The following is a 52386-nucleotide window of genomic DNA, read 5'->3' on the forward strand; positions in this document are numbered from 1 at the left end:
GCTTGCCGTAGTGGTACTCGAGGGTTTCCTTCGAATACTCGGGTGCCAGTGCGTCGAGTGCGTACGGCAGGGGTGGGAGCACATGTTCCATGGTTTTTTCTCGTGGGTTGGTTGTGGGAATCGTGGATTCTAGGAATTAATCATTGAGGTCGCGTCGGACGTGTTCCCGTGACACCGCCCGGAGAGACGGTCATGTCGACCTCTCCGTCGGCGAGCCTTGCAACGACCGCGTTGCCCGGTGCCAATTGCTTCGCGCTCACGACCGCGCGTCCGTCGGCATCCGTGAGCCAGGCGTAGCCGCGTTGCAGGACCAATGCCGGATCGAGCAGCCTCAGCCGCAGCGCCATGCGCTCCAGCCGGTCATGGCGTTGCGTCATCGCTCTTTCGAGCTTCTGAGGAAAGTCCGCGGCCAAGGCGCGCGGCGCATGCGCCAGGCGCTCGCGCCTGGATCGCATCGCGTATTGGAGGCGCTGTGCATGGTGCGCCAGCCGCAGTTGCTGGCGCGCCACGAGGTTCGACGGACGCCCGAGCCGCCCCGCCGCCTGGTCGAGCCGCTGCCCGAGCACATCCAGGCGACCGCCGAGGGAATCGTCGAGCCGCTCTTCGAGCAGGTCGAGTGCGCCCAGCCACAGGTCACGCGGCGCGCTGACGAGTTCAGCCGCCGCGGTCGGCGTGGGCGCGCGCAGGTCGGCACAGAAATCGGCGATGGTGAAGTCGGTCTCGTGTCCCACACCGCTGACCACGGGCACCGGGCTCTGCACGATCGTGCGCGCCAGGGTCTCGTCGTTGAACGCCCACAGGTCTTCGATCGACCCGCCCCCGCGCACCAGCAGGATCACGTCGACCGCCGGCTCGAGCGCGTAGAGCGACTGCAGCGCGCGAACGAGTTCACCCGGCGCATTCGCTCCCTGCACGGCGGCGGGCGCCAGCACCACGGGAATGTGCGGTACGCGGCGCCGCAGCGCCGTCACGACGTCGTGCAGCGCCGCCGCGCCGAGCGACGTGACAACGCCCACCGAACGCGGCATGGCGGGCAAGGCACGCTTGCGCGCCGGGTCGAACAGTCCCTCGGCCTCCAGACGCGCCTTGCGCTGCATGAACTGCTCGAACAGGGCACCCTGCCCCGCGCGCCGCAAGCTCTCCACGACGAGTTGGAGATCGCCACGCGGTTCGTACACCGCGAGCCGGCCGCGCACCTCGACCTGGTCGCCGTCGCGGGGCGAAAAATCGAGCAGGCCGGCGGCGCGACGAAACATCGCACAGCGCAGTTGGCCCGATTCGTCCTTGAGGGCGAAGTAACAATGTCCACTTGAGGCGCGGGAAAAACCCGAGATTTCGCCGCGCACCGTCACCGGGTTGAAACGCGCGTCGAGCGCGTCGGCAACCGCATGGCACAACGCGCCGACAGCCCAGACGCGCGGCCCTGGCGCGGAATTCATGTCACGCAAGCTCACGAAGTGCACGCTCGGCCAGATGCCACTCTTCCACAACGCGCGGCCCGCCCCCTAGCGCCAGCCCCCAATGCGGGACAGGTGCACGGTTTTCCGTGCAAGCCATTGATTTCATTGAAAAAAGTGCTGCTCAAAATTCAGTCGTTCTAGCGAAAAGCCCATTCCATGCGGGTTCGGACACGTTGCGCAGCAGGTTAGTCACAAAGTTATCCACAGAATCTGTGCGTCCTTGCCGACACCAAAACAAGGCGCGTGCCGATGGTGGGCTCAGTGGATAATCGCCGCGCATTTGCAGTCTACGGGCCGGAGGATTTTCTTGTTTTCCATCATAGTTGCCGCGGGTTGGCCGATCTGGCCCTTGCTCGCTTGTTCGGTCATTGCGCTCGCGCTGGTTATAGAACGTTTCACGAGTCTGAAGACCGTGAGGGTACTGCCGCCGAAGCTGCTCGACGAAACCATCACGGTTTCTCAGGGGGCCATTCCCGGCCCCGACGTGGTGACCAAGCTCGAACGCAACTCGATGCTCGGCCAGGTGCTCGCCGCCGGCCTGCGCGCGCTGAACGCCAACCCCCGCTGCACCGAAGACGACCTGCGCGCCGCCATGGAGGCCTCCGGCCGCACCGTGGCGCACAAGCTGGAGCGCTACCTGCCGGCACTGGCCACCATCGCTTCCGCCGCCCCGCTGCTGGGCCTGCTGGGCACGGTGATCGGCATGATCGAGATCTTCGGCTCGCAGTCGCCCGGCAGCGGCGCCGTCGGCTCGGGCAATCCGGCGCAACTGGCGCACGGCATCTCGATCGCGCTGTACAACACGGCGTTCGGGCTGATCGTGGCGATTCCGACGCTCATTTTCTGGCGCTATTTCCGCAGCCGGGTCGACGAATACCTGCTGAACCTCGAGCTGTCGGGCGAGCGCTTCGCCCGCCATCTGAACGCCCTGCGCAAGTGACGCCATGACCCGAGGCCGCATGCAGTTCCGCCACGGTGCGCGCGACGAGCCGGAGATCAACCTGATCCCGTTCATCGACGTGCTCTTGGTGATCCTGATCTTCCTGATGCTGTCGACCACGTACAGCAAGTTCACCGAAATGCAGCTTCGGCTGCCGACCGCGGACGTCGACGCGCAGCGCGACTATCCGAAGGAAGTGATCGTGGCGGTGTCGGCCGACGGCCGCTATTCGGTCAACAAGACGCCCCTGGCCGACCGCAACGTCGATGCCGTGGCCGCCGCGCTCGCCGCCGCGGCCACCGGCGGCAAGGACAGCGTGGTGATCATCAGCGCCGACGCGACCAGCCCGCACCAGGCCGTCGTCACGGTAATGGAGGCAGCACGCCGCGCCGGCCTGATGCAGATCACCTTCGCAGCCCAGTCGACGGCGCAAGCCGGGCGCTGAGTGCCGTCCGAAGGCCGCAGCAGCACGCAGGCGCCCGCCGCCTCGCGACTGCAGGAAGCGTGGCTTCGCCGCGGCCTGCCGGCCTGCCTGCTGTGGCCGCTGTCGCTGCTCTATGCGGCTCTCTTCGCCGTTCGGGGATGGCTCTATCGGCTCGGGTGGCTTCGGTCGGAGCGCGTGCCCGTGCCGGTGATCGTCGTCGGCAACGTGATCGCGGGCGGCGCCGGCAAGACGCCCGTGGTGATGGCGGCGGTGCGCCATCTGCGCGCGCGCGGCATCCAGGTGGGGGTGGTGTCCCGTGGCTACGGCCGGCGCACCGACGACTGCCGTGAAGCGACGGCCGACAGCGATCCCCGCGACGTCGGCGACGAGCCCGCCCTGATTCACCACGCAACGAAAGCCCCCGTGTTCGTCGCGCGCAGGCGCATCGAGGCGGCCCGTGCGCTGCTGGAGCGGCATCCCGGCACGCAAGTCATCGTCAGCGACGACGGGCTGCAACACCTGGCGCTCGGCCGCGACATCGAGATCTGCGTGTTCGACGACCGCGGCATCGGCAACGGCTGGCGCCTGCCGGCGGGCCCCCTGCGCGAGGCCTGGCCACGCCGCTGCGACCTGGTGCTGCACAGCGGCGAGCGCCCCGCATTCGCAGGCGGCTACACCGCCACACGGCGCCTTGCGGACTACGCCCTCACGAGCGAGGGGCAGCGCGTGCCGTTGAGCACGCTGGCAGGCAAACCGGTGACCGCGCTCGCGGCCATCGCGCGCCCGGAGGCCTTCTTCGCCATGCTCCGGGGCCGTGGCCTCGCGCTCGCCGAAACCATCGCGCTGCCCGACCACTACGACTTCGACGCCTGGCAACACCCGGCCAGTGCGGGCGGCCCTCTCGTCTGCACCGAAAAAGACGCGGTCAAGCTGTGGCAAAAGGCACCCGACGCGCTGGCGGTGCCCCTGCTCTTCGCACCCGCTCCGGAATTCTTCACCGCGCTCGACGCAAAGCTATCATCGCTCGATGGATACCAAGCTGCTTGAACTGCTCGTCTGCCCCGTCACCAAGGGTCCGTTGACCTGGAACCCCGAAAAGCAGGAGCTCTGCTCGCGCAGCGCGCGCCTGGCCTACCCGGTGCGCGACGGCATTCCCGTGCTGCTGGAAAACGAGGCACGCACGCTTTCCGACGAAGAGCTCGGGCTGTGAGCTTCACGGTCCTGGTGCCGGCGCGCCTGGCGTCGACAAGGCTCCCCAACAAGCCCCTGGCCGACATCGCCGGCGTGCCGATGGTGGTGCGCGTGGCCCGGCGCGCCAGCGAGTCCGGTGCCGTGCGCGTGGTGGTGGCCGGCGACGACGTCTCGATCATCGATGCCTGCAAGGCGCACGGTGTCGAGGCGATCCTGACCCGCCAGGACCACCCCAGCGGCACCGACCGGCTGGCCGAGGCCTGCGAGCAGCTCGGCCTCGACGGCGACGACATCGTCGTGAACGTGCAGGGCGACGAGCCGCTGATCGACCCGGCGCTGATCGATGCCGTCGCCTCCACGCTGGCCACCCATGCGGAGGCCGCGATGAGCACCGCGGCCCACGAGATCGATTCGCCGGCCGACTTCATGAATCCGAACGTGGTGAAGGCCGTGCTCGATGCACAGGGCAACGCCATGTACTTCAGCCGTGCGCCCATCCCCTGGTGGCGCGACGGCTCCGCCAACGGCGCCGCGCCCACGGTGCTGCCCACGCCAGCCCCCCTGCGCCACATCGGCATCTACGGCTACCGCGCAGGCTTCGTGCGCAAGTTTCCGTCGCTGCCGCCTTCGCCCGTCGAGGCGACCGAGGCGCTCGAGCAGTTGCGGGCGCTGTGGCACGGACACCGCATCGCCGTCCACGTGAGCCACGTGGCGCCCGGCCCGGGCATCGACACGCACGAAGACCTGGCGCGCGTGCGCGCGGTCTTCGCCGCCGGCCCGACGGCCTGAGGGGCTCGACGTGCCTGTCGGGGCAGCGACAAATCCCGGGGAGCACGCGTGCTATCCTCGAAGCAACTCCGCCCTGCCCAAAGCCCCTGAAGCCGACGCCTGGCGCGACACAAAATCTAAGAACCGTCCGAGGACACCATGAGACTAATTTTGCTGGGCGCGCCCGGGGCGGGCAAAGGCACGCAAGCGGCCTTCATTTGCCAGAAGTACAGCATCCCCCAAATCTCGACCGGCGACATGCTGCGCGCCGCCGTCAAGGCCGGCACGCCGCTCGGGCTGCAGGCCAAGGCCGTCATGGATGCGGGTGCACTGGTCAGCGACGACCTGATCATCAATCTCGTGAAGGAACGCATCGCCCAGGCCGATTGCGCCAGCGGCTTCCTGTTCGACGGCTTCCCCCGCACCATTCCGCAAGCCGACGCCATGAAGGCGGCGGGCGTCAAGCTCGACTACGTGCTCGAGATCGACGTGCCCTTCGGCGACATCATCGAGCGCATGAGCGGCCGCCGCTCGCACCCGGCTTCGGGCCGCACCTACCACGTCAAGTTCAACCCGCCGAAGGTGGAAGGCAAGGACGACGTCACCGGCGAAGACCTGATCCAGCGCGAGGACGACAAGGAAGAAACCGTGCGCAAGCGGCTCGACGTGTACAGCCAGCAGACGCGTCCGCTGGTCGACTACTACTCGGCCTGGGCCAAGACCGACCCGGCCGCCGCGCCGAAGTACCGCGCCATCAAGGGCGTGGGCACGGTCGATGAAATCACCCAGCGCGCACTCGCAGCGCTGAGCAGCTGATTGCCGGCCGCCCTCCGTCAGGGCGGCCACCACCTCACCCGAGCAACTCGAGCATCAGCGCGATGCGCGCCTTCACCGGCGTGAGCGTGCCCGCTTCCCGCAGGCGGTCATCGGCTTTCGGCAGGATGCGGCCGTTCATGCAGCGCGTCGCGCGAACCACCGCCACGCCCGCCTCCTGCGCCTTCAGCGCAGCCGCTTCGAGCGCTTGATGCAGCGTGCCGTTGCCGGTGGCGGCCAGCACCAGTCCACGGACCGGTTCGGCGTTGCCGGGCTGCAGCAGCGCCTCGACGACCGCACCGCTCGCGCCGGCATGGCTCATGACGATCTCCACGCGAGGCCAATGGACCGCGGCCGCCTCGAAGATCTTCGAAGCCGGCAGCGCCCCGCCCTCGGGCCACGCCCTCACGCGGCGCACTTCACCTTCTTCAACATAGCCAACCACGCCTGCATCGCCTGATGCGAAGGCATCGAGCCTGTAGGTGTGCACTTTCTGGACGTCGGCGCCACTGTGCATCGCGCCGGCGCACACCACGGTCACCCCCTTCGCACCCGCTGCCAGAACCACGCCGATGGCATCGCGCACGTTCTGCGGACCATCGGGCGACAGTGCGCTCGCCGGGCGCATGGCACAGGTCAGCACCACAGGCTTCACGCACGCCAGTACCGAATGCAGGAAGAAGGCCGTCTCCTCCAGCGTGTCGGTGCCGTGCGTGATCACCACGCCCGCCACGTCGGGCTCGGCCAGCCAGTGCGCGCAGCGCTGCGCGAGCTTTTGCCAGGTCTCGAGGGACATGTCCTTGCTGTCCAGTTGCGCGACCTGCTCCGCCACCAGCGTCACGCCCCGGGGCGCCTCGATCCCGCCCAGAAGGTCCGCTACGCCTACCTGCCCGGCCGTGTAGCCGATGTTGTCGCCGCTGCTGGCGGCCTTGCCGGCAATGGTGCCGCCGGTGCCCAGCACGACCACGCGGCGCAGTTCAGGCGAGGGGAAATCAGGCATGTCTTGTCAACTTTTTAAAACTGGTTAAAAATACAGGTACTGGATATCTAGCCAGTGCCGCAAGGAACCACATATGCAGTTCGCCGTGAAGCTTACAGCCCGCCAGCAGCAGATCCTGGACTTGATCCAGAGCGCCATCGCCCGAACCGGCGCGCCACCCACGCGCGCCGAAATCGCCAATGAACTCGGGTTCAAGTCGGCCAACGCGGCCGAAGAGCACCTGCAGGCATTGGCCCGCAAGGGTGTCATCGAACTCGTCAGCGGCACCTCGCGAGGCATCCGCCTCAAGGGCGACGCCCTGCGCTCGCTGAACGAAACGCGTCACCGCGAGGGCGGCCAGTTCTCGCTCACGCTGCCCGGCATGGCGCAACTGGCGCTGCCGCTCATCGGCCGCGTCGCCGCGGGCTCGCCCATCCTGGCGCAAGAGCACGTCGACCAGACCTACTACGTCGAGAACACACTGTTCCAGCGCCAGCCCGACTACCTGCTCAAGGTACGCGGCATGTCCATGCGCGACGCCGGCATCATGGACGGCGACCTGCTCGCCGTGCAGGCCACCAAGGAAGCGCGCAACGGCCAGATCGTGGTGGCGCGCCTGGGCGACGAGGTCACCGTCAAGCGCCTGAAGCGCAACAAGCAGGTCATCGAGCTGCACGCCGAGAACCCCGACTACCCGACCATCATCGTCCAGCCCGGCGAGCCCTTCGAGATCGAAGGCCTCGCCGTGGGCCTCATCCGCAACACCATGCTGATGTAGGCCTGCTGGCAGCAGCACTCACCCGGCCGCGACAGGTGGCGGGCGTATGGCGCGAAGTCGCCATCACCCTGTCGCGGCCGATTCAAGAAATCCTGCCTGTGTTCAACCTCATACTTTTTTGGAGTTCACATGGGAATCGCCCTCCTCGCCATCGCTGATTTCTGGATGCCGCTGCAATCGCTCGCCAACCGTTTGATTCCGGCACGCCGCCCCCATCCCCACACCCCGCTCGACCACAGCGAGAGTTCCGCCGGCCTGCGCTATGTCGCGGTGCGTCCGTCTTGCGGCGCGACGCCACCGGCGGCCGCAGCCACCGCGCCGGCGCGCCCGTTGCGCGTGGTGCGTGTGGTCGACGGAAAGGGCCAGCAGCGCAGCAACCGTGTCGTGATCTCCGGCCGCATGGACGACGTGTGCGCGGAGCTCGACCGTCTGGCGGCCCTCGAAGCGGCCGAAGCCATGGTCACCGCGCCCCGCTCCACACGCCTGCACTGAGGCGCGGCCCCCCTGGGAGAGCCCGTCGGCAGTGGGTATCCAAACGTTCGGGGGTGCGACATCCCAATGCTGCGAGGCACAATGGCACGCCATGAATATTGTGATCCTCGACGACTATCAGGACGCCGTGCGCAAATTGCGCTGCGCCGCCAAGCTGGACGCGTACGCAGCCAAGGTCTACACCAACACGGTCAAGGGCATCGGGCAACTCTCGGTTCGCCTCAAGGACGCCGACGTGATCGTGCTGATTCGCGAGCGCACACAGATCTCCCGGCAGCTCATCGAGAAGCTGCCCAAGCTCAAGCTCATTTCGCAAACGGGTCGCGTCGCGGGCCACATCGACGTGGCGGCCTGCACCGAGCGCGGTATCGCCGTGGCGGAAGGCTCCGGCTCCCCCCAGGCACCTGCCGAGCTCACCTGGGCGCTCATCATGGCCGCCATGCGCCGGCTGCCGCAATACATCAGCAACCTCAAGCACGGGGCGTGGCAGCAATCGGGCCTCAAGTCGGCCTCGATGCCGCCCAACTTCGGGCTGGGCTCGGTGCTCAAGGGCAAGACGCTCTGCATCTGGGGCTACGGCCGCATCGGCCAGCTGGTCGCGCGCTACGGGCAGGCCTTCGGCATGCAGGTCGTGATCTGGGGGCGTGAAGCCAGCTGCGCCAAGGCCCGCTCCGACGGCTTCCAGGTGGCGCAGAACCGCCAGGAGTTCTTCGCAGCCGCCGACGTGCTGTCGGTCCACCTGCGGCTCAATGACGAAACCAACGGTCTCATCACGCTCGAGGATCTCTCGCGCATGAAGCCGACGGCGCTGTTCGTCAACACCTCGCGTGCCGAGCTGGTCGAGGCCGACGCGCTGCTCGCGGCGCTCAACCGTGGCCGCCCCGGGCTGGCCGCCATCGACGTGTTCGAGAGCGAGCCGCCGCTGCAGGGCCACGCACTGCTGCGGCTGGAGAACTGCATCTGCACACCGCACATCGGCTATGTCGAGCAGGAGAGCTACGAGAGCTACTTCGGCCAGGCCTTCGACAACGTCGTGAGCTACATCAACGGCAATCCCACGAACATCGTGAATCCGGGCGCGCTGCAGGTTCGCCGGTGAGCCGGCCCGCGCCCAAGGGTGCGCTCTGGGCGCTGCTGGTCGGCAACTTCGTGATCGGCACGGGCGTGATGGTCGTGCCCGGCACGCTCAATGAAATCAGCGCTTCGCTGGCCATTTCGGTCGCCACCGCGGGCCAGTTGATCACCGCCGCGGCGGCGGTGATGTGCATCGGCGCGCCGCTGCTGGCCGCCGCCGTCGCGGGGTGGGACCGCCGCCAGCTGCTCGCGCTCACCCTGCTCTGGTATGCGGCGGGCCACGCTCTCGCGGCGCTCATGCCGAGCTTCGGCGCGCTGCTGCCGGTACGCATGCTCACGGTGATCGCGCCGGCCATCTTCACGCCCCAGGCCGCAGCCTGCGCCGGCCTGCTGGTACCGCCCGAGCAGCGCGGGCGCGCCGTCACCTTCGTGTTCCTGGGCTGGTCGATGGCCTCGGTGATGGGCCTGCCCATCGGCGCGCTGATCGGCGGGCACCTGGGCTGGCGCATGGCCTTCGTGGCGGTTGCGCTGCTCAGCGTCGTGAGCGCGGCATCGATCTGGCTCACGCTGCCCGCCGGCATTCGCCCGGCGGCACTCACCGCCGCCGCCTGGTCGCGCGTGCTGCGCAGTCCGGTGCTGATGGGCATCGTGGCGGTGACGGCGCTGCAGGGTGCCGGGCAGTTCGTGCTGTTCAGCTATTTCGGCCCCATCCTCAAGCAGAGCTTCGGCGCGGACGCCACCACGCTGAGCGTGATGTGGGCCCTGTTCGGCGCCTGCGGGCTCATCGGCAACATGGTGGTCAGCCGCTTCATAGACCGCGTCGGGGCCGGGCGCATGGTGCTGGTCACTACCTCGCTGATCGCGCTGAGCCTGCTCTTGTGGCCGACCGCTTCCACCCTCGCCTGGCTGGCCGTGCTGCTGGTGCCCTGGGGGTTGGGCTGCTTCGCCACCAATTCGGCCCAGCAGGCCCGCCTGGTGGGCCTGGCGCCGGCCCTCGCGCCGGGCTCGGTGGCCCTCAACAGCTCCGGCATCTACACCGGCCAGGCCGTGGGCGCTGCGCTCGGCGGCTGGCTGCTGGCGCATGACGCGGCGGCCTGGATGAGCTGGGTCGGTTTCGGCGTCATGCTGGTGGCCATCTTGCTCAGCACCGCCATCGACCGCAGCCGCCGCCCGGCCTGAAATCGCGCCCCCGCGTAAAACCCGTCACGCCCCGCCCGCGCGCAACTGCAAAATCGCAGGTGACGACAGCGCTTGCGTCGACGCCTGCGCGGCAGGCCGGATACCCCTCAACCAGCGAAAATCTTCAGCAAATGACAGTGAACTACACCCGAATCGGCGTCATAGGCGCCGGCGCCATGGGTCGCGGCATCGCGCAGATCGCCGCCCAGGCAGGCAGCGAAGTGCTGCTGCTCGACAGCTTCGCGGGCGCCGCGGAGCGCGGCCGCGAAGCCCTCGCCGCCCAATGGAACAAGCTGCACGAAAAAGGCAAGATCGACGCCGCCGCGCGCGACGCGTACGTCGCCCGCGTCAGGGCGGTCGATTCGATCCAGGCGCTCGCCGGCTGCGACCTGGTGGTCGAGGCCGTGGTCGAAGACCTGGAAGTCAAGCGCAAGCTGTTCCGCGAACTCGAAGGCGTGGTGGCCGAGAGCGCCACGCTGGTCACCAACACCTCGTCGCTGTCGGTGACGGCCATTGCGGCCGGGCTCGCCCGCCCCGAGCGCGTTGCGGGCTTCCACTTCTTCAACCCCGTGCCGCTCATGAAGGTGGTCGAGGTGGTGGCCGGCTTCAAGACCGCCCCCGAGGTCTGCGCGCAGCTGGCGGGCTACGCCAGGCAGATGGGCCACAGCGCCGTGCAGGCGCAGGACACCCCCGGCTTCATCGTCAACCACGCTGGCCGCGGCTACGGCACCGAGGCGCTGCGCATCGTCAGCGAAGGCGTGGCCGATTTCGCCACCATCGACCGCATCCTGAAGGACCAGGCGGGCTTTCGCCTCGGCCCGTTCGAGCTGCTGGACCTGACGGCGCTCGACGTGTCGCACCCGGTGATGGAGTCGATCTACCACCAGTACTTCGAGGAGCCCCGCTTCCGCCCGAGCGTGATCACCGCGCAGCGCCTGGCCGCCGGCGCGCTGGGCCGCAAGACGGGCGAAGGCTTCTACCGCTACGCCGACGGCGTGATGCAGCAGGCGCCCGAGGCACCCGCGCCCGTGGTCGACGGCACGCCGTCGGTGTGGGTGTCGCCGCGCGCGGCGCGCCGCGCCGAACTCCTGCGCCTGGTGAACACGCTGGGCGCGCAGATCGACAGCGGCGCCGCGCCCGCGCCGCATTCGCTGATCCTGGTGGCACCGCTGGGCTTCGACGTGACCACGGTCGCCGCCGTCGAGCGCCTGGACGCCACGCGCACCATCGGCATCGACATGCTGATCGACGACGCCGCCACCAAGCGCCGCGTGCTCGCCACCAATCCGGCCACGCGCCGCGACATCCGCGACGCCGCGCACGCCCTCTTCGCACGCGACGGCAAGGCGGTGAGCGTGATCCGCGACAGCGGCGGCTTCGTCACGCAGCGCGTGATCGGCACCATCGTCAACATCGCAGCCGACATGTGCCAGCAGCGCGTGTGCACGCCGGCCGACCTCGAGACCGCGGTGCAGCTGGGCCTGGGCTACCCGCGCGGCCCGCTGGCCATGGGCAACCTCTACGGCCCGACCAACATGCTCGAGGTGCTGTTCAACCTGCAGACGGTGTATGGCGATCCGCGCTATCGCCCGAGCCCGTGGCTGCGCCGCCGCGGCGCGCTGGGCCTGAGCCTGCTGCACGAAGAAGAATAAGCAGGCAGACCATGACCGCCGAACTCAAGAGCACCAGCGAAGGCAGCACCATGGTGCTGACCATTTCCAACCCGACCCAGCGCAATGCGCTGGGCCCCGAGATCTACGCCGCCGGCATCGAGGCGCTCAACGGCGCCGAGGGCAGCGCGGAGATCCGCAGCGTCGTCATCGTGGGCGAAGGCGAATGGTTCTGCGCCGGCGGCTCGCTGCAGCGGCTGCTGGCCAACCGCCAGCTCGACCGCTCGGTGCAGGCCGAGAGCATCGAGGGGCTGCACAACTGGATCGACTCGATCCGCACCTTCCCCAAGCCGATCGTCGCGGCGGTCGAGGGTGCCGCCGCCGGCGCCGGCTTCTCGCTGGCGCTGGCCTGCGATTTCGTGGTGGCGGCGCGCGACGCCATCTTCGCGGCCTCCTACAGCAACGTGGCGCTGTCGCCCGACGGCGGCCTGAGCTGGCACCTGGGCCAGCAGCTGCCGCGCCAGCTGGCGAGCGAATGGCTCATGAACGGCGAGCGCATCGGCGCGCCGCGCCTGCATGCGCTGGGCATGGTGAACGAGCTGACCGAGAACGGCCAGGCGCTGGCCGGCGCGCTGGCGCTGGCGGGCAAGCTCAACACCCGGGCGCCCAACTCGCTGGCCAGCATCAAGGAACTGCTGAGCGACGCGCGCGGCGCCACGCTGGCTTCGCAGCTCTCGCAGGAGCGCGACCACTTCGTGCGCAACCTGCACCATCCGAACGCGGGCATCGGCATTGCCGCGTTCCTCGAGAAGAAGCCGCCGCAGTACGAGTGACCGCGCGCCGCGTCGCTCCCGTGACACCCATCAGCTTTTCAGTCGCCGAGAGGACAGACCAATGGACGACCCCATTCTTACTATCGAAGAACGTGAAGCGATCAACAGTGGTCGCTGGTTTTCTTCCCTATCTCCATCGCTACGGCACGACATCCTCCGATGTGCTTTCGTCAAACGCTACAAGGACGGCGACCTGATCGCCGCCCGCGGCGACCCGCCCGATCACTGGATAGCCTGCGCCAAGGGCGCGGTGCGCGTCAGCTCGACGGCGGTCTCCGGCAAGCAGGTGACGCTGACCTACGTGGAGCCGGGCATCTGGTTCGGCGACGTGGCGATGTTCGACGGGGACCGGCGCACGCACGACACCTACTCGCACGGCGACAGCACCATTCTTTGCGTGGCGCGCGCCGATTTCCAGAAGATCCTGGCGTCGCACGTGGAGCTGTACGAAGCGCTGATGCGGCTGCAGGCGCGCCGCATCCGCACGCTGTTCGGGCTGGTGGAAGACCTCAACACCCTGCCCCTGCGGGCGCGGCTGGCCAAGCAGCTCATCCACCTGGTGCGCAGCTACGGCGTGCCCAACCTGGACGACGGCAGCCAGATGCGCATCGGCCTGCAGCTGGCGCAGGAAGAGCTGGCGCAGCTGCTGGGCGCATCGCGCCAGCGGGTCAACCAGGAACTCAAGACGATGGAGCGCGAGGGCACCATCCGGATCGAGCCGGGCGGCCTGGTCGTGCTGGATCGCGCAGCCTTGATGCGCGTCTCGGAAGCTGAAAGCTAGAACAAAGACAAACCGACATGAGCCAGCAGGATTTCTCCAACTTCATCGGCACCCGCGCCGTCTCGCAACAGCACGCCTTCGACGTCGATGCGCTCTCCGCCTGGCTCGAGAAGAACCTCGACGGGTTCAAGGGCCCGCTGACGGTGGAGATGTTCAAGGGCGGCCAGTCGAACCCCACCTACAAGCTGGTCACGCCTTCGCAGAGCTACGTGATGCGCGCCAAGCCGGGCCCTGTTGCGAAACTGCTGCCCTCGGCCCATGCGGTGGAGCGCGAGTTCAAGGTCATGAGCGGCCTGGCCGGCACCGACGTGCCGGTGCCGCGCATGTACTGCCTGTGCGAAGACGAGGCAATCATCGGCCGCGCCTTCTACGTGATGGAGTTCATGCAGGGCCGCGTGCTGTGGGACCAGTCGCTGCCGGGCATGAGCAATGCCGAGCGCGCGGCCCATTACGACGAGATGAACCGCGTGATCTCGGCGCTGCACACGGTGAAGTTCGCCGAGCGCGGGCTGGCCGACTACGGCAAGCCCGGCAACTATTTCGAGCGCCAGATCGGCCGCTGGAGCAAGCAGTACAAGGCCTCGACCGACGGTGCCGGCGAGCTCTCGCAGCCCATCGAGGCCATGGAGCGGCTGATCGACTGGCTGCCCGCCCACATGCCGGCGAGCGCTCGCGACGAAAGCAAGGTGTCGATCGTCCATGGCGACTACCGCCTGGACAACGTGATGTTCCACGCCACCGAGCCGCGCATCATCGCGGTGCTCGACTGGGAGCTTTCCACGCTGGGCCATCCGCTGGCCGATTTCAGCTACCACTGCATGTCGTGGCACATGCCGCCGAGCACGGGGCGCGGCATCGGCGGCGTGGATGTCGCCTCGCTGGGCATTCCCACCGAGAGCGAATACATCCGCCGCTATTGCGAACGCACCCGCATCAGCACCCCGGAGGCGCTGGCGCCCGACTGGAACTTCTACCAGGCCTACAACCTGTTCCGCATGGCCGCGATCCTGCAAGGCATTGCCAAGCGGGTCGAGGCCGGCACCGCATCGAGCGAACAAGCCGTGGCCTCGGCCCGCGGCGCGCGCCCCATGGCTGAAATGGCCTGGCAATTCGCCCAGAAGGCCTGACCGCCGACCCCACACCCACCAGGAGACGAAGATGGATTTCGAATACTCGGCCAAGACCAAAGACCTGCAGAAACGCGTCAAGGCGTTCATGGACGAAAACATCTACCCGGCCGAAGCCGAGTACAGCGCCGAGCTGGCCGCCAACACGGCCGCGGGCAAGCGCTGGACGGCGCTGAAGACTGTCGAGAAGGTCAAGGAGAAAGCCAAGGCCCAGGGCCTGTGGAACCTGTTCCTGCCGGTCGACAGCGCTTCGGCCTCCGGTTATTCCGGCGCCGGCCTCACCAACCAGGAATACGCGCCACTGGCCGAGATCATGGGCGCGGTGCCGTGGGCCAGCGAGGCCTTCAACTGCTCGGCGCCGGACACCGGCAACATGGAGACCATCGCGCGCTACGGCTCGGAAGAAATCAAGGCACGCTGGCTCAAGCCGCTGCTCGAAGGCCAGATCCGCTCCGCTTTCGCCATGACCGAGCCCGATGTTGCATCGAGCGACGCCACCAACATTTCCACGCGCATCGAGCGCCAGGGCGACGAGTACGTCATCAACGGCCACAAGTGGTGGATTTCCGGTGCCGCCGACCCGCGCTGCGCCGTGTTCATCACCATGGGCAAGAGCGACCCCGACGCACCCCGCCATTCGCAGCAGAGCATGGTCGTGGTGCCGGCCGACGCCAAGGGCATCCGCATCGTGCGCCCGCTGAACGTGATGGGCTACGACGACGCGCCGCACGGCCACGTAGAGATGTACTTCGAGAACGTGCGCGTGCCGGTGGGCAACATCCTGCTGGGCGAAGGCCGCGGCTTCGAGATCGCCCAGGGCCGCCTCGGCCCGGGACGCATCCACCACTGCATGCGCCTGATCGGCCTGGCCGAGCGCGCGCTCGAGCTGATGTGCAAGCGCGCCTCGTCGCGCGTGGCCTTCGGCAAGACCGTCGCTTCGCAGACCGTGACGCAGGAACGCATCGCCGAAGCGCGCTGCAAGATCGACATGGCTCGTCTGCTCACGCTCAAGGCCGCATGGCTGATGGACGTGGCCGGCAACAAGGTCGCCAAGAACGAGATCGCGATGATCAAGGTGGTGGCGCCGAGCATGGCCTGCCAGGTGATCGACTGGGCCATGCAGGTGCACGGCGGCGGCGGCATGTGCGACGACTTCCCGCTGGCCTACGCCTACGCCGGTGCCCGCACGCTGCGCTTTGCCGACGGCCCGGACGAAGTGCACCGCAACGCGATCGCCAAGTGGGAACTGGGCAAGTACGCACCGAACAAGGCCGACGCCGAAATGCCGGTGACGCGCTTCTGAATCTGTCTCGCACCCTATCCCTTGCGGGACAGGGTTGCGGCAAGGGCCGACGGCGATCGATTCGCCCCGGCCCTTTTTCTTTTCAGAGCTTCTTCTGCAGGAACACCGCGTGCCCGAACTCCGGGTCGAGCTGGTAGCTCGCGAAGCCCTCGCGCTCGTAGGTGCGCAGTGCCGGCTTGTTGTTCGACAGCACTTCGAGCGTGAGCTTGCAGGCGCCGCGCCTGCGCGCCTCCTGCTCGACCCGAGCGAACATCTTCTGCGCAACGCCCTGGCCGCGGTGGGTGGGCAGCACGACCACGTCGTGCACATTGACCAGCGGCTTGCAGGCGAAGGTCGAGAAGCCCTCCAGGCAGTTGACGAGGCCCACAGGCTGCCCGCCCTCGAAAGCGAGCACGCTGAAGGCCTGCGGACGCGCCGCCAGGGCCGCCGGAAGATCCTGGCGCACCGCGGGGTCGAGCGGCACGCCGCCGCCGGCCGGATCGCTTGCATAGGCGTTGAGAAGATCCACCACGGCCGCGGCCTGGGCCGCGTCGCGGTAGTCGGCAAGAAAGACCTCGATCTGCGAGCCCGCCGTCATCGCGCGGGTTCCAGCGTCGCAGCCAGGCGCTTGGCACAGGATTCGGCCAGCTGCGCGTCGCGGGCTTCGACCATCACCCGCACCAGCGGCTCGGTGCCGCTCGCGCGGATCAGCACGCGGCCGGCATCGCCGAGTTCGGCCTCGATGCGTTCGGTTTCGGTGGCCAACGCCTTGTTGTCTTTCCAGTTCTGGTCGGGCGCAATGCGCACGTTGATCAGCGTCTGGGGAAACAGCGTGACGCCGTCGAGCAACTGCGCCACGGTCTTGCCGCTGCGCACGCAGGCCTGCAGCACCTGCAGCGCACTGACGATGCCGTCGCCGGTGGTGTGGCGGTCGAGCGCCAGCAGATGGCCGGAGCCTTCGCCGCCCAGCAGCCAGCCGCGCTTGTCGAGTTCTTCGAGCACATAGCGGTCGCCGACCTTGGCCCGCACGAATTCGATGCCGAGCCCGCGCAGGGCGACCTCGACGGCCTTGTTGGTCATGAGCGTGCCGACCACGCCCACGGGCTTCTCGCCGCGCGCAATGCGCTCCGCCACCATCAGGTAGAGCAGTTCGTCGCCGTTGAACAGGCGCCCGCTCGCGTCGACCAGCTGCAGGCGGTCGGCGTCGCCGTCGAGCGCGATGCCGTAGTCGGCCTTCTGCGCCGTCACGGCGGCCACCAGCGCTTCGGGATGGGTGGCGCCGAAGCCCTTGTTGATGTTCAGTCCGTCGGGCGAGACGCCGATGCTGCTCACCTCCGCGCCCAGTTCGTGGAACACGTTGGGCGCCACCTGGTAGGCCGCGCCGTGCGCCGCATCGACCACCAGCTTCATGTCGCGCAGCGTGAGGTCGTTGGCGAAGGTGCTCTTGCAGAACTCGATGTAGCGGCCCGGCGCGTCGTTGAGGCGGCGGGCCTTGCCGAGGTTCGCGGAATCGACCCACACCGGGTCTTCTTCCAGCGCGGCTTCCACCGCCAGCTCCCAGGCGTCGTCGAGCTTGGTGCCCTGCGCGCTGAAGAACTTGATGCCGTTGTCGGGGTAGGCGTTGTGGCTCGCGCTGATCACCACGCCCAGGCTCGCGCGCTGGGCGCGCGTGAGGTACGCCACGCCGGGCGTGGGCAGCGGGCCGAGGAGCACCACGTCGACGCCCGCCGAATTGAAGCCCGACTCGAGCGCCGATTCGAGCATGTAGCCGGAAATGCGGGTGTCCTTGCCGATCAGCACCGTCGGGCGCGCCTGGCTCTTGGCCTGGCTCTTCTTGAGCACGCGGCCCACGGCATGCGCCAGGCGCAGCACGAAGTCAGGAGTGATGGGCGCCTGGCCGACAGTGCCGCGAATGCCGTCGGTGCCGAAATATTTACGTGTCATGGTTGCTGTGTGCCTTGTTGTGTTTGTGTTGGCTCTTCCGCCCTCATGGCGCGCCATACGGAGATGGCTGCCACCGTGTCGCGCACGTCGTGCACGCGCACCACGGCTGCGCCGCGGTCCACCGCCAGCACCGCCGCGGCGACGCTGGGCACGATGCGCCCGCTTGCCGCTTCGATGCCAGTGACGGCACCGATCGACGATTTGCGCGACCAGCCCAGGAGCAGCGGCAGGCCGCCTTCGAGCAGCTCGCGTTGCCGCGCCAGCAGCGCGAAATTCTGCGCCACTGTCTTGCCGAAGCCCACGCCGGGGTCCAACGTGATGCGCGAAGGATCGACCTTCAGCGCGCGCAGCAGTTGCACCTGCGCCCGCAGGAACAACAGCACTTCGGGGATCACGTCGCCGCTCATCGGCACGGCCTGCATCGTCTGCGGATCGCGGTGCATGTGCATCAGGCAGATGCCGCAGGACGGATGCGCCGCCACGGCCTCGCGCGCGCCGGGTTGGCGCAGCGCCCAGATGTCGTTGACGATGTCGGCGCCCAGGTCGAGCACCGCGCGCATGACCTCGGGCTTGTAGGTATCGATCGACAGCGGTACGTTGAGCTTGACGGCCTCGCGCACCACCGGCAGCACGCGCGCCAGTTCGGCGTCGAGAGGCACTGCCGGGCTGCCGGGGCGGGTCGATTCACCGCCGATGTCGAGGATGTCGGCGCCCTCTTTCAGCAGCTGCTCGCAGTGCTCTAGCGCGGCGCTGGTGGACGCATGCGCGCCGCCGTCGGAAAAGGAATCGGGCGTGACGTTGACGATGCCCATCACGCGCGGCTGCGACAGGTCGATGCGAAAGCGCGAGGTCTGCCAGACGGCAGCGCCACCATGAAAAACGGGGCCAGAGGCCCCGTCATCGCTTGAGATCAAGCCCACCTCAGGCCGCGGTGGGCGCCGGGTCGGGATTGACGGCCGGCGTGCCACCACTGCCACCGCTGCCCGAAGGCGGAATGCGCGGCGTCCAGTCCTTGGGCGGACGCGGAGCGCGGCCGGCCATGATGTCGTCGAGCTGTTCGCTGTCGATGGTTTCCCATTCGAGCAGCGCCTTGGCCATGGCGTGCATCTTGTCGCTGTTCTCCTCGATCAGGCGGCGCGCCAGGGCGTACTGCTCGTCGATGATGCGGCGCACTTCCGAGTCGACCTTTTCCATGGTCTGCTCGCTCATGTTGGTCGTCTTGGTGACCGAGCGGCCCAGGAACACTTCGCCCTCGTTCTCGGCATAGACCATCGGGCCCAGCGCGTCGGTCATGCCGTAGCGCGTGACCATGTCGCGGGCGATGGAAGTCGCGCGCTCGAAGTCGTTGCTTGCGCCGGTGGTCATCTGGTGCATGAACACTTCCTCGGCGATGCGGCCACCGAACAGCATGCTGATCTGGTTGAGCATGTATTCGCGGTCGTAGCTGTAGCGATCCTGCGACGGCAGGCTCATGGTCACGCCGAGGGCGCGGCCGCGCGGAATGATCGTGACCTTGTGGACCGGATCGCACTTGGGCAGCAGCTTGCCGATGAGGGCGTGGCCGGACTCGTGGTAGGCCGTGTTGCGGCGCTCTTCCTCGGGCATGACCATGCTCTTGCGCTCGGGGCCCATGAATATCTTGTCCTTGGCCTTCTCGAAGTCCTGCATCTCGACCACGCGCGCATTGCGGCGGGCGGCCATCAGGGCGGCTTCGTTGCAGAGGTTGGCCAGGTCGGCGCCCGACATGCCGGGGGTGCCACGGGCGATGACGCTGGGGTTCACGTCCTGGCCCAGCGGGACCTTGCGCATGTGCACGCCGAGGATCTGCTCACGGCCGCGGATGTCCGGCAGCGTGACGTACACCTGGCGGTCGAAACGGCCTGGGCGCAGCAGCGCGGCGTCCAGGATGTCCGGGCGGTTGGTGGCAGCCACCACGATCACGCCGAGGTTGGTTTCGAAGCCGTCCATCTCGACCAGCATCTGGTTGAGCGTCTGTTCGCGTTCGTCGTTGCCGCCGCCGAGGCCGGCGCCGCGCTGACGGCCCACCGCATCGATTTCGTCGATGAAGATGATGCAGGGCGCGTTCTTCTTGGCGTTCTCGAACATGTCGCGGACACGGGCAGCGCCCACGCCGACGAACATTTCGACGAAGTCGGAGCCCGAGATCGAGAAGAACGGCACCTTGGCTTCGCCGGCGATCGACTTGGCCAGCAGGGTCTTGCCGGTGCCGGGAGGGCCGACGAGCAGCAGACCGCGGGGGATGCGGCCGCCGAGCTTCTGGAAGCGCTGCGGGTCTTTCAGGAAGTCGACGACTTCACGGACTTCTTCCTTGGCCTCGTCGCAGCCCGCGACGTCGGCGAAAGTGACCGTGTTGTTGTTCTCGTCCATCATGCGGGCCTTGCTCTTGCCGAAGCTGAACGCCCCGCCCTTGCCGCCGCCCTGCATCTGTCGCATGAAGTAGATCCACACGCCGATCAGCAGCAGCATCGGGCCCCAGCTGACCAGCAGGGTCATGAGCAGCGAGCTCTCTTCCCGCGGCTTGACGTCGAACTTGACGTTGTGGTCGATCAGGTCGCCCACGAGGCCGCGGTCGAGCACCGTGGCGGTCGTGCGGATCTTGCGATCGTCGTTGGTGACGGCGATGATCTCGCCGCCGGCCGCGCCTTCGGGAATGACGGCGCTCTTGATTTGGTTATTCCGGACCTGGTCCAGAAACTCGGAGTAGCTGACTGCTCCCGAGCCGACGCCACCGCGGGTGTCGAACTGCTTGAACACAGTGAACAACACCATGGCAATGACGAGCCATACGGCAACTTTGGAAAACCACTGATTGTTCAAACGAAGCTCCAGTCGAAAGCGCGTGACGGGAAAATGAAAATACGCGCTGTGGGTACGCAATTGCGCCCCATTTTAGGCTTTTCAAGCTGCGAAAAGCGGGCATTTCCCTAAAGCAGCCATAGCCTGACAGGGGTTTGCGCCCTGTACGGGCAATCGGCGGCAAGGTATCAAGGCGTATCCGAGGCCTTCAGGCCCATTCCGACCAGGAAGGTCTCGGCCGATTTGTCGCGCGACGCCTTGGGCTTGAAGGGCTTCACGATGCGGAAATTGGCCTTGAAAAGCTTCACCAGGTCGTCGTAGCCGCTGCCGTGGAAGAGCTTGGCCACCAGAGCGCCTTCAGGCTTCAGGTGGTGCTGGGCGAAGTCGATTGCAAGCTCGATCAGGTGCGCCACGCGGGCGGCATCGGCCGAATGGATGCCCGACAGGTTGGGCGCCATGTCGGACACCACCAGATCGGCCTTGCGGCCGGCCAGCACGCCGAGCAGCTGTTGCAGCAACGCATCTTCGCGGAAGTCGCCCTGCAGGAAGGTCACCCCCTCGATGGGTTCCATCGGCAGGATGTCCAGGGAAATGATGGTGCCGTTGAGTTCGCCGGCCGCGGCGCCGTCCGGCGACATGCGCCGGCGCAGGTACTGGCTCCAGGCCCCGGGGGTGGAGCCGAGATCGACGACCAGCTGGCCCGGCTTGACGAGGCCGAGCGACTCGTCGATTTCCTTGAGCTTGTAGGCGGCCCGCGCGCGATAACCCTCCTTGGTGGCGAGCTTCACGTAGGGGTCGTTGATATGGTCGTGAAGCCACGCTTTGTTGACTTTTTTGCTTTTGGCTTTGGTGCTCATGGGGGTCTTCGTGTACGCGTCGATAATACGGGGATGCCCGCCATTCAACTTACCCCTGCCGAGCGCAAGGTGCACCGCGCCGAAGCTCACCACCTGGATCCGATCGTCATGGTCGGTGGAGACGGGCTCACCCCTGCCGTAAAAAAAGAAGCCGATGCGGCGCTCAAGGCCCATGGCCTGATCAAGATACGCGTCTTCTCCGACGACCGCCTCGCCCGCGACGCGATGCTGCGCAAACTGGCCGATGAACTTGACGCGGCCCCCATCCAGCACATCGGCAAGCTGCTGGTGCTGTGGCGTCCGAAGCCCGAAAAAGAGCGCGTGATCGACGAAGACCGCATGCCCGGCCCGCGCGACGTGAAGATCGTCAAGTACAGCAAGCGCGGCGGCCAGCGCCCTGAGATCAAGACGCTGCGAGTGCTCGGCAACCAGCGCCTCACCCCCGGCGGCACCATCAAGCGCGCCAAGGCCAAGCGGCCGCTGTCTGCCAAGAAGCGCAACCAGTCGGACTGAGGCCGGTGGCAGCGCAGGGCGCCCAGCGCCATATCCTCTGCATGAAGTGGGGCACGAAATACGGCCCCGAATACGTCAACCGGCTCTACGCGATGGTGCGCCGCAACCTCGGCGGCGACTTCAAGTTCGTGTGCCTGACGGACGACGGCAACGGCATTCGCCCGGAGGTGACGTGCCTGCCGATTCCGCAGCTGAACCTGAACCTGGCCCCCGGCCAGCGCGACGGAGGCTGGAAGAAGCTCACCACGTTTGAAAAAGACCTGTACGGCCTGCGCGGCACCGCCCTCTTCCTCGACCTCGACGTGGTCGTCGTGGGCAGCCTCGACGCCTTTTTCGAGCAGCCCGGCGAGTTCCTGATCATTCACGACTACCCACGCCCCTGGCGGCGGGAGCGCATCACCGGGAACTCATCGGTCTACCGCTTCGAGATCGGCGCCCATGCCGACATCCTGGCCTACCTGCGCGCCAACCTGGACAAGGTACAGGCGCAGTATCGCAACGAGCAGGCCTATCTGTCGGACATGCTCCACAAGCAAGGCAAGCTGGCCTACTGGCCCGCCGAATGGTGCCCGAGCTTCAAGTACCACGGCATCCCGACCTGGCCGACCAACTACTGGGAAGAGCCCTTCGTGCCCGAGGGCGCACGCGTCATGGTGTTCCATGGCGAATGCAACCCCCCGGACGCGCTGGCAGGCCGCCGCAACCGCGCCTTCCGCTTCATCCGGCCGGCAAGCTGGGTTGCGAAATACTGGAAAGAGTGAAGGATTGCGGAAGCGGCACCTGCCGCCTCCGCGCCGCGAATCAGTCCGGCTTGCGCTCGCCCATGCGCCACAGCAGCGCACCGGCACACACCCACTGCACGAGGTACATGCCGCTGCCGACGGCATGCCACAGCTTGAGGTTGTCGCGCGCCACGATGCGCGGCGCCACGGCGTACTGCTGAATCAGCGCCAGCAGCAGCGCCCCGAGGATCAGGAAAATCGACGTCAACGCGGGACCGTCCATGCGGTCGTCGGCCTTGGCGCGAAAGTGGATCAGCAGGATCAGCCCGCAGGCAACGGCAATCCAGCTTTGCGCCTCGAACAGCTGCGCCGCGAAGTTGCCCGCCACCGACGGATTGCCGAGCCTGGCGAACAGCATCGGAACCACCAGGAAACCGATCGTGGTGAGGCTGCCCCACCAGAAGGCGGCCAGCATCAGCGCAACGCGGTCTTTCATGGCTCGAAGAAGAATCAGATGTAGCGGACCGCCACGATTTCGTAGCGCTTGAGGCCGCCGGGCGCCTGCACTTCCGCGGTGTCGCCCTCTTCCTTGCCGATGAGCGCGCGCGCGATCGGGCTGGAGATGTTGATGAGGCCGAGCTTCAGGTCGGCTTCATCCTCGCCGACGATCTGGTACTTCACGGCCTCGCCGGATTCCTCTTCCTCCAGTTCGACCGTGGAGCCGAACACCACCTTGCCGCCGGCGTCGAGCTCGCTCGGGTCGATGATCTGCGCGGCGGACAGCTTGCCTTCGACTTCCTGGATGCGGCCTTCGATGAAGCCCTGGCGGTCCTTGGCGACTTCGTACTCAGCGTTCTCGCTGAGGTCGCCCTGGGCGCGTGCTTCGGAGATCGCGTTGATGACCCAGGGACGGTCTACCGTCTTGAGCTGGTGCAGTTCGGCGCGCAGTTTTTCAGCGCCGCGCTTGGTGATCGGAATGGTGGCCATGTTCTTGTTTCTCCATAAAGCGAAACCGCCGAACGCTGCCGTTCGGCGGTCGATTGAGGGAATTGATCAGACGAGTGTGCGTCCGGTCAGCCGGCTCAGAATGGCGAGCGGGCTCGAGTCGGGATTGTATTGCTTCGATGCGGCCAGATGAAGCGTCTGCTCCAGCATGTATTGCCCCGCCATCACCGCGTGCGAGGTCTGGTCGGAGAAGCACACCCACACCGAACCCGGCGGGAACTTGGCGGTCTCCTGCGGCGAGCTTTCCTGGTACGCCATGTCCGACTTCATGCCGTCGTGCAACTGCAGCATCAGGTGGTCGTACTCGCTGCGGAACGACTTGGTCACGTGCAGCGCCTGCAGCAGCTTGGCCTGCCAGCGCACATAAGGCTTGGCACGCGGCAGGAAGCGTTTGGCGATGTCCTCGAAAGGCTCGCCCACGCGCCACACGCGCGGTGCGCCTTCGGGATTGACGTTGGTGAAGACGCGCAGGATGCGTTCGCCGTAGTTGGGACGCGACGGGAATGCATCGACGTGCAAACGGCGGTCATCCGCACGCCATGACTGCACGCGCGTCTCGACCTGTGCCGGCCGGTAGCTGGTGGGCGCCAGCCGCAGGGCCGGCGTGTAGTGCGGCAGCAAGCCATGAATGAGCTGCGTGGCCTGCGCCCGGAAGCGCCCCACCATCGCGGCTGCCGCGCGCTGCACCGCCTCGTCGCCCACGGCGCCCTTAAGCTTGCCGTTGGCATCGAGGCTGATGTTGCGCACGTCGGGCGACAGCAGGGTTGGCGTCAGCAGGCTGCGCTCTTCGGGCAGCAGCTCGAAGCCCAGGCGCGGAAAGTACAGCACCTTGCCCGCTTCCAGCTCCGCGATCCACGCCTCGTTGGGCGTGGCCGCGTTCCAGTCCGTCAGGTCCAGTTCGACGAGCTGCGTTTCCATGGTGACGACGCTCAGGCGGCTGCCAGTTGCGCGTGCATCTCCTGCACCGAGATCACGCCGAGCTCGTCCATGAAGCCCATGCCCTCGACCGCCGCTTCTGCGCCGAAGATCGTGGTGAACGTGGTTACGCGCGCCAGCAGCGCCGAGGTGCGGATCTGACGCGAATCGGTGATCGCGTTGCGGCGCTCTTCCACCGTGTTGATGACCAGCGCAATCTCGTTGTTCTTGATCATGTCCACGATGTGCGGGCGTCCTTCGGTCACCTTGTTCACCGTCGCGCATTCGATGCCGGCAGCGCTGATGGCGGCCGCCGTGCCCTTGGTGGCGATCAGCTCGAAGCCCAGCTTGGACAGGCCGCGCGCCACTTCCACGGCGCGTGCCTTGTCGTTGTTCTTCACCGAGATGAAGACCTTGCCCGACTTCGGCAGGTGCGTACCGGCACCGAGCTGCGACTTCACGAAGGCTTCGCCGAAGGTCTTGCCAACGCCCATCACTTCGCCGGTCGACTTCATCTCGGGGCCGAGGATGGTGTCCACGCCCGGGAACTTGACGAACGGGAACACGGCTTCCTTCACGCTGAAGTACGGCGGCGTCACTTCCTTCGTGATGCCCTGCGATTTCAGCGATTGGCCAGCCATGCAGCGTGCCGCCACCTTGGCGAGCTGGATGCCGGTGGCCTTGCTCACGTAGGGCACGGTGCGCGAGGCACGCGGGTTCACCTCGAGCACGTAGATGACGTCCTTGCCGTCTTTCTGCTGGATCGCGAACTGCACGTTCATCAGGCCGACCACGTTCAGCGCGGCCGCCATCGCGGCGCTCTGGCGCTTCAGTTCGGCCACCGTGTCGGCGTTCAGGCTGTAAGGCGGCAGCGAGCAGGCGGAGTCGCCCGAGTGCACGCCGGCCTGTTCGATGTGCTCCATCACGCCGCCGATCAGCGTTCCGCCTTCGGCGTCGCGGATGCAGTCGACGTCGCACTCGACGGCGTCATTCAGGAAGCGGTCGAGCAGCACCGGCGAATCGTTGCTGACCTTGACGGCTTCGCGCATGTAGCGCTCGAGGTCGCGCTGCTCGTGCACGATTTCCATCGCGCGGCCGCCGAGCACGTAGCTCGGGCGCACCACCAGCGGATAGCCCAGTGCCGCGGCCTTTTCGAGGGCTTCGGCCTCGGTGCGCGCGGTGGCGTTCGGCGGCTGCAGCAGCTTGAGTTCATGCAGCAGCTTCTGGAAGCGCTCGCGGTCTTCGGCCGCGTCGATCATGTCGGGCGAGGTGCCGATGATCGGCACGCCGTTGGCTTCGAGGTCGAGCGCGAGCTTCAGCGGCGTCTGGCCGCCGTACTGCACGATCACGCCGAGCGGCTTTTCCTTGTCGACGATCTCGAGCACGTCCTCGAGCGTGAGCGGCTCGAAGTACAGGCGGTCCGAGGTGTCGTAGTCGGTCGACACGGTCTCGGGGTTGCAGTTGACCATGATGGTCTCGTAGCCGTCCTCGCGCATGGCGAGCGCGGCGTGCACGCAGCAGTAGTCGAACTCGATGCCCTGGCCGATGCGGTTGGGACCGCCGCCGAGCACCATGATCTTCTTCTTGTTGGTCGGATCGGCCTCGCACTCGTCTTCATAGGTCGAGTACATATAGGCCGTGTTGGTGGCGAACTCGGCCGCGCAGGTGTCGACGCGCTTGTAGACCGGGCGCACGCCCAGGGCGCGGCGCTTCTCGCGGATGGCCGTGTCGGTGGTCTTCAGCTGGCGGGCGAGGCGGCGGTCGGAGAAGCCCTTCTTCTTCAGCGCGAGCAGCGTGTCGCGGTCGATGTCGTCGAGCGACTTGGTTTCCAGTTCGAGCTCGATCTTCACGATCTCTTCGATCTGCACCAGGAACCACGGGTCGATCTTGGTCAGCGCGAACACTTCGTCCACGCTCAGGCCCATGGCGAAGGCATCGCCCACGTACCAGATGCGCTCGGGACCGGGCTCGCCCAGTTCCTTTTCCAGCACTTCGCGGTCCTGCGTCTTCTCGTTGAGACCGTCGACACCCACCTCGAGGCCGCGCAGGGCCTTCTGGAACGATTCCTGGAAGGTGCGGCCCATGGCCATCACTTCGCCCACCGACTTCATCTGCGTGGTGAGGCGCGAATCGGCCTGCGGGAACTTCTCGAAGGCGAAACGCGGGATCTTGGTGACCACGTAGTCGATCGACGGTTCGAACGACGCGGGCGTGGCACCGCCGGTGATTTCGTTGCGCAGCTCGTCGAGCGTGTAGCCCACGGCCAGCTTGGCCGCGACCTTGGCGATCGGGAAGCCGGTGGCCTTGGAGGCCAGCGCCGACGAACGCGACACGCGCGGGTTCATCTCGATGACGACCATGCGGCCGTCCTTCGGGTTGATGGAGAACTGCACGTTCGAGCCGCCGGTGTCGACGCCAATCTCGCGCAGCACGGCCAGCGAGGCGTTGCGCAGGATCTGGTATTCCTTGTCGCTCAGCGTCTGCGCGGGAGCCACGGTGATCGAGTCGCCGGTGTGCACGCCCATCGGGTCGAGGTTTTCGATCGAGCAGACGATGATGCAGTTGTCGGCCTTGTCGCGCACGACTTCCATCTCGTACTCTTTCCAGCCGAGCAGGGACTCTTCGATCAGCAGCTCGTTGGTGGGCGAGGCTTCGATGCCGCGCTTGCAGATGGTCTCGAATTCTTCCGGGTTGTAGGCGATGCCGCCGCCGGTGCCGCCGAGCGTGAAGCTGGGTCGGATGACCGTCGGGAAACCGACGCTCTTCTGGACCGCCCAGGCCTCTTCCATCGAGTGCGCGATGCCGGAGCGGGCCGAGCCCAGTCCGATCTTGGTCATCGCGTCCTTGAACTTCAGGCGGTCTTCGGCCTTGTCGATCGCCTCGGGCGTGGCACCGATCAGCTCGACGGGCTTGTTGGTGGCCGCGCCGGTGTACTTGTCGAGCACGCCGTTGCGCCAGAGGTCGAGCGCGCAGTTCAGCGCGGTCTGGCCGCCCATGGTCGGCAGGATCGCGTCGGGGCGTTCCTTGGCGATGATCTTCTCGACCGTCTGCCAGGTGATGGGCTCGATGTAGGTGACGTCGGCCGTGGCCGGGTCGGTCATGATCGTCGCGGGGTTGCTGTTGATCAGGATGACCTTGTAGCCCTCCTCGCGCAGCGCCTTGCAGGCTTGCACGCCGGAATAGTCGAACTCGCAAGCCTGGCCGATGATGATCGGGCCGGCGCCGATGATGAGGATCGATTTGAGGTCTGTGCGCTTAGGCATTCTTGTTCTCCGTCTTGTGCTTTTCCATGAGTGCCGTGAAGCGATCGAACAGATAGCCGATGTCGTGCGGGCCCGGCGAGGCTTCAGGGTGGCCCTGGAAGCAGAACGCGGGCTTGTCGGTGCGCGCCAGGCCCTGCAGCGTGTTGTCGAACAGGCTGATGTGCGTGGGACGCAGGTTGGCCGGCAGCGACTTCTCGTCGACCGCGAAGCCGTGGTTCTGGCTGGTGATGCTCACGCGGCCGTTGTCGAGGTCCTTCACGGGATGGTTCGCGCCGTGGTGGCCGAACTTCATCTTGAAGGTCTTGGCGCCGGAGGCCAGCGCCATGATCTGGTGGCCCAGGCAGATGCCGAAGGTGGGAATGCCGGTCTCGATCAGTTCCTTGACGGCGCTGATGGCGTAGTCGCAAGGCTCCGGGTCGCCGGGGCCGTTGGCCAGGAAGATGCCATCGGGCTTGAGCTTGAGCACGTCGGCCGCGGGTGTCTGAGCCGGCACCACGGTGATGCGCGCGCCGCGCTGGGCGATCATGCGCAGGATGTTCTTCTTGACGCCGTAGTCGAAGGCAACCACGTGGAACTTGGGCGTGATCTGCACGCCGTAGCCCGGCTTGCCGTTCAGGTTGACGAGCTTCCACTCGGTCTCGGTCCACTCGTAGGTCTGGGTGACCGACACCACCTTGGCGAGGTCGAGCCCGGCCATGCTCGGCGCGGCCTTGGCGGCGGCGACGGCCTTGTCGATCAGCGCCTGCGTCACGGTCTCGCCTTCCGCGAGGCCCAGGATGCAGCCGTTCTGCGCGCCGTGTGTGCGCAGGTGGCGCGTGAGCTTGCGGGTGTCGATGTTCGCGATGGCCACCGTGTTGCCGGACACGAGGTACTCGGTCAGCGTGGCGGTCTTGCGGAAATTGGAGGCGACGAGGGGCAGGTCCTTGATGATCAGGCCCGCGGCATGGATCTTGTCGGCTTCGATGTCCTCGCCGTTGACGCCGTAGTTGCCGATGTGCGGATACGTGAGGGTCACGATCTGCTGGCAGTAGCTCGGGTCGGTGAGGATTTCCTGGTAACCGGTCATGGCGGTGTTGAACACCACCTCGCCGGTCGTGGAGCCGGCGGCTCCGATCGAATTGCCTTGAAAGACCGTGCCGTCTGCGAGCGCCAGGATGGCGGGCGGGAAACTTCCCTTGAGAGACAAAAGCACTGGGTTCTCCGGATGGTTACGGTCGCCCGGAGCCCCAGGCGCGTTGCCTGCGGACTGCTGCTTAAGGGGATTTTGGCGTTAAAGGCGGCCGGGCGACGCTGATTTGCGAGTAAGCCCCCGATTGTAGCTCGGACTGGATGTGCTATTTGGCCGACAGGGCCGCTCCGCTGGCATGCAGGCAGATTGCAGCCGCCGCAGCCACGTTCAGAGACTCTTCGCCGCCGGGCTGGGCAATGCGGATATGGTGCGTGGCACGGGCCTCCAGCGCGGCCGAAACGCCCTGCCCTTCATGCCCCATGAGCCACGCGCAGGGGTGCGGCAGATCGGCCTTGTGCAGCCACTCGCCGCGATGCGAGCTCGTGGCCAGCAGCGGCACTGTCAATGCGTCCAGTGCCTCGGCTTCCACGCCTTCGATCAGCCGCAGGCCGAAATGGGCGCCCATGCCGGCGCGCAGCACCTTCGGCGCCCACAGCGCGGCCGTGCCCTTGAGCGCGATCACCTGGGTAAACCCGAAGGCTGCAGCGCTTCGCAGGATGGAACCGGCATTGCCTGCGTCCTGCAGGCGGTCGAGGACCACGCTCGGTGCGTCGGCCAGCAGTTCGGGCCTGGCCGGCAGGTCCAGCACGAAACCCATGGGCGCGGGAGATTCGAGGCCGCTGACGCCGCGCAGCAGGTCGTCGCTGACGACGACCGTCTTGCCTGCATCGCGCGTCCATTCCGCCGGCGCCTGCGGCCAGAAGGATTCGGAAAACACCGCAATCGCCGGCTTGACGCCGCGCGCCAGCGCCGCCCGGCACAAATGGTCGCCCTCGAGCCAGATGCGGCCCAGCTTGCGGTAGGCGCCCGGGTCCTGCGCGAGCTTGCGCAGATCCTTGAGCAATGGGTTGTCGCGCGAGCTGATGTGGCTGGCGCCGGTGTCGGAAGTCATTCGGGGTTCAGGGGGCGGCGTGCAGATCGAGGCGCACGGGCTCGGTCACGCCGATGACCATTGCCGGCGGCACGGATTCCGCCTCGACGCTCCCGGCAGCCGTGCGGGCCAGCGCCGCCGCCACCGGGCTGAAAGACCTGCGATGGTGCACGCAGGCCCCGTGGCGCTTGAGCGCCTCCAGGTGCTCGGGCGTGCCGTAGCCCTTGTGGCCGGCAAAGCCGTAGTGGGGAAATTCGATATGCAGTTGCTCGCACAGCCGGTCGCGGTGGACCTTGGCCAGGATCGACGCCGCCGAGATCGCCTTGACCCGCGCATCGCCCTTGACGATGGCCTCGGCCAGCACGTCGAGCGTCGGCAGTCGGTTGCCGTCGACCAGCACCTTCACCGGCTTCAGCCGCAGGCCTTCCACGGCGCGGCGCATCGCGAGCATGGTGGCCTGCAGGATGTTGTGGGTGTCGATCTCCTCGACCGTGGCATGCGCGATCGAGCAGCACAGCGCCTTGGCCAGGATCTGGTCGTGCAGGCGTTCGCGCTGCAGGGCGGTGAGCGTCTTGGAGTCGGCCAGCCCGCGGATCGGCCGCAGGTCGTCGAGGATCACGGCCGCTGCCACCACGGGCCCGGCCAGAGGGCCGCGCCCCGCCTCGTCGACGCCCGCCATCAGGCCGGGTGCGTCCCACACCAGCGGGGCTTGCTCAGCCTTCAAGAACTTTCTGGATCGCATCGGCGCAAAGTGTCGGCGTATCGCGCTGCAATTGCACATGCAGCTCTGAAAATCTTTGTTGCAGCGCCCGGGTCTTTTCCGGAGCATCCAGCCAGGCCAGCGTGGCCTTGGCCAGCGCTTCCGGCGTGGCGGCTTCCTGCAGCAGTTCCGGCACCACGAAGTCACGGCACAGGATGTTCGGCAGGCCGACCCAGGGCTGCAGCTGCTTGCGCTGCATGAGGCGCCACGACAGCGCATTCATGTTGTAGGCGATGACCATCGGACGCTTGAACAGCGCCGCTTCGAGCGTGGCAGTACCGCTGGCGATCAGCGTGGCGTCACAGGCGGCCAGCGCGGCATGCGACTGGCCGTCGAGCAGCTTCACGCGGCCGGTCATGCCGCTGGCCTGCAGCAGCGCCTCGACTTCCGCGCGCAGGCTCGGAATGATGGGCGCCACGAACTGGACGCCCGGCCGCTCCTTCTGCATCAGCGCGGCGGCCGCGAAGAACCGGGCCGCCAGGTAGCGCACTTCCGAACGGCGGCTGCCGGGCAGCAGGGCCACGACCTGTGCGTCGGGCGCAAAGCCCATGGCGGCGCGCGCGCCGGCGCGGTCGGGCGCCATCGGAATCACGTTGGCCAGCGGGTGGCCGACGTAGCTGCCCGCGACGCCATGCTCCGCCAGCAGCTCGGGCTCGAACGGAAAGATGCACAGCACATGGTCGGCGGCGGCACGGACCTTCTCGATGCGCTCCGGCCGCCAGGCCCAGATCGACGGGCAGATGAAATGCACCGTCTTCATGCCACGGCTGCGCAGGCCTGCTTCGAGATCGAGATTGAAGTCGGGGGCGTCGACGCCGATGAACAGCTCGGCCCACTCGCGCAGCAGGCGGGCCTTGAGCTGGCGCCGGATGCCGGCGATTTCGGCGTAGTGCCGCAGCACTTCGACGTAACCGCGCACCGCGAGCTTTTCCTGCGGCCACCAGCTCTGGAAGCCGTGGGCCAGCATGCGGGGACCGCCGATGCCCACCGTCTGCAGGTCGGGCCAGCGGGCCTGCAGGCCGTCGAGCAGCAGCCCCGCGAGCAAGTCGCCGGAGGCTTCGCCGGCGACCAGCGCAAAGCGTCGCTGTCCGTCCTTCTGCATCGCGGTCACGTCAGCGAGCGATGCCGCGGGTCGAGTTGGCGAGGAAGGATTCCATCAGCGCGACGTCGCCGGCGGCTTCCGGCAGCTCAGCCGCGAGCGCGGCAATGGCCGTGCGCGCCTCCTCGAGCGTCTTGCCCTGGCGGTACAGCAGCCGGTGCATCTGCTTCACCGCGGCGAGCCGCTGCGCGGAGAAGTCGCGCCGGCGCAAGCCGACGATGTTGAAGCCGCGCACGGCCAGCGGATTGCCGTCGACCAGCATGAACGGCGGCACATCCTGGGTGACAGCGCTGGCGAAGCCGAGCATCGCGTGAGCGCCGATCGAAACGAACTGGTGGATGCCCGTGAGCCCGCCGACAGTGACCCAGTCGGCCAGGTGCACGTGTCCCGCCAGCGTGGTGTTGTTGGACAGCGTGGTGTGGTTGTCGACACGGCAGTCGTGCGCGATGTGCGTGTACGCCATGATCCAGTTGTCGCTGCCCACGCGCGTCACGCCGCCCGCCCCCGGCACGCCGAGGTTGAACGTGCAGAACTCGCGGATCACGTTGCGGTCGCCGATGACGAGCTCGGTCGGCTCGCCGGCGTATTTCTTGTCCTGCGGCACCGCTCCGAGGGACGAGAACTGGAAGATCCTGTTGTCACGCCCGATGGTGGTGCGCCCTTCGATCACGCAATGCGCGCCGACGGTGGTGCCCGCGGCGATCCGCACGTGCGGGCCGATCACGGTATAGGGCCCGACCGACACCGAGGCGTCGAGTTCTGCCTGGGGGTCGACGAGTGCTGTCGAATGAACCTGGGTCATGCCTTGTGAAAGCAGCTGGCTGCGGCCGGATCAGTTGATCTGGCGCATCGCGCACATCAGGGTCGCCTCGCAGGCAAGTTCGCTGCCCACCAAGGCGCGACCCTTGAACTTCGAGATGCCGGCCTTCATGCGTTCGATCTCGACTTCGAGCGTGAGCTGATCGCCGGGTTCCACGGGGCGCTTGAAGCGCGCGCCGTCGATGGCGGCGAAGTAATAGACGGTGTTGTCGTCCGGCACGATGTCGAGCGAATGGAACGACAGCAGCGCCGCAGCCTGGGCCATGGCTTCGAGCATCAGCACGCCCGGCATCACCGGGCGGTGCGGGAAGTGGCCGTTGAAGAACGGCTCGTTCATCGTCACGTTCTTGAGCGCCGTGATGCGCTTGCCCTTTTCCATGTCCAGCACGCGGTCCACCAGCAGGAACGGGTAGCGGTGGGGCAGCAGCTTGAGGATTTGATGGATATCGAGCGTCGTCGTCATGATTTTCTGGTCCTGCATCGTCATTTTTTCGAGGGAGCCTTCTCCAGCGCCTTCAGTCGTTCGCGCAGGGTGTGCAACTGCTTGAGCGTTGCCGCATTTTTTTCCCAGCTCGCATTGTCATCGATGGGAAACATGCCAGTGTATTGGCCGGCCTTGTGGATCGAACGGGTAACAATGGTCGCAGCGGACACGTGAACACCGTCCGCCACCGTCAGGTGGCCCAGCACGATGGCGCCGCCGCCGAAGGTGCAGTTGGCGCCGATGATCGCGCTGCCGGCCACGCCGACGCAGCCCGCCATTGCGGTGTTCCGGCCGACGCGCACGTTGTGGCCGATCTGGATCAGGTTGTCGAGCTTGACGCCGTCTTCGATCACCGTGTCGTCGAGTGCGCCGCGGTCGATGCAGGTGTTGGCGCCGATCTCGACGTCGTTGCCGATGCGCACCGCGCCCAATTGCTCGATCTTGACCCACTGCCCTTGGTGCAGCGCAAGGCCGAAGCCGTCGGCACCGATGACCACGCCAGGGTGCAGCAGGCAGCGTTCGCCGATCGCGCAATCTTCGCTGACCGTCACGCGCGACTTCAGCACGGTGCCCGCGCCGATGCGCGCGCCCCGCTCCACCACGCACAGCGCGCCGATGCGTGCCGTTGCATCGACATGCGCCTCGGCATGGATGACCGCGCTGGGATGGATGCGATCGGCCTCCGGGCGCGCATGGTGCGCCTTCCAGAGCTGCGTCAGGCGCGCGAAGTAGAAATAAGGATCGGGCGTGACGATGAAAGCGCCCCGTGCGGCGGCCGTATCGCGCATGGCGGGCGACACGATCACACAGGCAGCTTTGGACGCGGCCAGTTCCTGCTGGTATTTGGGATGGCTCAGGAAACTGAGCGCATCGGGCTGTGCATTCTGGAGCGGCGCCAGCCGCTCGATGGACAGCGTCGCATCGCCATGAAGCTCGCCCCCAAGGGCGTCAACGATGGCTCCGAGTTGCAGAGACACGCCGGTTCGCGGCGTTACTTGCCGGCCGCGGGCGCAGAAGAGCCGACCGACGCGTTCAGCGCCTTGATCACCTTGTCGGTGATGTCGTGCTTCGGGTTGATGTAGATCGCTTCCTGCAGGATGGCGTCGTACTTCTCGGCCTCGGCCACCTGCTTCACGACGCGGTTGGCGCGTTCGTAGACCTGCTGAAGCTCTTCGTTCTTGCGCGCGTTCAGGTCTTCCTGGAATTCGCGGCGCTTGCGCTGGAAGTCACGGTCCTGGTCGACCAGCGAGCGCTGGCGCGACACGCGCTGGGATTCGGACAGCGTGGGCGCCTCGCGCTCGAACTTCTCGGATGCGGCCTTCAGCGCCTCGCCTTGCGTGGTCAGGTCTTTCTCGCGCTTGAGAAACTCCGCCTCGAGCTTGGCCTGCGCGGCCTTGGCTGGCTGGGCTTCCCGCAGCACGCGGTCCGGATTCACGAAACCGATGCGAAAGGTTTCCTGTGCTTGCGCCTGGGCAGGCGCAGCAGCCAGCACGAAAGCGGGAATCAACAGCGCGCCTGCCGCGGCGCGAATCAAATGCTTCATTTAGAAAGACGTTCCGATCTGGAATTGGAGGCGCTGGATTCTATCCTTCGGGATCGTGACGAGTCCGGTGCTCGGATCCGTGACTTCCTTCTGGGACTTGATGGGGAAGGCATAAGCCAGGCGCAGCGGGCCGAGCGGCGATATCCAGCTGACGCCGAGACCGACCGAGGCGCGCAGCTTCTTCTGGGCGCTCCACTGTGCATCCGTCAGGCCGGGCGCGCGGGAGCCGAACACGTTGCCGACGTCGAAGAAGGTGTACAGGCGCAGCGTGCGGTCGTTGCCGGCACCCGGGAACGGCGTGCTCAGCTCGGCATTGAAGATGGCCTTCTTGGTACCGCCCAGTGCGGCGCCGTCGGTCTGGCCGAAGAGCGGCACGTCGCGCGGGCCCAGCGAGTTCTGCTCGAAGCCGCGGATCGAACCCAGGCCACCGGCATAGAAGTTCTTGAAGATCGGGTAGGTATTGCCGCCCAGCGCCTTGGCATAGCCGACTTCACCGTTGACCGAGAAGGTGTACTGCTTGTTGATCGCGAAGAACTGCTGGTATTGGTAGTTCGTCTTGATGTACTTCATGTCGCCGCCCACGCCCAGTTCGAGGTTGGCGCGTTGCATGCGGCCCGTGGTCGGGGTCAGCGCGCTGTCGCGGCTGTCGCGGCCCCAGCCGACGGTCAGCGGAACACCCCAGACGCTCTTCTGGTCGCAGCCGAGCACGAAGAATCCGGTCGCATCCTTCTTGCACTGGAAGTAGGAGAGATAGGAATTCGGCGTGTACAGGCCCGCGAAGATCGCCGACCGGTTCGGATCGAACGCGTAGCGCTCCAGACCAATGCCGAAGAACACCGTGTCGATCTCGCTGAACGGCACACCGAAGCGGATCGAGGCGCCTTGGTTGACGAGCTTGTAGTCGCCGTCTTCCGACGTCGAGTACGGCCGCGTCGTGGTGTGGTACACGCTGATCGTGCGCGAGATGCCGTCCTTGGTGAAGTACGGATCGGTCGTGGTCAGAGACAGCGTACGGTTGTACTTGCTGGTGTTGACCTGCACGCCCAGGAAATTACCCGAGCCGAACACGTTTTCCTGCGAGATGCCGAAGGTCAGCGCGACCTTGTCGGAGCTCGAGTAGCCGGCACCCAGCTGCAAGCTGCCGGTGGGCTTTTCGGCCACGTTGACCGTCAGGTCCACCTGGTCGGGCGAACCCGGCACTTCCTGCGTTTCGACGTTCACTTCGGTGAAGAAGCCCAGGCGGTCGACACGGTCGCGCGACAGCTTGATCTTGTCGCCGTCGTACCACGAGGCTTCGTATTGGCGGAACTCGCGGCGAATGACTTCGTCGCGGGTCTTGTTGTTGCCGCCGACCATCACGCGGCGCACGTACACGCGGCGCGAAGGCTCAGCCTGCAGCGTCAGCGTGACGCGGTTGTTGACGCGGTCGATTTCGGGACGCGCCTGCACACGGGCGAACGCGTAGCCGAAGGTGCCGAAATAGTCGTTGAAGGCCTTGGTGGTCTCCGTGACCTGCTCGCCGTTGTAGGGCTCGCCCGGCTTGATGGTGATGAGCGACTTGAACTCCTCGTCGCGGCCGAGGTAGTTGCCGTCGAGCTTGACGCCTGCCACCACGAACTTCTCGCCTTCGGTGATGTTCACCGTCACCGTCAGGTCCTTGCGGTCCGGCGAAATGGCGACCTGGGTCGAATCGATGCGGAATTCGAGGTAGCCGCGCGTGATGTAGTACGAGCGCAGGGTTTCGAGGTCGGCGTTGAGCTTGGCGCGCGAGTACTGGTTCGACTTCGTGTACCAGCTCATGAAACCGCCGCTGTCCTGGTCGAACAGGCTCAGCAGCGTCGATTCGCTGAAGGCCTTGTTGCCCACCACATGCACTTCGCGGATGCGGGCGGATTCGCCTTCAGTGACGGTGAACGTCAGGTTGACGCGGTTGCGCTCGATGGGCGTGACGGTGGTCACGACCTGTGCGTTGTACAGGCTGCGGCTCACGTACTGGCGCTTGAGCTCCTGCTCGGCGCGATCGGTCAGTGCCTTGTCGTACGGACGGCCGTCGGTCAGGCCCACTTCGCGCAGCGCCTTCGTCAGCGCGGCTTTGTCGAATTCCTTGGTGCCGACGAAGTCGACATCGGCGATGGTGGGCCGCTCTTCGACGATCACCACCAGCACGTTGCCGTTCACGTCGATGCGCACATCCTTGAACAAACCCAGCTCGAACAGCGCGCGGATCGCGGCCGAACCGCGCTCGTCGCTGTAGGTATCGCCTACGCGCAGTGGCAGCGACGCGAAGATCGTGCCGGCTTCGACGCGTTGCAAGCCTTCGACGCGAATGTCACGCACCGTGAAAGGCTCGACGGCCCATGCAGCCGTGGCGGCGAGCGCACTGGCAACCACCGCGACAACGCTACGCAGGCGAAAGCGATTGAAGTTTTTGTTCATCTGTGAATTGAGCCGGCACGGAAAGGGCCGGCAGAAAGTTAACCAAAGAGCCGCGTGACGTCGTTGAAGAGTGCGACCGACATCATGACCAGCAGCAGGGCAACCCCGCCCCGCTGCAGCCGTTCCATCCAGGCGTCAGAGACGCTTTTCCCGGTCAGGCCCTCCCAAAGATAATACATCAGGTGCCCCCCATCGAGGACCGGCAGCGGCATGAGATTGAGCACGCCAAGGCTCACGCTGATGAGCGCAAGGAAGACGAGATACTGCGTGAAACCAAGGCTGGCGGACTTGCCGGCGTAGTCGGCAATGGTGAGCGGACCGCTCAAATTCTTCAGGGAAGCTTCACCAATGACCATCTTGGCCATCATTCGCACGGTCAGCGCCGACACCTCCCAGGTGCGCACCACGCCGCGCCACACGCCGTCGACCGGCCCCTGGCGCACCGTCACCATCTCCGGCGGGGCGCCGACGTAGGCCCCGATGCGGCCGACCTTGGCGGCGCCCTCTTCCCGCACCTCGGGCTTGACGTCGATCGTGAGAGACTGGCCGCCGCGCTCGATCTTCCAGGCCTGCGTGAGCGGCTGGCCTGCGTCCACCGAGGCGCGGATCACCTCGCGCAATTGCTGCCCGTCGACGATGGCGGTATTGCCGATGGAACGCACCACGTCGCCTTTGCGCAGGCCGGCGCGCTCGGCGGCGCTGCCGGCCATGACTTCGCCGATCTCCGGCTTGGTCAGGGGAGCGAGCACGCCGATCTTGCGGAACATCTGCGGATCGGCATCCCGGGTTTCGAGGCTGCTCAGGGGAAGTACCAGCGTGCGCGCGGGCCGGCCGCCCTCGCCCGCCACTTCGAGCGTCAGGTCATGGCCGTCGAGCGCGCCGCGCGTCATGCGCCAGCGCAAGTCCTCGAATGACTGAACCGGCGACAGATCGCCGTCGAAGCCCGCCCGGGTGATGTATTCGCCGCCATGCAGGCCCGCGGCCTCGGCCATCGAGGCCGCCACCGGGCGGCCCAGCTTGGCGACAGGTTCCTGCACGCCGATCCAGTTGACCGCCGTGTAGAGCACCACGGCCAGCAGCAGGTTGGCGACGGGACCCGCGGCGACAATGGCCGCCCGCGAGCGCAGCGGCTGGGTATTGAAGGCGCGATGGCGCTCTTCAGGGGCAACCGGGCCTTCGCGCTCGTCGAGCATCTTGACGTAGCCGCCCAGCGGGAACGCGCCGATGACGAACTCGGTCGATTGCCCTGGATGCTGCCGCTTGGGCTGCCAGCGGAACAGCGCCTTGCCGAACCCGACCGAAAAGCGCTCCACCTTGACGCCGCAGGCCACAGCGACACGATAGTGGCCGTACTCGTGTACCGCGATCAACACACCGAGCGCGACCACAAAGGCTATGACAGTAAGCATCCGGGTCCTCTGGCTGTAAGAGTGGGGTTGTCGTCAGGCTGCGAAACGCAGCGCCGCGGCATTGGCCGCCGCACGGGCGCTGGCATCGATTGCCAGCAGGTCAGCCAGCGATGCCGGCTTGGAGGGAGAGACCGTCTCCAAAGTTTCCATGTTGACCGCATGAATGCGGTCGAAGCGCAGTCGCCGGTCGAGGAATGCCTCGACTGCGACCTCGTTGGCGGCGTTGAGCACGGCCGTCGTGCCCGGCGCGGCGCGCAATGCGTGCCAGGCCAGGCCCAGGCCCGGAAAGAGCGCCGCATCGGGCGCATTGAACGTGAGCGAAGCCATCTGGCGGAAATCGAGCCGTGCCGCGCCGCTCTCGATGCGCTCGGGCCAGGCCAGGCCGACCGCGATCGGCACCCGCATGTCGGGCGTACCGAGTTGGGCGATGACGGATGCGTCGGTGAACTGGACCATCGAGTGCACCACGCTCTGCGGATGGATGACGACCTCGATCTGCTCGGGCGAGACGCCGAACAGGTGGCGCGCCTCGATCACTTCGAGCGCCTTGTTCATCATCGTGGCCGAGTCGACCGAGATCTTGCGCCCCATCACCCAGTTGGGGTGGGCACAAGCCTGCTCGGGCGTCACTGCGCCCAGCGTCTCGGGCGCACGTGTGCGGAATGGGCCACCCGACGCGGTCAGGATGATCTTGTCGATGCGCCGCGACCAGGTGGACGGGTCTTCGGGCAGCGACTGGAAGATGGCCGAGTGCTCGCTGTCGATGGGCAGCAGCGTGGCGCCACCTTCGCGCACCGTGCGCATGAACAGTTCGCCCCCGACGACCAGCGCCTCCTTGTTGGCCAGCAGCAGGCGCTTGCCAGCACGGGCGGCGGCCAGGCAGGGCCCGAGGCCCGCTGCGCCGACGATGGCGGCCATGACGGCGTCGACCTCTTCGTGCGACGCTATCTTTTCAAGAGCATCGATGTCAGTGAGAACAACCGTTTTCAGGTTGTTCTGCTTGATCTTTTCAGCCAGCAGCGCCGCATGCGGTGCACTCGCCATGACGGCGAAACGTGGTGAGAACTGCGCGCACTGGGCCAGCAGTTCGTCCACCTTGGTGGCGGCGGAGAGCGCGAACACCTCGAAACGCTCGGGATGGCGCGAAATGACGTCGAGCGTGCTGACGCCGACCGAGCCGGTCGAACCGAGCACAGTGACGCGTTGCTTGGGAGTATTCACAGGAAAGCCAGCATCATGGCAATGGGGAGCGCCGGCAAGAGGGCATCCACGCGGTCGAGCACGCCGCCGTGGCCCGGCAGCAACTTGCTGCTGTCCTTGGCGCCGGCGCTTCGCTTGATGAGCGATTCGACGAGGTCGCCCACGACGCTCATCGCCGCAAGAAACAGCGCACCGAGCAGCAGAAGCCACCAGCCGCGCTCGTTGAGCCGGGTGTAGAGGCTTGCGACGGTAGCGCCCGTCGCCTTGTCCGCCCAGACCCAGGCAAAAGCCAGCACCACCACGCCGACCATGCCGCCCCAGACGCCTTCCCAGCTCTTGCCGGGACTGATCGCGGGAGCGAGCTTGTTGCGGGTGAACTTGAGGCCGAAGGCCCGGCCGGCAAAATAGGCGAACACGTCTGCCACCCAAACCAGCACGAGGATGGACAGCAGGAAATTGATACCGACCATGCGCGCCTGCACCGCCGCCAGCCACGCGACCCAGAGCGCCAGCAGGCCACCGACCAGCCGCAGCCCGCGCGGAATCCGCGGCCAGCCCGGCACCGCCACGCGAAGCAGCAGCGCCCCGCCCAACACCCAGGCAGCGCCGGCCAGGGTCCACATCAGCACCAGCGACTGCTCGAGCAGGCCCAGCCACCACGACAGCGCGCAAAGCACCACTGTCTCGACGCCAAGGAACACCGACAGCCGTTGGCCATAGCCGTTCAGGCGCCCCCATTCCCAGGCTGCGGCGCCGATCAGCACCAGCATCACGCAGGCAAAGGGGATGTAGTTTCGATAGAACAGCGCCGGCAGCAGGATCGCGAGCAGCACGATCGCCGTGAGGATGCGTTGTTTGAGCATGCGAGAAGTTGTCGGGCGGTCAGGCCGTCTGGCCCTGGGGAGCCGAGACCTGTGCCGAGGTTTGGCCGAAGCGACGCTCGCGGCTTCGGAATGCGGCGATGGCCTCGTCCAGCGCAGCCTCGTCGAATTCCGGCCACAGCTTGTCGCTGAAGAAAAGCTCGGCATAGGCACTCTGCCAGAGCAGGAAATTGGACAACCGCTGCTCGCCGCCCGTGCGGATGAACAGGTCGGGGTCGGGCACATGGGCCAGCGCCATCGCCCGGTCGAGGCTCTCCTCGGTGACGGCTTCACCCTGCGCCGCCAGCTTGGCGGCGGCCTGAGCGATGTCCCACCGGCCGCCGTAGTTGAAGCAGACGTTGAGCACCATGCGCGAGTTGTGCGCGGTGGCGGCCTCGGCATCGACCAGGCCCTTCACCATCTTCGGCGACAGGCCGCCGCGCTCGCCGACGAAGTACAGCCGCACGCCGTCGCTGCTGAGCCGGGGCACCTCGCGAGCGAGCGCGCCGACCATCAGCTCCATGAGCCCGGAGACCTCCTCGACGGGCCGGTTCCAGTTCTCGGAAGAAAACGCGAACACCGTGAGCACGCCCACGCCGCGGTCGGCACAGGCCTTGACGCACCGGCGCAGCGATTCGACGCCCTGTTTGTGCCCCGCAACCCGGGGCAGGAAGCGCCGCGTCGCCCAACGGCCGTTGCCGTCCATGACGATGGCAACGTGATGCGGGTTGCGCGGCGTTGACGAGGCCATGGCAGGCCTCAAACGGCCATGATCTCCGCTTCCTTGGCCGCGACCAGGCGGTCGATTTCCGCGATGTGGCGGTCGGTGACCTTCTGGATCTCGGCTTCGGCGCGTTTCTGGTCGTCTTCGGACGCCAGCTTGTCCTTGACCAGCTTCTTGACCGACTCGTTCGCATCGCGGCGCAGGTTGCGCGTGGCGATCTTGGCGCTTTCGCCTTCGTTGCGGACCAGCTTGGTCATTTCCTTGCGGCGCTCTTCGCTCATGGCGGGCAGCGGCACGCGGATCAGGTCGCCCATCGAAGCCGGGTTCAGGCCAAGGTCGCTTTCGCGGATGGCTTTCTCGATCTTGGCGCCCATGCCCTTTTCCCAGGGCTGGACGCTGATGGTGCGCGAATCGAGCACCGACACGTTGGCCACCTGGCTCAGCGGCACTTGCGAGCCGTAGTACTCGACGTGGATCGAGTCGAGCAGCGCCGAGTTGGCGCGGCCCGTGCGGATCTTGGTGAGGTTGTTCTGGAATGCGGCGAGCGACTGATTCATCTTCGCGTCGGTCGCATTGCGGATGTCTGCAATGGTCATCTCAAATACTCCTAGGCATGCACCAGCGTGCCCTCGTCCTCGCCCATCACGACACGCTTGAGCGCACCGTTCTTGAAGATCGAGAACACCTTGATCGGCAGCTTCTGGTCGCGGCACAGCGCGAAGGCCGTGGCGTCCATGATGCCGAGATTTTGCGCGATCGCCTCGTCGAAAGTCAGCGTGGCGTAGCGTGTTGCATTGGGGTTGGTCTTGGGGTCGGCGGTGTATACACCATCGACCTTGGTCGCCTTGAGCACCAGCTCGGCGCCGATTTCGGCGCCGCGCAGAGCGGCAGCCGTGTCGGTGGTGAAGAACGGGTTGCCCGTTCCGGCGGCGAACACCACGACCTTGCCCTCTTCGAGGTACTGCAGGGCCTTGGGGCGCACATAGGGCTCGACCACCTGCTCGATGGCAATGGCGGACATCACCCGGGCCACCAGGTTCTGCTTGTTCATGGTGTCGGCCAGCGCCAGCGCGTTCATCACGGTGGCCAGCATGCCCATGTAGTCGGCAGTGGCGCGGTCCATGCCGACGGAGCCTCCCGCGACGCCGCGGAAGATGTTGCCGCCGCCGATGACCACGGCCACCTCGACACCCATGTTCACCACTTCGGCGATTTCCTCGACCATGCGGACGATGGTGGCGCGGTTGATGCCGAAAGCGTCGTCGCCCATCAACGCCTCTCCCGACAGCTTCAACAAGATTCGCTTGTGGGCTGGGCGGGCATCAGACATGGGCAATTTCCTTGAGTTGGCGGGGGCGAGTGTAAAACGTAGCGGTGAAAAAGCGGCGGCACGCGTTCGCGCACCGCCGCTTGTATGGCGGCTGGATCAGGCAGCGGCCTTGGCAGCGGCAACTTGCGCGGCCACTTCGGCGGCGAAGTCGTCGACCTTCTTCTCGATGCCTTCGCCGACCACGTACAGGGTGAAGCCCTTGATCGTGGTGTTGGCGGCCTTGAGCATCTGCTCGACGGTCTGCTTGTCGTTCTTCACGAACGGCTGGTTGTGCAGCGAGACTTCCTTCAGGAACTTCTGCACGCCGCCTTCGATGCGCTTGGCGACGATGTCGTCCGGCTGCGGCTTCTTGCCTTCGGCTTCGGCCGTCTTGCGGTCTTCGTCGGCCTTGCCCTTGGCAACTGCGCGTTCCTTTTCGATCAGGTCGGCAGGCACGTCGGAAGCCTGGATGGCGACCGGCTTCATGGCGGCGATGTGCATCGCGACGTCCTTGGCCGAGGTGTCGTCGCCTTCGAACTCGACCATCACGCCGATGCGCGTGCCGTGCAGGTACGAAGCCAGCTTGCCGTTGCCCGTGAAGTGCTTGAAGCGGCGGAAGCTCATGTTCTCGCCGATCTTGCCGATCAGGCCCTTGCGCACGTCTTCGAGCGTGGGACCGAAACCGTCCTGCTCATAGGCCAGCGCACCCAGGGCGGCGATGTCCGCGGGGTTGTTCCTGGCGACCAGCATCGCGGCAGCGTTGGCCATGGCCAGGAAGCTGTCGTTCTTGGTGACGAAGTCGGTTTCGCAGTTGATTTCGATCATGCCGCCGGCAGCGCCGTCGACGAAAGCCGTGACCACGCCTTCGGCGGTGATGCGGCCCGATGCCTTGCCAGCCTTGTTGCCGAGCTTGATGCGCAGCAGCTCCTCGGCCTTTTCCATGTTGCCGTCAGCCTCCGTCAGGGCCTTCTTGCATTCCATCATGGGCGCGTCGGTCTTCGCGCGCAGTTCGCCGACCATGCTTGCGGTGATTGCAGCCATTTGTGTATCTCCGTAAATCCAAAAATCAGGTTAAAAAAAAGGGGCACCAAAGCCCCTTCTTCAGGCTCGCGAGCGCGCCGATCAGGCCGAAGCGCCTTCTTCGACTTCGACGAATTCGTCGCTGCCGCCTTCGGCGATGGCCTTGACCACGTCACCGGTGGCGCTGTTGCGGCCTTCGATGATGGCGTCGGCGATGCCGCGGGCGTACAGCGTGACGGCCTTCGACGAGTCGTCGTTGCCGGGGATCACGTAGTCGATGCCTTCGGGCGAGTGGTTGGAGTCGACCACACCGATCAGCGGAATGCCGAGCTTCTTGGCTTCAGCCACGGCGATCTTGTGGAAGCCCACGTCGATCACGAAGATGGCATCGGGCAGAGCGGTCATGTCCTGGATGCCGCCGATGTCCTTTTCGAGCTTCTCGATTTCACGCGAGAAGGTCAGCTGCTCCTTCTTGCTCAGCGAGTCGAGGCCCGCTTCTTGCTGAGCCTTCATGTCCTTCAGACGCTTGATCGAGGTCTTGACGGTCTTGAAGTTGGTCAGCATGCCGCCGAGCCAGCGGGTGTCGACGAAAGGCACGCCGGCGCGGCGGGCTTCGGCAGCCACGATTTCACGGGCTTGGCGCTTCGTGCCGACCATCAGGATGGTGCCGCGGTTGGCCGTGAGTTGCTTGGCGTACTTCATCGCGTCCTGGAACATCGGGAGCGACTTTTCCAGGTTGATGATGTGAATCTTGTTGCGGTGACCGAAGATGAACGGAGCCATCTTGGGGTTCCAGAAGCGGGTTTGGTGACCGAAGTGGACACCGGCTTCCAGCATTTCGCGCATGGTGGTAGACATTGAAATTACTCCAAAGGTTGGGTCTAAAATCCAGCCCGTTTTGTGCTCTCTTGGATGGAGTCACAACACCTTGATTGGGCCGGTTTGCGGATGTGTTTGACTGGATGCAACGGGAGCCGTTGCTCAACCAGCGAAACCCAAAGAGTATAGCACGGCCACTCCGTCCCTTTCCTGAACCGAGCCGTCCACGCGGCACCGCAGCCCTACCCATGAACGACCTCCACGCCACCCGTCTCTCCCTCCTGGCAGGTGGCTCCGATGCACGCACCGAATTGGAGCGCGCCATCGACGTCTCGCAGTCGGCGGCCTGCGCGCATGTCTTTACCCGCACGATGTTCGACGAGGCTCGCCAGGCCGTTGCCGGCGTCGGCACCGAAACCCGGCTTGCCGGGCTGGCCTTCACCAGCAAGGACCTGTTCGACATCGCGGGGCAGCCCACACCTGCCGGCTCGGTGGTGCTGTCGCATGCCCCGGCGGCCAGCGCCGACGCCCTCGCCGTGGCGCGGCTGCGCGCCGCGGGCGGCGTACTGACCGGACGCACCAACATGACGGAGTTCGCCTTCTCCGGCGTCGGCGTCAATCCGCACCACGGCACGCCCGCCAACGTGAGCGACGCAGCCACGCCCCGCATTCCCGGCGGCTCGTCGTCAGGCGCCGCGGTTTCGGTGGCCAGCGGCGCCGCGTTCATCGGCCTGGGCTCCGACACGGGCGGCTCGATCCGCATTCCGGCGGCGCTGAACGGCATCGTCGGGTTCAAGAACACCGCCCGCCTCACGCCCGCCGATGGCGCGCTGCCGCTTTCGACCACGCTCGACACCGTCTGCGCCATGACGCGGTCGGTGCGCGACGCCATCACCGCACATGAAATCCTTGCCGCGCGGCGCGTCACGGCCGGCAATGCGCCCCTGGCGGCCTACCGGATCGCCGTGGTGAAGAACGTGTTCTTCGACGACATCGAACCCGCCGTGGCCGCCGCCTTCGAGCGCTCGTTGAAGAGGCTGCGCGCCGCCGGCGCCCGCATCGAAGAGATCGCGCTCCCCGAGTTGGCCGAACTGGCGACCATCAACGCCACCGGCGGTTTCTCGGCAGCCGAGTCCCACGCCTGGCACCGGCTGCTGCTCGAACGCAGCGGCGCGGGCTACGACCCGCGCGTGGCCCAGCGCATCCTGCGCGGCGCCGGCATGAAGGCGCATGAATACATCGACCTGATCCATGCCCGCCGCGACTGGATCGCCCGCGTCGAAGCCGCACTGGCGCCGTTCGACGCGGTGCTGTCGCCCACGGTGCCGATCACCGCGCCCTCCATCGCCAGCGTGGCCCCGGGCGCCGAGCGCGACGACGAGTTTTTCCGCATCAACGGGCTGCTGCTGCGCAACCCGTCGATCGTCAACATGCTCGACGGCTGCGCCATCTCGCTGCCTTGCCACGTCCCCGGCGAACTGCCGGTCGGCCTCATGCTGTGGCATGCCGCGCTGCACGACGACGCCGTGCTGGCGCAAGCCCTGCAAATCGAGCGCACGCTACAGAATCAATAGCTGGCTTCGCCCATACTACGGGCGTCCGCCGTCTCTCTTATCTAGAACATTCAATGAAAATCGCGATCGTGGGCGCCGGCATCATCGGCGTCACCACCGCCTGGGAACTGGTTTCCGACGGCCATGAAGTGACCGTGTTCGAGCGCCGCGGCGCCGCCGCCGAAGAAGCCAGCTTCGCCAATGCGGGTGTGGTCGCTCCCGGATACGTCACCCCCTGGGCCGCGCCCGGCATGCGCGGCAAGGTGCTGCGCTCGCTGCTGTCCTCGCACGGCGCCATCAAGCTGCGCTGGCCCCTGAGTTCGCGCGACATCGGCTGGATGTCGCGCTGGCAGAAGGCCTGCAAGCTCGAGACCTACCTCGCCAACCGCGCCCGCATGCAGCGGCTGGCCTTCTACAGCCGCACCCGGCTGCACGAAGTGACCGAGGCGCGCGAGCTGAGCTACGAGCGCAGCGACGGCTACCTCGTGCTGCTGCGCTCCAAGCGCGAGAAAAAGATGGTCCAGCCCGGGCTCGACGTGCTGCGCGCGGCCGGAAGCGTCTTCAAGGAAATCGATGCCGACGAGACCCGGCTGATCGAGCCCGCGCTCAACCCCGAAACCCCGCTGGTGGGCGCCATCCACCTGCCGGAGGACGAGGTGGCCAACTGCCGCCAGTTCGCGCTGCTGCTCAAGTGGGAGGCCGAGGCGCTGGGCGCGCAGTTTCATTTCAACTGCGACATCGCACCGCTGAGCCGCGCCGCGCCCACTTCGCTGTCGCTGGCCAGCGGGTCGGATCCGGTGCGCTACGACGCCATCGTCGTGTGCGCCGGCCTGGCCTCGGCCGCGCTGCTGCGTCCGCTGGGCCTGCGCATCCCGATGGCGCCGGTCTACGGGCATTCGGTCAGCGCACCGGTGCGCGAGCCGCTCAATGCCCCGCGCAGCGCGGTGATGGACGAGCGCTACAAGGTCGCCATCTCCCGCCTGGGCCAGCGCGTGCGCGTGGCCGGCAGCGCCGAGATCGGCGGCTCGCTGGACACGATGAACCCGGCCTCGGTGCAGTTGCTCTACAAGGTGCTGCACGACTGGTTCCCGGGTGCGGCAACCCTGCAGTCGGGCGTGCAGCAATGGAAAGGCGCACGGCCGATGCTGCCGGACGGACCGCCGGTGCTGGGCGCCAGCGGCATCCCGGGCGTATGGCTCAACCTCGGCCACGGATCGAGCGGCTGGGCGCTGTCGTGCGGCAGCGCACGCGTGCTGGGCGACCTGATCGCGGGCCAGGATCCGGGGATCGACCTCGAAGGGCTCGGCGTCGAGCGGCTCAGTCTTTAGGATCCCAGCGGCGCAGGCGCTCGGGGCTCGCGGGCTGCTCGACAGGCAGTTCGGGCTCCGGCGGCGGCCGCAGGCGCTCCGCGATCCATCCCAGCAAGCCGGGACCGATCAGCGCAAAGAAGACCAGGGACATCGCACCGGCACCGAACAGGGCCAACCGCGCCAGCCCCGAAACGCTTCCAGCCGGCAGATCGAACCAGCGGATCACGCTGATGCCGATGCCGACATTGGCGGCCCATGCCACATCCCGCAACGGCACCCAGCGCTTCAGTTGGGCCAGCAGGAAGACGCCCCACACGGCACCCAGCAGTGCCAGCACCCATGCCCATCCGGCGATCCAGGCAACGGTCGCGGCCAGGAAAAAGGCGAGCCCTGCGACAAGCAGGGCGAGCACCCACGCGACGCTCTTGAAGTTCATCCGCCGATGATAGGGAGGCAACGCAGCGGCACAATGGATCGATGCAACGCATCACACCCGCCACCGCCGCAAACCTGTTCGACATCGCTGCCACACGCCGCATCGAACAGGCCGCGGCAGCCGCCCTGCCCGCTCACGCGCTGATGCAGCGTGCCGGCCTCGCAGCCGCCCGGCTCGCAATGGCCATCGCACCCCATGCGCGAACCATATGGGTGGCGTGCGGACCGGGCAACAACGGCGGCGACGGCTTCGAGGCGGCGGCGCAATTGCGTCATGGGGGCTTCTTTCCGGTGGTCACGTTCGCCGGGGACGAGAGCCGGCTGCCGCCGGATGCCAAAACATCGCTGCAGCGCGCCCGCGACGCGGGCGTCGCCTTTGCGGAGAACCCGCCGAGCGCCTACGAACTCGCCATGGATGCGCTGCTCGGCATCGGCGCCACGCGGCCACCCCAAGGCACGATGGCCGAATGGCTTCGGCAGATGCATGCGAGCGCGCAGCCGGTGCTCAGCGTCGATGTGCCGTCAGGGCTGAACGCGGACACCGGCGTGCTGCCGAAAGACGCCGCCCGCACGAACGCCTCCATACGCCACTGCATCACCTTTCTCACGCTGAAGCCCGGCCTCTTCACCGCACAAGGGCGCGACGCGGCAGGCATCACCTGGTTCGACGATCTCGGCTGCAGCCACATCACGGATCAGCCAGCAGCCGTGCTGACCGGCACGCCGAAGGCACAGCCGCGCGCGCATGCCTCACACAAGGGCAGCTACGGCGATGTCGCCGTGATCGGCGGAGCGTCCGGCATGGCGGGCGCTGCGCTGCTGGCAGGATCGGCCGCGCTGCATGCCGGCGCGGGCCGGGTGTTCGTCGGCCTGCTCGACCCCGGCGCGGCCGTCGTCGACACCTCGCAGCCAGAACTGATGCTGCGCGACGCCCGCTCGCTCGACCTGTCGGGAATGACCGCCGTCTGCGGTTGCGGCGGCGGTGAAGCCGTGCGCGAACTTCTGCCGCGCGTACTGGCGACAGCCGCCGCGTTGGTGCTCGATGCGGATGCACTCAATGCCGTCGCGGCCGACGGCGCGCTGCAGGCACGACTCGCATCGCGCGGAAAAGACGGATTGCCCACAGTGATCACGCCGCATCCGCTCGAAGCGGCGCGCCTGCTAGGGTGCACGGCCGCCGACATCCAGGCCAACCGGCTCGCGTCGGCGCGGCAGCTTGCGTCACGCTTTGGCGTGGTCGCGGTGCTCAAGGGGTCCGGGACGGTGGTTTCGGACGCAAGCGGCGCGCCTCCAGCCATCAACCTGACGGGCAATGCCGCGCTGGCCACTGCCGGGACCGGCGACGTGCTGGCCGGCATGATCGGCGCCGCACTGGCGGCTGGGCGCCCTGCCGTCGAGGCGGCCTGCGAAGCCGTCTGGCAACACGGCCACATCGCCGACACCTGGCCGGCCAACGCCGCCCCGCTCACGGCGGGCACGCTGGCCCGCCGCGCGCCCGCCTGACGCGGCTCTTTGCTTAGCCGCGCCCGACGAAGGGCATCTTCGTCGCCATGATGGTGTGGAACAGCACGTTCGCTTCCAGCGGCAGGTTCGCCATGTAGAGCACCGACTGGCCGACGATCTTCACGTCGATCAGCGGCTCGATCGCGAGTTCGCCGTTGGCCTGCGGCACGCCCTTGGCCATGCGCGCGGCCAGTTCGGTCATCGCGTTGCCCACGTCGACCTGCCCCACCGCGATGTCGTACTTGCGGCCGTCCAGCGACGCGGTCTTGGTGAGCCCTTCCACCGCATGCTTGGTCGCCGTGTAGGCCGCCGAATTGGGCCGCGGCGCGGTGGCGGAGATGGAGCCGTTGTTGATGATGCGGCCGCCCATCGGCGTTTGCGCCTTCATCGTGCGGAACGCCTGCTGGATGCAGAAGAACATGCCCGTCAGGTTGATGTCGACCACGCCCTGCCATTGCTCCGGCGTCCAATCCTCGAAGGGGCCGGGCGGGTTGCCGACACCCGCGTTGTTGAACAGCAGGTCGACACGCCCGAAGCGCTCGACCGTGGCGGCGAACAAGGCCTGCACCGAATCGGCCTTGGCCACGTCGGTGGGCACGGCGAAGGCGCGCGCACCGGCGCCCGATTCTTCGGCGACCTGCTCCAGCGGCTCCAGCCGGCGCCCGGCCAGTGCCACGTTCCAGCCGTCGCCCAGCAGTGCCAGCGCCGCGGCGCGGCCGATGCCGGAACCCGCCCCCGTGACGATGGCGATGCGGCCCTTGTTGTCTTCAGCGCTCATGCTGTCTGTCTCTTTCTTTCTTGAGGGTGTCGATGGTTCATGCGGCAAGGCATCAGCGGCGCGGCTTGCGCCCCTTCATCTTGTTGGCGGCCTTCTTCACCGCAGACTTGAAAGCCTGCATCGCCGATTGCGGCCCGGCCGGCGCCGAAGCGCCTCGCTCCAGGCGTGGCTCGCCGACGCCGCCGGCCTCCGCCGCCTTGTGGCGGCTGCCGCGCTTGGCCGACGCCTTGACCGGTACGCCCGACGATCCCACGCCCTTGTCCTTCATGGCGCGCGCCGTGAGCTCCTCGCCTTCGCGCACGAGGCGGAAGTCGATCTTGCGGCCGTCCAGGTCGACGCGGCTCACCTGCACCCGCACCCGCGTGCCGATGGCATAGCGGATGCCGGTGCGCTCGCCGCGCAGTTCCTGACGCATCTCGTCGAACTTGAAGTACTCGCCGCCGAGCTCGGTGATGTGCACCAGCCCCTCGACGTACATCGCATCGAGCGTGACGAAGATGCCGAATGTGGTGGCAGCGGTGACCACGCCGCCGTACTCCTCGCCGAGATGCTCTCGCATGTACTTGCACTTGAGCCAGGCCTCGACGTCGCGGCTGGCCTCGTCGGCACGGCGCTCGTTGGCGCTGCAATGCAGGCCCGCGGCCTCCCATGCCAGCACTTCCTTGCTGGGCGCGACGGTGGCCTTCTGCGGCTTGTTGGTCGGCGCCTTCACGCGCGAAGCGAGCCGCTTCGCCAGCTTGGCATGCGCCTCGCCGGGGGTCGGCAGCATCGGCAGCTGGTAGCGCGTCTTGCCGAGGATGGCCTTGATCACGCGGTGGACCAGCAAGTCAGGGTAGCGCCGGATTGGGCTCGTGAAGTGCGTGTAGGCCTCGTAAGCGAGGCCGAAGTGGCCGCTGTTGATCGGCGTGTAGATCGCCTGCTGCATCGAACGCAGCAGCATCGTGTGGATCTGCTGCGCGTCCGGCCGCTCCTTGGTGGCCTCGGCGATCGCCTGGAATTCACCCGGCCTGGGGTCGTCGGTGATGCTCAGGCCCACACCCATCGCCTTCAGGTAGCCGCGCAGGATTTCCTTCTTCTCGGGCGTCGGGCCTTCGTGCACGCGGAACAGGCCCGGGTGCTTGCCTTCGGCGATGAAGTCGGCGCTGCAGACGTTGGCCGCGAGCATCGCTTCTTCGATCAGGCGGTGCGCTTCGTTGCGCGTGCGCGGCACGATCTTCTCGATGCGGCCGGCGTCGTCGCAGATGATCTGAGTCTCGGTGGTTTCGAAGTCGACCGCGCCGCGCTTGCCGCGCTGCTTGAGCAGAGCCTTGTAGACGTCGGCGAGGTTCAGCAGGTCCTTGACGCGGTCCTTGCGCTTGGCGGCTTCGGGGCCGCGCGTGTTGCCGAGGATGGCGGCCACTTCGGTGTACGTGAAGCGCGCGTGGCTGAACATCACGGCGGGATAGAACTGGTAGGCGTATATCTCGCCGTCGGCCGCGACCAGCATGTCGCACACCATGCACAGGCGCTCGACCTCGGGGTTGAGCGAACAGAGGCCGTTCGACAGCTTCTCCGGCAACATCGGTATGACGCGGCGCGGAAAGTAGACGCTGGTGGCGCGGTCGTAGGCGTCGATGTCGATGCCCGAACCGGTCTGCACATAGGCGCTCACGTCGGCAATCGCGACCAGCAGGCGCCAGCCCTTGCCACGGCCCACCTTCGCGGGCTCGCAGTACACGGCATCGTCGAAGTCGCGCGCGTCTTCGCCATCGATGGTGACGAGCGGAATGTCGGTGAGGTCGACGCGCCCCTTCTTGTCGGCGGGGCGGACCTTTTCGGGCAGCGCCCTGGCTTCGGCCAGGCACTCCGCGGAGAACTCGTGCGGCACGCCGTACTTGCGCACGGCGATCTCGATCTCCATGCCGGGGTCGTCGATCTCGCCCAGCACTTCTTTCACTCGGCCCACGGGTTGGCCGAACAGCGCCGGCGGTTCCGTGAGCTGCACGACCACGACTTGGCCCACCTTCGCGGGGCCGGTCGCACCCTTGGGGATCAGTACGTCCTGGCCGTATCGCTTGTCTTCCGGCGCAACGAGCCAGATGCCGCCTTCATGCAGCAGGCGGCCGATGATCGGCTGCTCGGGGCGCTCGACGATCTCGACCACGCGCCCCTCGGGGCGGCCACGCCGGTCTTGCCGCACCACGCGCGCCTTGACGCGGTCCTTGTGCAGCACCGCGCGCATCTCGTTCGGTGGCAAATAAATGTCTGCTTCACCGTCATCACGCTGCACGAAGCCGTGCCCGTCGCGATGTCCTTGAACAGTTCCTTCGAATTCGTCCAGCAAGCCGCTGGAAGTACCATTATTTTTGATATGATCTCCTTCTTTCCTGAAATTCAAAACGCAGTTGCTTCTGCAACTACGTGGGCCCAGATGGCGGAATTGGTAGACGCACTAGTTTCAGGTACTAGCGAGTAACATC

General features: G+C 66.7%; 51 protein-coding genes and 1 pseudogene. 20 read left to right on the forward strand and 32 right to left on the reverse strand.

From position 1 onward, the window contains the following. Both QRN67_RS25235 and xseA read right to left on the reverse strand, forming a co-directional pair. Window positions 1-91, reverse strand: a pseudogene (locus QRN67_RS25235) (superoxide dismutase [Fe]); the annotation flags it as partial. A 49-nt stretch (window positions 92-140) separates the two neighbouring features. Further along, window positions 141-1439, reverse strand: coding sequence for an exodeoxyribonuclease VII large subunit (gene xseA, locus QRN67_RS25240; protein ID WP_285414068.1), 1299 nt, complete (start codon window positions 1437-1439; stop codon window positions 141-143). Between the two features lie 328 nt (window positions 1440-1767). On the opposite strand from xseA, the gene QRN67_RS25245 reads away from it, so the two are divergent. The 6 genes from QRN67_RS25245 to adk all read left to right on the forward strand — a co-directional run bounded on the left by QRN67_RS25245 (window position 1768) and on the right by adk (window position 5599). Next, window positions 1768-2400 carry a MotA/TolQ/ExbB proton channel family protein gene (locus QRN67_RS25245; protein ID WP_081270371.1) on the forward strand — a complete coding sequence of 211 codons (633 nt, stop codon included), beginning with the start codon at window positions 1768-1770 and terminating at the stop codon, window positions 2398-2400. Window positions 2401-2419: 19 nt separating this feature from the next. Next, window positions 2420-2845 carry an ExbD/TolR family protein gene (locus QRN67_RS25250; protein ID WP_081270387.1) on the forward strand — a complete coding sequence of 142 codons (426 nt, stop codon included), beginning with the start codon at window positions 2420-2422 and terminating at the stop codon, window positions 2843-2845. Then, a complete protein-coding gene (gene lpxK / locus QRN67_RS25255; RefSeq protein ID WP_285414070.1) occupies window positions 2846-3871 on the forward strand; it encodes a tetraacyldisaccharide 4'-kinase in 1026 nt (341 codons plus the stop codon). It abuts the gene before it with no gap. Further along, on the forward strand, window positions 3852-4034 hold the full coding sequence (locus tag QRN67_RS25260) for a Trm112 family protein (protein ID WP_007836935.1): 183 nt from the start codon (window positions 3852-3854) through the stop codon (window positions 4032-4034). Before lpxK ends, QRN67_RS25260 begins: the two co-directional genes overlap by 20 nt. After that, window positions 4031-4804, forward strand: a complete 774-nt coding sequence (kdsB, locus tag QRN67_RS25265; RefSeq protein ID WP_285414072.1) for a 3-deoxy-manno-octulosonate cytidylyltransferase — start codon at window positions 4031-4033, stop codon at window positions 4802-4804. The genes QRN67_RS25260 and kdsB overlap by 4 nt, the downstream gene beginning before the upstream one ends. Before the next feature lie 138 nt (window positions 4805-4942). Then, on the forward strand, window positions 4943-5599 hold the full coding sequence (gene adk, locus QRN67_RS25270) for an adenylate kinase (protein WP_081270374.1): 657 nt from the start codon (window positions 4943-4945) through the stop codon (window positions 5597-5599). Window positions 5600-5633: 34 nt separating this feature from the next. Here adk and QRN67_RS25275 read toward each other — a convergent pair whose 3' ends face one another. Further along, window positions 5634-6596: an asparaginase gene (locus tag QRN67_RS25275; RefSeq protein WP_285414073.1), complete on the reverse strand. Its 963-nt coding sequence runs from the start codon at window positions 6594-6596 to the stop codon at window positions 5634-5636. Window positions 6597-6669: 73 nt separating this feature from the next. Here QRN67_RS25275 and lexA point away from each other — a divergent pair, with 73 nt between their 5' ends. From lexA to QRN67_RS25320, 9 genes are all read left to right on the forward strand, one after another. Continuing rightward, window positions 6670-7353 carry a transcriptional repressor LexA gene (gene lexA, locus QRN67_RS25280; protein WP_285414075.1) on the forward strand — a complete coding sequence of 228 codons (684 nt, stop codon included), beginning with the start codon at window positions 6670-6672 and terminating at the stop codon, window positions 7351-7353. 129 nt (window positions 7354-7482) lie between these two features. After that, window positions 7483-7845 carry a hypothetical protein gene (locus tag QRN67_RS25285; protein ID WP_285414076.1) on the forward strand — a complete coding sequence of 121 codons (363 nt, stop codon included), beginning with the start codon at window positions 7483-7485 and terminating at the stop codon, window positions 7843-7845. Window positions 7846-7936: 91 nt separating this feature from the next. Next, on the forward strand, window positions 7937-8944 hold the full coding sequence (locus QRN67_RS25290; protein ID WP_081270377.1) for a D-2-hydroxyacid dehydrogenase family protein: 1008 nt from the start codon (window positions 7937-7939) through the stop codon (window positions 8942-8944). Beyond that, complete coding sequence (locus QRN67_RS25295) at window positions 8941-10098, forward strand: MFS transporter (protein ID WP_285414077.1); 1158 nt, start codon at window positions 8941-8943, stop codon at window positions 10096-10098. Before QRN67_RS25290 ends, QRN67_RS25295 begins: the two co-directional genes overlap by 4 nt. 131 nt (window positions 10099-10229) lie before the next feature. Then, a complete protein-coding gene (locus QRN67_RS25300) occupies window positions 10230-11750 on the forward strand; it encodes a 3-hydroxyacyl-CoA dehydrogenase (RefSeq protein WP_285414078.1) in 1521 nt (506 codons plus the stop codon). A gap of 11 nt (window positions 11751-11761) precedes the next feature. Then, on the forward strand, window positions 11762-12541 hold the full coding sequence (locus tag QRN67_RS25305) for an oxepin-CoA hydrolase, alternative type (protein ID WP_285414079.1): 780 nt from the start codon (window positions 11762-11764) through the stop codon (window positions 12539-12541). Window positions 12542-12602: 61 nt separating this feature from the next. Continuing rightward, window positions 12603-13322 carry a Crp/Fnr family transcriptional regulator gene (locus QRN67_RS25310; RefSeq protein WP_081270381.1) on the forward strand — a complete coding sequence of 240 codons (720 nt, stop codon included), beginning with the start codon at window positions 12603-12605 and terminating at the stop codon, window positions 13320-13322. A gap of 17 nt (window positions 13323-13339) precedes the next feature. Further along, complete coding sequence (locus QRN67_RS25315) at window positions 13340-14449, forward strand: phosphotransferase (protein ID WP_081270382.1); 1110 nt, start codon at window positions 13340-13342, stop codon at window positions 14447-14449. Window positions 14450-14480: 31 nt separating this feature from the next. Continuing rightward, window positions 14481-15752, forward strand: a complete 1272-nt coding sequence (locus QRN67_RS25320; protein ID WP_081270383.1) for an acyl-CoA dehydrogenase family protein — start codon at window positions 14481-14483, stop codon at window positions 15750-15752. Between the two features lie 82 nt (window positions 15753-15834). Here QRN67_RS25320 and QRN67_RS25325 read toward each other — a convergent pair whose 3' ends face one another. The 5 genes from QRN67_RS25325 to QRN67_RS25345 form a co-directional block, all read right to left on the reverse strand. After that, entirely contained in the window at window positions 15835-16329 is a 495-nt protein-coding gene (locus tag QRN67_RS25325) for a GNAT family N-acetyltransferase (RefSeq protein ID WP_285414081.1), read from the reverse strand. Then, window positions 16326-17675 carry a phosphoglucosamine mutase gene (glmM, locus tag QRN67_RS25330; protein WP_106934683.1) on the reverse strand — a complete coding sequence of 450 codons (1350 nt, stop codon included), beginning with the start codon at window positions 17673-17675 and terminating at the stop codon, window positions 16326-16328. Before glmM ends, QRN67_RS25325 begins: the two co-directional genes overlap by 4 nt. Beyond that, on the reverse strand, window positions 17672-18487 hold the full coding sequence (folP, locus tag QRN67_RS25335; protein ID WP_285414099.1) for a dihydropteroate synthase: 816 nt from the start codon (window positions 18485-18487) through the stop codon (window positions 17672-17674). Before folP ends, glmM begins: the two co-directional genes overlap by 4 nt. Window positions 18488-18596: 109 nt before the next feature. Continuing rightward, window positions 18597-20513 carry an ATP-dependent zinc metalloprotease FtsH gene (ftsH, locus tag QRN67_RS25340; RefSeq protein ID WP_081267244.1) on the reverse strand — a complete coding sequence of 639 codons (1917 nt, stop codon included), beginning with the start codon at window positions 20511-20513 and terminating at the stop codon, window positions 18597-18599. A gap of 167 nt (window positions 20514-20680) precedes the next feature. Beyond that, entirely contained in the window at window positions 20681-21349 is a 669-nt protein-coding gene (locus QRN67_RS25345; protein WP_106934684.1) for an RlmE family RNA methyltransferase, read from the reverse strand. A 33-nt stretch (window positions 21350-21382) separates the two neighbouring features. On the opposite strand from QRN67_RS25345, the gene QRN67_RS25350 reads away from it, so the two are divergent. After that, the gene (locus QRN67_RS25350) at window positions 21383-21862 is read left to right on the forward strand and encodes a YhbY family RNA-binding protein (protein WP_285414082.1); all 480 of its coding nucleotides are present in this window, start codon (window positions 21383-21385) and stop codon (window positions 21860-21862) included. A 41-nt stretch (window positions 21863-21903) separates the two neighbouring features. Beyond that, complete coding sequence (locus QRN67_RS25355; RefSeq protein WP_285414083.1) at window positions 21904-22623, forward strand: glycosyltransferase; 720 nt, start codon at window positions 21904-21906, stop codon at window positions 22621-22623. Between the two features lie 40 nt (window positions 22624-22663). On the opposite strand, the gene QRN67_RS25360 is transcribed toward QRN67_RS25355, so the two are convergent. The 21 genes from QRN67_RS25360 to rpsB form a co-directional block, all read right to left on the reverse strand. Beyond that, entirely contained in the window at window positions 22664-23080 is a 417-nt protein-coding gene (locus tag QRN67_RS25360; RefSeq protein ID WP_285414084.1) for a DUF4149 domain-containing protein, read from the reverse strand. 14 nt (window positions 23081-23094) lie between these two features. Then, window positions 23095-23571, reverse strand: a complete 477-nt coding sequence (greA, locus tag QRN67_RS25365; RefSeq protein ID WP_081267249.1) for a transcription elongation factor GreA — start codon at window positions 23569-23571, stop codon at window positions 23095-23097. Between the two features lie 66 nt (window positions 23572-23637). Then, window positions 23638-24507, reverse strand: coding sequence for a Kdo hydroxylase KdoO (gene kdoO / locus QRN67_RS25370; RefSeq protein ID WP_285414085.1), 870 nt, complete (start codon window positions 24505-24507; stop codon window positions 23638-23640). Between the two features lie 11 nt (window positions 24508-24518). Further along, complete coding sequence (carB, locus tag QRN67_RS25375) at window positions 24519-27767, reverse strand: carbamoyl-phosphate synthase large subunit (protein WP_285414086.1); 3249 nt, start codon at window positions 27765-27767, stop codon at window positions 24519-24521. Continuing rightward, a complete protein-coding gene (gene carA / locus QRN67_RS25380) occupies window positions 27760-28959 on the reverse strand; it encodes a glutamine-hydrolyzing carbamoyl-phosphate synthase small subunit (RefSeq protein WP_081267252.1) in 1200 nt (399 codons plus the stop codon). Before carA ends, carB begins: the two co-directional genes overlap by 8 nt. A 142-nt stretch (window positions 28960-29101) precedes the next feature. Beyond that, complete coding sequence (locus QRN67_RS25385; RefSeq protein WP_285414088.1) at window positions 29102-29887, reverse strand: TrmH family RNA methyltransferase; 786 nt, start codon at window positions 29885-29887, stop codon at window positions 29102-29104. Between the two features lie 7 nt (window positions 29888-29894). Beyond that, window positions 29895-30608 carry a ribonuclease HII gene (rnhB, locus tag QRN67_RS25390; RefSeq protein ID WP_285414089.1) on the reverse strand — a complete coding sequence of 238 codons (714 nt, stop codon included), beginning with the start codon at window positions 30606-30608 and terminating at the stop codon, window positions 29895-29897. Then, entirely contained in the window at window positions 30580-31728 is a 1149-nt protein-coding gene (gene lpxB / locus QRN67_RS25395) for a lipid-A-disaccharide synthase (RefSeq protein WP_081267290.1), read from the reverse strand. The genes rnhB and lpxB overlap by 29 nt, the downstream gene beginning before the upstream one ends. Window positions 31729-31738: 10 nt before the next feature. Continuing rightward, complete coding sequence (gene lpxA / locus QRN67_RS25400) at window positions 31739-32527, reverse strand: acyl-ACP--UDP-N-acetylglucosamine O-acyltransferase (RefSeq protein WP_285414090.1); 789 nt, start codon at window positions 32525-32527, stop codon at window positions 31739-31741. Window positions 32528-32557: 30 nt separating this feature from the next. Beyond that, on the reverse strand, window positions 32558-33007 hold the full coding sequence (gene fabZ / locus QRN67_RS25405; protein ID WP_021007523.1) for a 3-hydroxyacyl-ACP dehydratase FabZ: 450 nt from the start codon (window positions 33005-33007) through the stop codon (window positions 32558-32560). A 20-nt stretch (window positions 33008-33027) separates the two neighbouring features. Beyond that, the gene (gene lpxD / locus QRN67_RS25410) at window positions 33028-34005 is read right to left on the reverse strand and encodes a UDP-3-O-(3-hydroxymyristoyl)glucosamine N-acyltransferase (protein ID WP_285414091.1); all 978 of its coding nucleotides are present in this window, start codon (window positions 34003-34005) and stop codon (window positions 33028-33030) included. A gap of 14 nt (window positions 34006-34019) precedes the next feature. Continuing rightward, window positions 34020-34571, reverse strand: a complete 552-nt coding sequence (locus QRN67_RS25415) for an OmpH/Skp family outer membrane protein (RefSeq protein ID WP_081267257.1) — start codon at window positions 34569-34571, stop codon at window positions 34020-34022. Then, window positions 34572-37007, reverse strand: a complete 2436-nt coding sequence (gene bamA / locus QRN67_RS25420) for an outer membrane protein assembly factor BamA (RefSeq protein WP_081267258.1) — start codon at window positions 37005-37007, stop codon at window positions 34572-34574. A gap of 38 nt (window positions 37008-37045) precedes the next feature. After that, entirely contained in the window at window positions 37046-38416 is a 1371-nt protein-coding gene (rseP, locus tag QRN67_RS25425) for an RIP metalloprotease RseP (protein WP_081267259.1), read from the reverse strand. Window positions 38417-38449: 33 nt separating this feature from the next. Continuing rightward, window positions 38450-39637, reverse strand: a complete 1188-nt coding sequence (ispC, locus tag QRN67_RS25430) for a 1-deoxy-D-xylulose-5-phosphate reductoisomerase (RefSeq protein ID WP_106934692.1) — start codon at window positions 39635-39637, stop codon at window positions 38450-38452. Beyond that, the gene (locus QRN67_RS25435) at window positions 39634-40479 is read right to left on the reverse strand and encodes a phosphatidate cytidylyltransferase (protein ID WP_081267261.1); all 846 of its coding nucleotides are present in this window, start codon (window positions 40477-40479) and stop codon (window positions 39634-39636) included. Before QRN67_RS25435 ends, ispC begins: the two co-directional genes overlap by 4 nt. Window positions 40480-40498: 19 nt before the next feature. Continuing rightward, window positions 40499-41227 (reverse strand): polyprenyl diphosphate synthase, encoded by a 729-nt coding sequence (gene uppS / locus QRN67_RS25440; RefSeq protein WP_285414092.1) that lies wholly within the window; start codon window positions 41225-41227, stop codon window positions 40499-40501. A gap of 8 nt (window positions 41228-41235) precedes the next feature. Then, window positions 41236-41796: a ribosome recycling factor gene (gene frr / locus QRN67_RS25445; RefSeq protein ID WP_081267263.1), complete on the reverse strand. Its 561-nt coding sequence runs from the start codon at window positions 41794-41796 to the stop codon at window positions 41236-41238. A gap of 11 nt (window positions 41797-41807) precedes the next feature. After that, window positions 41808-42530, reverse strand: a complete 723-nt coding sequence (gene pyrH / locus QRN67_RS25450) for a UMP kinase (protein ID WP_081267264.1) — start codon at window positions 42528-42530, stop codon at window positions 41808-41810. 96 nt (window positions 42531-42626) lie between these two features. Next, complete coding sequence (gene tsf, locus QRN67_RS25455) at window positions 42627-43550, reverse strand: translation elongation factor Ts (protein ID WP_081267265.1); 924 nt, start codon at window positions 43548-43550, stop codon at window positions 42627-42629. Between the two features lie 81 nt (window positions 43551-43631). Then, complete coding sequence (gene rpsB, locus QRN67_RS25460; protein WP_081267266.1) at window positions 43632-44387, reverse strand: 30S ribosomal protein S2; 756 nt, start codon at window positions 44385-44387, stop codon at window positions 43632-43634. A 209-nt stretch (window positions 44388-44596) separates the two neighbouring features. On the opposite strand from rpsB, the gene QRN67_RS25465 reads away from it, so the two are divergent. Beyond that, entirely contained in the window at window positions 44597-45922 is a 1326-nt protein-coding gene (locus QRN67_RS25465; protein ID WP_285414093.1) for an amidase, read from the forward strand. 53 nt (window positions 45923-45975) lie between these two features. Continuing rightward, window positions 45976-47229 (forward strand): D-amino acid dehydrogenase, encoded by a 1254-nt coding sequence (locus tag QRN67_RS25470; protein WP_081267268.1) that lies wholly within the window; start codon window positions 45976-45978, stop codon window positions 47227-47229. Here QRN67_RS25470 and QRN67_RS25475 read toward each other — a convergent pair. Further along, a complete protein-coding gene (locus tag QRN67_RS25475; protein WP_285414094.1) occupies window positions 47219-47647 on the reverse strand; it encodes a hypothetical protein in 429 nt (142 codons plus the stop codon). The genes QRN67_RS25470 and QRN67_RS25475 overlap by 11 nt on opposite strands. A gap of 41 nt (window positions 47648-47688) precedes the next feature. On the opposite strand from QRN67_RS25475, the gene QRN67_RS25480 reads away from it, so the two are divergent. Then, window positions 47689-49149, forward strand: coding sequence for an NAD(P)H-hydrate dehydratase (locus QRN67_RS25480; RefSeq protein WP_285414095.1), 1461 nt, complete (start codon window positions 47689-47691; stop codon window positions 49147-49149). 13 nt (window positions 49150-49162) lie between these two features. On the opposite strand, the gene QRN67_RS25485 is transcribed toward QRN67_RS25480, so the two are convergent. Together QRN67_RS25485 and rnr are read right to left on the reverse strand one after the other, a co-directional pair. After that, window positions 49163-49927, reverse strand: coding sequence for an SDR family oxidoreductase (locus tag QRN67_RS25485; RefSeq protein ID WP_285414096.1), 765 nt, complete (start codon window positions 49925-49927; stop codon window positions 49163-49165). 52 nt (window positions 49928-49979) lie between these two features. Then, window positions 49980-52250: a ribonuclease R gene (gene rnr, locus QRN67_RS25490; RefSeq protein ID WP_285414097.1), complete on the reverse strand. Its 2271-nt coding sequence runs from the start codon at window positions 52248-52250 to the stop codon at window positions 49980-49982. Window positions 52251-52386: the final 136 nt, after the last annotated feature.

Source organism: Variovorax sp. efr-133-TYG-130, from assembly GCF_030208835.1.
In the GTDB taxonomy this organism is placed as follows: Bacteria; Pseudomonadota; Gammaproteobacteria; order Burkholderiales; family Burkholderiaceae_C; genus Variovorax.

Coding starts and splice junctions, on each gene's coding strand:
- xseA (WP_285414068.1), bottom strand. CDS start 1,439: ATGAATTCCGCGCCAGGGCCGCGCGTCTGGGCTGTCGGCGCGTTGTGC.
- QRN67_RS25250 (WP_081270387.1), top strand. CDS start 2,420: ATGCAGTTCCGCCACGGTGCGCGCGACGAGCCGGAGATCAACCTGATC.
- QRN67_RS25260 (WP_007836935.1), top strand. CDS start 3,852: ATGGATACCAAGCTGCTTGAACTGCTCGTCTGCCCCGTCACCAAGGGT.
- adk (WP_081270374.1), top strand. CDS start 4,943: ATGAGACTAATTTTGCTGGGCGCGCCCGGGGCGGGCAAAGGCACGCAA.
- QRN67_RS25275 (WP_285414073.1), bottom strand. CDS start 6,596: ATGCCTGATTTCCCCTCGCCTGAACTGCGCCGCGTGGTCGTGCTGGGC.
- lexA (WP_285414075.1), top strand. CDS start 6,670: ATGCAGTTCGCCGTGAAGCTTACAGCCCGCCAGCAGCAGATCCTGGAC.
- QRN67_RS25285 (WP_285414076.1), top strand. CDS start 7,483: ATGGGAATCGCCCTCCTCGCCATCGCTGATTTCTGGATGCCGCTGCAA.
- QRN67_RS25290 (WP_081270377.1), top strand. CDS start 7,937: ATGAATATTGTGATCCTCGACGACTATCAGGACGCCGTGCGCAAATTG.
- QRN67_RS25300 (WP_285414078.1), top strand. CDS start 10,230: ATGACAGTGAACTACACCCGAATCGGCGTCATAGGCGCCGGCGCCATG.
- QRN67_RS25305 (WP_285414079.1), top strand. CDS start 11,762: ATGACCGCCGAACTCAAGAGCACCAGCGAAGGCAGCACCATGGTGCTG.
- QRN67_RS25310 (WP_081270381.1), top strand. CDS start 12,603: ATGGACGACCCCATTCTTACTATCGAAGAACGTGAAGCGATCAACAGT.
- QRN67_RS25315 (WP_081270382.1), top strand. CDS start 13,340: ATGAGCCAGCAGGATTTCTCCAACTTCATCGGCACCCGCGCCGTCTCG.
- QRN67_RS25320 (WP_081270383.1), top strand. CDS start 14,481: ATGGATTTCGAATACTCGGCCAAGACCAAAGACCTGCAGAAACGCGTC.
- QRN67_RS25325 (WP_285414081.1), bottom strand. CDS start 16,329: ATGACGGCGGGCTCGCAGATCGAGGTCTTTCTTGCCGACTACCGCGAC.
- glmM (WP_106934683.1), bottom strand. CDS start 17,675: ATGACACGTAAATATTTCGGCACCGACGGCATTCGCGGCACTGTCGGC.
- folP (WP_285414099.1), bottom strand. CDS start 18,487: ATGGGCATCGTCAACGTCACGCCCGATTCCTTTTCCGACGGCGGCGCG.
- QRN67_RS25345 (WP_106934684.1), bottom strand. CDS start 21,349: ATGAGCACCAAAGCCAAAAGCAAAAAAGTCAACAAAGCGTGGCTTCAC.
- QRN67_RS25350 (WP_285414082.1), top strand. CDS start 21,383: ATGCCCGCCATTCAACTTACCCCTGCCGAGCGCAAGGTGCACCGCGCC.
- QRN67_RS25355 (WP_285414083.1), top strand. CDS start 21,904: ATGAAGTGGGGCACGAAATACGGCCCCGAATACGTCAACCGGCTCTAC.
- QRN67_RS25360 (WP_285414084.1), bottom strand. CDS start 23,080: ATGAAAGACCGCGTTGCGCTGATGCTGGCCGCCTTCTGGTGGGGCAGC.
- greA (WP_081267249.1), bottom strand. CDS start 23,571: ATGGCCACCATTCCGATCACCAAGCGCGGCGCTGAAAAACTGCGCGCC.
- kdoO (WP_285414085.1), bottom strand. CDS start 24,507: ATGGAAACGCAGCTCGTCGAACTGGACCTGACGGACTGGAACGCGGCC.
- carB (WP_285414086.1), bottom strand. CDS start 27,767: ATGCCTAAGCGCACAGACCTCAAATCGATCCTCATCATCGGCGCCGGC.
- QRN67_RS25385 (WP_285414088.1), bottom strand. CDS start 29,887: ATGACTTCCGACACCGGCGCCAGCCACATCAGCTCGCGCGACAACCCA.
- rnhB (WP_285414089.1), bottom strand. CDS start 30,608: ATGCGATCCAGAAAGTTCTTGAAGGCTGAGCAAGCCCCGCTGGTGTGG.
- lpxB (WP_081267290.1), bottom strand. CDS start 31,728: ATGCAGAAGGACGGACAGCGACGCTTTGCGCTGGTCGCCGGCGAAGCC.
- lpxA (WP_285414090.1), bottom strand. CDS start 32,527: ATGACCCAGGTTCATTCGACAGCACTCGTCGACCCCCAGGCAGAACTC.
- fabZ (WP_021007523.1), bottom strand. CDS start 33,007: ATGACGACGACGCTCGATATCCATCAAATCCTCAAGCTGCTGCCCCAC.
- QRN67_RS25415 (WP_081267257.1), bottom strand. CDS start 34,571: ATGAAGCATTTGATTCGCGCCGCGGCAGGCGCGCTGTTGATTCCCGCT.
- bamA (WP_081267258.1), bottom strand. CDS start 37,007: ATGAACAAAAACTTCAATCGCTTTCGCCTGCGTAGCGTTGTCGCGGTG.
- rseP (WP_081267259.1), bottom strand. CDS start 38,416: ATGCTTACTGTCATAGCCTTTGTGGTCGCGCTCGGTGTGTTGATCGCG.
- QRN67_RS25435 (WP_081267261.1), bottom strand. CDS start 40,479: ATGCTCAAACAACGCATCCTCACGGCGATCGTGCTGCTCGCGATCCTG.
- uppS (WP_285414092.1), bottom strand. CDS start 41,227: ATGGCCTCGTCAACGCCGCGCAACCCGCATCACGTTGCCATCGTCATG.
- frr (WP_081267263.1), bottom strand. CDS start 41,796: ATGACCATTGCAGACATCCGCAATGCGACCGACGCGAAGATGAATCAG.
- pyrH (WP_081267264.1), bottom strand. CDS start 42,530: ATGTCTGATGCCCGCCCAGCCCACAAGCGAATCTTGTTGAAGCTGTCG.
- tsf (WP_081267265.1), bottom strand. CDS start 43,550: ATGGCTGCAATCACCGCAAGCATGGTCGGCGAACTGCGCGCGAAGACC.
- rpsB (WP_081267266.1), bottom strand. CDS start 44,387: ATGTCTACCACCATGCGCGAAATGCTGGAAGCCGGTGTCCACTTCGGT.
- QRN67_RS25465 (WP_285414093.1), top strand. CDS start 44,597: ATGAACGACCTCCACGCCACCCGTCTCTCCCTCCTGGCAGGTGGCTCC.
- QRN67_RS25470 (WP_081267268.1), top strand. CDS start 45,976: ATGAAAATCGCGATCGTGGGCGCCGGCATCATCGGCGTCACCACCGCC.
- QRN67_RS25475 (WP_285414094.1), bottom strand. CDS start 47,647: ATGAACTTCAAGAGCGTCGCGTGGGTGCTCGCCCTGCTTGTCGCAGGG.
- QRN67_RS25480 (WP_285414095.1), top strand. CDS start 47,689: ATGCAACGCATCACACCCGCCACCGCCGCAAACCTGTTCGACATCGCT.
- QRN67_RS25485 (WP_285414096.1), bottom strand. CDS start 49,927: ATGAGCGCTGAAGACAACAAGGGCCGCATCGCCATCGTCACGGGGGCG.